The organism is Shewanella sp. 492, from assembly GCF_059338445.1.
The window spans coordinates 2249192-2306862 of the sequence record NZ_CM181702.1 but is presented as its reverse complement, the minus strand read 5'-3'; the positions used below and the strand labels follow the sequence as shown (position 1 = coordinate 2306862).

The window sequence follows — 57671 nt, the reverse complement described above, 5'->3', positions numbered from 1 at the left end:
CCGGGCTCTATTTCGAGTACCGATGAGCCTTGCTCTTCGCTATCGTCGTAGATATTGCGGCTGAAAGTGACAGCGTTTAATGCCCTTAGTCCGAAGGATTCGACCACCTCTTTGGCTTCTAAGATGCGCTTATACTGATTAGGCAGTGAAGGGCATTGAGTTATGACTACCGCAGCGACCATTTTGGGGTTAACCATTTTACAGGTACTGAGCATATCTTCCATGTGGGGTAGGGTTTTGAGGTCGCGGCGTTTCGGTCGCAGTGGCAATAACACATAGTTGGCTACCGACATGGCGGCGCGCATGGCGAGGTTGTCTTGGCCGCCACAATCGACAATGACATAATCGAAGCGTTGGTCTAGTCCGAGTAAGTCATTACGGATCTTACCGTATAATTGAATACAGTTAATGGGTGGAAGACTAGGGTCTTCATTACGAGCTTGGATCCAATCTGAAGTGGTGCGCTGTGGGTCACAATCGACCATTAACACATTCGCGTTATGTTTTTGAGTGATATGAACAGCAATGTTTTGCGCCATACAGCTTTTACCCGCGCCTCCTTTCTCACCGCCTACAAGCAAAATCATGTCTGTGTCTCCCTCAAATAGAGCATTGCGTGACTTAACCATTAAGTCAGTGTGTTAGTATAAATTAGCGTTATCTGTTTTTTTGAAAATATATAATTAGCTATTGAGATACCTAAATAATTTGTAGTGCAATACGAAATTTCTCGCCATCTTGTTGCTGGCAGCGGCACACTTGTGCCTTAATTTGGTTTTGTTTATCGGTATTGGCATTAAACGTGATATCGAGTAATTCACCTAAGGTAAAAGATTGATGATACTCGATGAGTACACCTCGACGGGAAAGATCCACACATAAAGCATCGTCGCACCTAATCTCGCCATTGGTGTCTGTCCAGGTAATCTTAATTCGCTCAGACTCCATATCAACTCGAAGTGACTTACGACGTTCATCAAGCTCTTGCTGCAGGTTCATTGATTTTCCTTGTTGTGTTTGAATAGTCCTAATGGCTTAAAGCTAGCATAGTTTTGATGTCAGCACATAGTTAAACAAACGGCGCTAGAAAGCGCCGTTATAGTTTGATAAGCAAGAATATTAAAGGTCATCACTATTACGTGGATAAGGCAATTTGAGTTGTCCCCAACGGATCACTATTACCGTGCCAGCCAGAACGAAAGTCGAAACAGCAATCGCAATAATACGCCAGTCATCCATGCTTTTCATATCCAAGATCAAGTAGCGAGCTAATGCCACAATGGCAATATACAGTGGCATTCGTACCGGTAGTTTTCCCGACTCAGCATAATTAGCCACCATGGCGAGTACTTCGAGATAGATAAACAGCAGTAGCAGATCTTCTAGTGCGACTTTGCGCATAATTATGATATGCACCACTTCTTGACCTATCGCGACCATAGTGGCAATAGCGATTATGATTAAGACGAAGTATTCAACCGCCTTGATACTTTTTGAACCATAGCGAACATAAAGCTTTCCCATAAACAACTCTCATTAGTGTTTTTATAGATGGTATCAACAATTGTGTATTGCGCTAGCAGATGTTTGTGATTTTATTCACAAATTGATCTATTGGTATAGTCATGCTGTGTTGTATTTTAGAATTTAGCCAATGTATTAAGCGATAAAACAGTGTGTTAAATGGCGGTATATAGCTTTTACTTGCTTAAACGGATATGTGCGTAGCAAAGGAGCATGCATCAATCATGTATCTGGTATGTTAGCCTGTCTCGCGTGGGAAGGTGTTATCTTGGAAATGTAAAAAAAACCGCCCTTATTGGGGCGGTTTAGTATTTAAGCTATCACACATTATTAAGCTGAAATATGCAGGCGATTAACGCTTGAGTGCTTCACTAAGTAATGGGCGGAAACTTTTAACCAGTAATCCGGTCGCTTTAGGCGTACCAGCAATGATGTTGCCTGAATTCATATATCCATGGTTACCGGTGAAGTCAGTAACGGTACCACCGGCTTCACGCACGATAAGATCGCCAGCAGCGATATCCCATGGTTTAAGACCGATCTCAAAAAACGCATCCATACGGCCAGCAGCTACATACGCTAGATCTAAAGCCGCTGAGCCCGCACGGCGCAAATCGGCGCACATGCTGAAGGTTTCAGCAAATAGCTTCATGTAAGTTTCAGAGTGTTGTTTGGCTTTGAATGGGAAACCAGTAGCAATAATTGTTTCATTCAAGTCGTTAGTTTTACTTACGCGTAAACGGAAATCGTTTAACTTTGCGCCTTTACCACGCACTGCGGTAAATAGCTCGTCACGTACAGGATCGTAAACTACGGCGACTTCGGTTTTACCTTTGTATTGTACGGCAATCGATACCGAGAAATGAGGGATGCCTCTAACAAAGTTGTTAGTGCCATCCAAGGGATCAACAATCCACATATAGTCTTTATTGTCGCCCTTATTCTCGCCACCTTCTTCGGCAACGATAGTATGGTCTGGGTATGACTTGCGAATCTGATATGTAATGGCCGCTTCTGCTTCTTTATCCACGTTAGTTACGTAGTCATTGATACCTTTTGCGCTAATTTCTACACGGTCAAGTTCGGTGTAGGCGCGCATAATCGTTTGGCCGGCAGCGCGAGCGGCGCGCACAGCAATAGTCTGCATCGGATGCATTACAATCCCCTGGATGTTAAAGAACAGATATAAATAATCGGCGCACATTATACGAGATTTTACGGTTATATCAAATAGAGATTTTTATATAAAGGATCTGACTTCGCTGTGATACCATCAATGACACTGTTCTATAGATAGAAATTAAGAGTTTCATGCTTAGCAATATTCGTGTAGTTCTCGTAGGAACCTCCCATCCTGGTAATATTGGCTCTACCGCTCGTGCGATGAAGACCATGGGATTATCTACCCTATATTTAGCCGAACCTAAAGTGGCGCCAGACGGTCACTCGGTTGCTTTGGCCGCCGGTGCGTCTGATATCTTAAAGCATGCAGTGACGGTTGATTCGCTTGCCGATGCAATTGCCGATTGTAGCTTAGTGATCGCCACAAGTGCCCGTAGTCGCACCCTTGATTGGCCAATGCTTGATCCTCGTCAGGCGGGGGAAAAATTAGTCGCCTCAGCAGTTAATGGGCCTGTAGCGATTGTATTTGGTCGTGAAAATAATGGCCTCTCTAACGAAGAACTGCAAAAGTGTAACTATCATGTGGCGATCCCAGCCAATCCTGAATACACCTCATTGAACTTAGCGCAAGCGGTGCAAATCATCTGTTATGAAGCGCGTGTTGCTTTTCTTAATCAGTCGCCAGAGGCAGTTGAGCACGTTGAATATCCGCTGGCAAAAGAGCAAGAGAACTTTTTTAATCATTTAGAAAACACGTTACTGTCGACGGGTTTTATTGTTAAACAGCACCCTGGGCAGGTGATGACTAAACTGCGTCGTCTGTTTAGCCGTGCCCGCATTGAAAGCCAAGAGATGAATATCTTGCGTGGTATTTTAACCTCTGTTGATAAAAAAGTGTCTTTGGCCGATAACGCGCAACTGTCGCAACAAGACTCAGCAGTTAAAAAGGAAGATTAAGTCCATGGGCGTCATATCCAGAATTAAAGACGATATCGAGTCTATTTATCACAGAGACCCTGCGGCAAATAGCACCTTAGAGATATTAATGAACTACCCAGGTATGCAAGCAATTTGGATACATCGGCTGAGTCATAAATTATGGAAACGCAAATGGCGCCTAACGGCTCGAGCGATATCGACGTTTTCTCGCTGGTTAACGGGAGTCGAGATCCATCCTGGCGCGACCATTGGGGATCGGTTTTTTATCGACCATGGTATGGGGGTTGTGATTGGTGAAACGGCTGAAATTGGCAATGATTGTACCCTTTATCATGCCGTGACCTTGGGGGGCACAACATGGCAAGCGGGTAAACGTCACCCAACCTTGGGTGACAATGTGGTGATTGGGGCTGGTGCCAAGATTCTGGGGCCGATCACTATGCACGATGGTGCTCGCGTGGGGTCAAATTCTGTGGTGGTTAAGGAAGTGGCTAAAGACACGACTGTGGTGGGCATCCCCGCAAGAGTGGTGGCTAAACCAACGGAGAAATCCAAAGAACATGCCCTGCGCCGCACCGAAATGGCCAAAAAGTACGGTTTCGATGCTTATGCTGTGTCACCTGATAACCCCGATCCGGTTGCCAATGCTATCGGCCAGATGCTCGATCACATGCACCTAATGGACTCTAAAGTTCAAGAGGTGTGTCAAGCAGTACAAAGCATGGGCGGCAGTGTCTGCACCGAGCGTCTGCCTGAGCTTGATGTCGATGAGTTTAGCGATGTAGAACAAGCCGCTGCAGAAAAGCGCCAACATGCGATTGATGAGTTTGATCCCATAATTTAAGAAAAATCAGATTAATTGTCTCGTGACATTGAATCTTGCGGGCGAAACAGGTTAAATACCCCACTAATGAATCAGGGTATTTTATCTGTTTCGTTATCATCTTAAATACCTGACTAAACTGCTAGGTTTTATACTTGACTGAATTACTCAAGTATGGTTGAATTGACCTATGCATTTTAGAGAGCAGTGGTAGCTATGAAACTTACTTCAAAAGGGCGCTATGCAGTAACGGCAATGTTAGACGTTGCTATGCATTCTACATCTGGCCCAGTGCCGTTAGCTGACATCTCCGAACGTCAGGGAATCTCCCTATCCTATCTTGAGCAACTCTTCGCTAAATTACGTAAACATGGATTAGTCTCGAGCGTAAGAGGTCCTGGCGGTGGTTATCGTCTAGGATTTGACGCCGGTGAAATATCGGTTGGTATGGTCGTCAGAGCGGTGGATGAGTCTGTTGATGCCACCCGTTGCCAAGGTCTGGGAAATTGCCAAAGTGGAACTCGCTGTCTAACCCATTCACTTTGGGGTGATTTAAGCAAACAGATTTCAGATTTTTTAAATGGCATTAGTCTTGCCGGATTGATGAACAAGCGAGATGTTCAATTTATCTCAATTAAACAGGACAAAATACAACAGGAACAAAGAGTAACTGCCTAAGTTAACTTTGTTATTTAACTAATATTTATTTTTGTACGTGGTAAGCGGTCTGTGTTAGTCCGCTAAGTACGGAGTGTGAGATGAAGCTTCCTATTTATTTAGATTATGCTGCAACAACGCCAGTCGATCCTCGTGTTGCAGAAAAAATGATGCAATGCCTGACGATGGATGGCATTTTTGGTAACCCAGCATCACGTTCGCATCGCTATGGTTGGCAAGCCGAAGAAGCGGTTGATATTGCTCGTAACCAGATTGCTGAGCTAATTAATGCCGATCCGCGCGAGATTGTATTTACCTCTGGCGCGACAGAATCTGACAACCTAGCCATTAAAGGTGTTGCCCATTTTTATCATAAAAAGGGTAAGCACATCATCACCAGCAAGACCGAACACAAAGCCGTACTCGATACCTGCCGTCAGCTAGAGCGTGAAGGGTATGAAGTGACTTACCTAGAGCCAGGTGCTAACGGCATTATCCCGCTAGAAAAAATTGAAGCGGCGATGCGTGAAGACACTATCTTACTTAGCCTGATGCACGTTAACAATGAACTTGGTGTCATTCATGATATCGATGCGATTGGCGAATTGTGCCGTGCAAAGAAAGTGATTTTCCATGTCGATGCTGCGCAGAGTGCGGGTAAATTGCCTATCGATTTACAGAAAAGCAAAGTCGATTTGATGTCGATTTCAGGCCATAAAATGTACGGTCCTAAAGGCATTGGTGCGCTTTATGTGCGTCGTAAACCACGTATCCGTTTAGAAGCGATTATGCATGGCGGTGGTCATGAACGCGGTATGCGCAGTGGTACATTGGCGACACACCAAATTGTCGGTTTGGGTGAAGCGGCTGCCGTAGCCAAAGCTGACATGGAAGCGGATAACGCGCGCATTCGCCGCTTACGCGACAGATTATGGGACGGTATCAAAGATATCGAAGAAACCTATATTAATGGCGATGTAGAACAGGGATACTGCGGCATCTTTAATGTCAGCTTTAACTTTGTTGAAGGTGAGTCGTTGATGATGGCATTGAAAGATTTGGCTGTTTCGTCAGGTTCGGCCTGTACATCAGCAAGCTTGGAGCCAAGCTATGTGCTTCGAGCGTTAGGACTAAACGATGAAATGGCGCATAGCTCAATCCGTTTCTCAATTGGTCGTTTCACTACAGAAGAAGAGATTGACCACGCGATAGAGACCATTAACAAGTCTATTGGTCACTTAAGGGAGATGTCTCCATTGTGGGAGATGTTTAAAGATGGCGTTGACCTGTCTCAGGTTGAATGGGCACATCATTAATCCGGCTAATAAACGAATAGAGCGATTGGAGCAGAATCATGGCTTACAGTGAAAAAGTAATAGATCATTATGAGAACCCACGTAACGTAGGTTCATTCGACAAAAACGACCCAACAGTGGTTACTGGTATGGTCGGTGCACCTGCCTGTGGTGACGTGATGAAGTTACAACTTAAAATCGACGATAACGGTATTATCGAAGATGCAAAGTTTAAAACGTATGGTTGTGGCAGTGCGATTGCGTCAAGTTCATTAGTAACCGAGTGGGTAAAAGGTAAAACTATTGAACAAGCGCAAGCGATTAAAAATACGGATATTGCTGAAGAGCTTGCATTACCGCCTGTTAAAATCCACTGCTCAATTTTGGCAGAAGATGCGATTAAAGCGGCGTTAGAAGACTACAAGTCTAAGCATCAGAAGTAATATTCGGAGTTAACATGGCAATAACGATGACTCCAGCGGCTGCCGAAAGGGTGAAAAGCTTTTTGGCCAGTCGCGGGAAAGGTATTGGATTACGTTTGGGGCTAAAAACCTCAGGATGTTCAGGTATGGCTTACATACTTGAGTTTGTTGATGATCTGAATGCCGATGATGAAGTCTTTGATATCGATGGGGTAAAAATCATCATTGATGCCAAAAGCTTTATCTACCTTCAAGGTATCGAGTTAGACTTCATTAAAGAAGGACTCAATGAAGGATTTCAGTTTAATAACCCTAACGCTAAAGGGGAGTGTGGCTGTGGCGAAAGCTTTACAGTCTAACTACCGAATCTAAATACATGAACTACTTTGAGTTGTTTAGTTTATCGCCTGTATATGACCTCGACACTGTCTTGCTTGCAGAACGCTATCGCGATCTGCAGCGGACGGTGCATCCTGACAAGTTTGCTAATGCCAGCGAGCAAGACAAACGTATTGCCGTACAGCGCACTGCGCAGGTGAATGATGGGTATAACACGTTAAAGCATCCTATTTTACGTGCCGAACATATGCTGAGCTTGAAAGGAATCGATCTGAGTCACGAGTCCACTACGGTTAAAGACACCCAGTTTTTAATGCAGCAGATGGAATGGCGTGAATCGCTTGAAGCGATCAAGCATTGTGATGATCCCGATGCGCTAATCGATCAATTACATCACTCGTTTGCTAGCTATCGAGAGCAGATAACAGTGCAAATGAGTCAGCTTATCGGTAGTGATGATCAACAAGACTTGGTTAATGCGGCGGATCTGATCCGCAAACTCAAGTTCATGGCGAAATTGCAAGATGAACTCGCTAGAGCTGAAGATGCTCTTTTTTAGAGGCGAATAATTGTTGATTGGCTCAATATCTATTGAGCCTTTATTTTTTAAGTTGGATAGATATGGCACTTTTGCAGATAGCTGAACCCGGACTAAGCGCAGCACCCCATCAACATAGACTGGCAGTCGGGATCGATTTAGGCACCACCAATTCTTTAGTCGCTGCTGTTCGCAGTGGCGTGGCAGATACCCTTGCCGATGAAACCGGACGTCATGCACTTGCCTCTGTAGTGCGTTTTACACCAGAGGGCGTACAGGTCGGTGTAGAAGCCGAGCGATATTCAGCTCAAGATCCGCTCAATACGGTTGTTTCTGTTAAGCGTTTCATGGGCCGCAGCTTGGATGATATTCAAGCACAAGATCAATCGTTACCTTATCAATTTTCTGCCAGTACTAATGGTCTGCCATTATTTAATACGGCTGGTGGTCAATATAATCCGATTCAAATTTCTGCCGAAATTTTAAAGCCTTTAGTTGAACGCGCTGAAAAAACCTTAGGCGGATCGCTTGAGGGTGTAGTGATCACTGTGCCTGCGTATTTTGATGATGCACAGCGTCAAGGTACTAAAGATGCAGCGGGTCTGCTTGGTATTAAAGTATTACGTTTACTTAACGAGCCAACCGCAGCAGCTATTGCCTACGGCTTAGATTCTGGCCAAGAGGGAATGATTGCCATTTATGATTTAGGTGGTGGCACCTTTGACATCTCTATTTTACGTCTCAATAGAGGGGTGTTTGAAGTGATGGCCACCGGCGGTGACTCGGCGCTGGGGGGCGATGATTTCGACCACGCATTAGCACAGCACCTGCAAGATCATTGGCAATTAAGCAGCTTAACAGCGCAAGAACGCCGTGGGTTATTAATTGAAAGCCGCCGTGTCAAAGAGGCATTGACTGAAGACGATAGTACGCTAGCGCATTTGCAGCTTGCTGACGGACGTCAATTACAACAAACGGTGACCAAAGCGCAGTTTGATGCGATCATTGAGTCATTGGTTAAGAAGACCATCGCCAGTTGCCGTCGCGCTTTGCGCGATGCCGGCATTAAAGCCGAAGAAGTGTTAGAAACGGTGATGGTGGGTGGCTCGACACGCGTGCCGCTTGTGCGTCAACGTGTGGCTGAGTTTTTTGGTCGTCAGCCTTTAACATCAATCGATCCCGATCGCGTCGTGGCTATTGGCGCCGCAATACAAGCCGATATTTTGGTGGGCAATAAACCTGACTCCGATCTATTATTGCTTGATGTATTACCCCTGTCGTTAGGGATTGAAACCATGGGCGGGCTGGTTGAAAAGGTTGTTTCACGTAATACCACTATTCCTGTCGCCAGAGCGCAAGAGTTTACCACCTTTAAAGATGGTCAAACGGCGATGGCATTTCATGTGGTGCAGGGGGAACGTGAATTAGTGGCTGATTGCCGCTCGCTTGCGCGTTTCACCTTAAAAGGTATCCCGCCGATGGCCGCCGGGGCGGCGCATATTCGGGTTACTTTCCAAGTGGATGCCGACGGGTTGCTCAGCGTTACAGCAATGGAAAAATCATCAGGGGTTCAGGCAACGATCCAAGTTAAACCTTCATTTGGATTGACCGATGAAGAAATTGGTTCGATGCTCAAAGATTCAATGGCGCATGCGAAGGAAGATATTGAACGTCGCATGGCGGCAGAGCAGCAAGTGGAGGCCGCGCGAGTGCTAGAGTCTCTTTCGGCAGCTTTGGCCAAAGACAGTGAGCTGTTATCTGCCGAGGAAGCCGCAGCCATCGAACAAGGTATAGCTCATTTGGCACAAACTGCGGCGCAGGGCGATGCAGATGCGATCGAAAAAGCGATTGAAGCGTTAGATAATGCAAGTCAAACTTTCGCCGCAAAACGTATGGACAATTCTATTCGGTTGGCACTTAAGGGCCAGTCGGTTGACAATATATAGGTAAGAGTATGCCGCAAATAGTTTTTTTACCCCATGAAGAGTTATGTCCTGATGGGGCGGTAGTTGAAGCACAGCAAGGTGAAACCGTTCTGGATGTTGCATTACGTAACGGTATTCATATTGAACATGCATGTGAGAAGTCTTGTGCTTGCACAACTTGTCACGTGATCATTCGTGAAGGCTTTGATCAACTTGAAGAAAGCGATGAGCTGGAAGATGATATGTTAGATAAAGCCTGGGGACTAGAACCAGAGAGTCGCCTCTCTTGTCAGTCTCGCGTGCCTGATTGCGATCTGGTGGTGGATATACCTAAGTACACCATTAACATGGTCAGCGAAGGTTAGTGTTTATTACGACCTTATTTATCCGCTAGTCAACCTGAAGCCAGTCAATAGACTGGCTTTTTTATGCGCCGAAAATAGGATAACGACTATGCTTTTAGCATGATCATTTGATAGGAACAAACCGATGAAATGGATCGATTCTCTCGATATTGCCTTGTCACTTTTAGAAGCCCACCCTAATGTCGACCCACAGCAGATCCGATTCACCGATTTACGCCAGTGGGTACTCGAGCTTGATGATTTTGATGATGACCCGGAGCATTGTAATGAGCGTATTTTAGAGGCGATACAGAGCTGCTGGATTAACGAATACGATTAAGCGCGTTTAATTAGCTGTGATTACTCGAGTGGCTTACGCCTAGAGGCTAGAACCGCTGTTTTCAAAGCGGCTTGCTGATGGGGCCATCTGATATTTATAGAGCGATAATCTCGCCGCAGTATGCTTATTGCTTGAGTAATCTTGTTATTTAAAGGTAGGTTTTTGTCGATTAATTTCGTATAATCCGCGCGAATTTTTTAAAACCTGTTTATTAAAGGAAGCTAGACATGGCTATCGAACGTACTTTTTCTATCATTAAGCCTGATGCAGTTGCTAAAAACCACATTGGTGCTATCTATAACCGTTTTGAAACAGCTGGCCTTAAAATCATCGCTTCTAAAATGGTTCACCTAAGCAAAGAACAAGCAGAAGGTTTTTACGCTGAGCATAGCGAGCGTCCTTTCTTTGGTGCCCTTGTTGAATTCATGACTTCTGGTCCAATCGTTGTTCAAGTACTAGAAGGCGAAAACGCAGTACTAGCTCACCGTGAAATCTTAGGTGCGACCAACCCAGCTGAAGCTGCTCCTGGTACTATCCGCGCTGATTTCGCAGAAAGCATCGACGAGAATGCAGCTCACGGTTCAGATTCAGTTGCATCTGCCGAACGTGAAATTGCATACTTCTTCAGCACTGAAGAACTTTGCCCACGTACTCGTTAATTTGAGCGTGTGCATTAATGCTATAAAAGGAGCCTAAGTGGCTCCTTTTTTGTCTCTGGTTTTTAAGGCAAAATAAGCTCGATGTGATTGGTTGTTATGACAATCCATCTGGCCATCTAGGCGAGAGTTTAATGGCAGCAATATACTTTACCCATGTTTAACAAGTAGATGAGATATCGATGAAGATCCTAGCCGATGAAAACATGCCTTATGTTGAAGCCTTGTTTGCCGATATAGGTGAGGTGGTGTGTGTTGATGGACGTAAACTCACGCCTGAGCAGGTGCGTGATGCCGATGTGCTGCTAGTGCGCTCCGTTACCCAAGTTAATCGCCAATTGTTAGCCTTGAATACGCAACTCCAATTTGTTGGTAGCGCAACCATTGGCATGGACCATCTCGATCAAGCTTATTTATCTGAGCGTGATATCTGCTATACCAATGCCCCAGGATGTAATGCCACTGCGGTGGGTGAGTATGCTTTTATTGCCATGCTTGAGCTAGCACGGCGTTTTGAACAGCCGTTAAAACACAAGACGGTTGGCATTATTGGCGCAGGTAATACTGGCTCGGCGCTGCAAAAGTGCTTGCAGGCGTATGGTGTTAAGGTACTACTACATGATCCATTGTTGGCCGAATCAGATGATCCGCGTACCTTTGTGACCCTAGAGGAACTTATTAACCGTTGTGATGTGATCTCTTTACATGTGCCGTTAACAAAAAGCGGTTCGTATCCCACTTGGTACCTGTTCGATGAGGCGCGATTAGCCAGTCTCCGCCCCGATTGCTGGTTGCTGAACTGCTGCCGGGGTGAGGTGATTGATAATCGCGCATTGATAAGGATTAAACAGCAGCGTGATGACCTCAAAGTGGTACTCGATGTCTGGGAGGGCGAGCCCCACCCAATGGCCGAGCTGGTACCTTATGTTGAGATTGCTACCCCGCATATTGCAGGTTACAGCCTCGAAGGTAAGGCCCGCGGTACTTTTATGCTGTATAAAGCGTTGATGGCACATTTAGGGTTAACTGCCCATAAGTCGATGGATGCGCTGCTGCCCCCCTTGTGGAGTCAGCAATTAACTCCAGCGTCAGTTCCCGATGAAAACGCATTATTGAGCCTAGTTAGACTGGTTTATGACCTACGTGATGACGACTTGGTTTTTCGCAACCGCTTCCTTAATCATGATGGCTTTGACCTAATGAGAAAAAATCATAAACATAGGCGCGAATTTAGTGCGTTAAGGCTAGCCAATCATGCTGGTTCTGATGTAGATTGGGTGCTCAAATTAGGTTTTTCAGGAGTCGGTCTGTAATTATGTCGCAGGAATATAACGTAGTCGTATTAGGTGCATCGGGTGCCGTGGGTCAAACAATGATTGAGATCCTCGAAGAGCGCAACTTTCCCGTCGCGAATTTGTACCCATTAGCCAGCAGTCGCAGCGCTGGTGATACGGTAACATTCCACGGTAAACAGGTCGAAATTTTAGATGTTGACACTTTCGACTGGTCGCAAGCGCAAATAGGCTTTTTCTCTGCCGGTGGTGATGTCTCTGCTAAATGGGCGCCTATTGCGGCCGAGCAAGGGTGTGTTGTTATCGATAACACTTCACATTTTCGCTATGACATTGATGTGCCGTTAGTGGTTCCTGAAGTGAATCCGCAGGCGATTGCTGATTTCCGTAATCGCAATATCATCGCTAACCCCAATTGCTCTACTATCCAGATGTTAGTGGCACTTAAGCCCATTTACGATGCCTTTGGCATTTCACGTATTAACGTGGCGACTTATCAGTCGGTGTCGGGTTCTGGTAAGCAAGCCATTGAAGAGTTAGCGAATCAATGTGCTAAGTTACTGCAAGGCTTGCCTGTTGAACCACAGGCGTATTCTAAACAGATCGCCTTTAACGTATTACCGCAAATTGATGTGTTTATGGATAATGGCTACACCAAAGAAGAGATGAAAATGGTGTGGGAGACCCAAAAAATATTTGGTGATAGCCAAATTGAAGTAAACCCCACCGCAGTGCGGGTACCGGTATTTTATGGTCACTCAGAAGCTGTGCATTTGGAAACGGTGCAAGCGGTTGATGCTGAAGAGGTTAAAGCGGTATTACGCGATGCTCCAGGTGTTGAGTTGTTTGAGTCTGATGATGACTACCCAACGGCAGTAACCGACTCGGCTGGTAGCGATCCTGTGTATGTTGGCCGAGTACGCAAAGATATTTCGCATCCTAACGGCATTAATTTGTGGATCGTCTCTGACAATATCAGAAAAGGCGCGGCACTCAATAGTGTGCAGATCGCCGAGGTGTTGATCAGGGATTATTATTAATTTATGGACCTTTTATAAGGTTTACTTTAAAAAGCCTGCATATTGCAGGCTTTTTTGCTGTTGTTACTTGATTTTAAATCGTGAACAGTAGCAGGGCATGAAATTCTGGTTTATAGTAATCTCAATAAATACAATTGCCTAAAGCATGCTGCCAACTTGCAGTATTACTCCGCTTGAAAGGGAAGAATGGATGAACCTTCGCACATCGCACCTCGCTGGCTTCATTGCCAGTGTTCTTGTTATTCTCACTGCTACATCGGGTCTTTTATCGGCGGCTGAGCCTCTCAAAATTACTGGACCCGACGGCGAGCAGCGTCAGATGATCCGGCAGTATGGCCCAACAACGTTCGCTGATACTTTTTGGAGCATCGCACAAAAAACGCGTCCCGATGACAGTGTCACCGTATATCAAGTGATGGCGGCAATTTACGAGGCAAACCCCCATGCGTTTGCCAGTAATAATTACAACAGCCTTGAAAAAGGCATGATTTTATTGATCCCATCCAAAGCCGTGATGGCAGCAATTCCTAAGAGTTTAGCAAAGCAACTGGCACAGACTAACGATGCTGGTTGGCAACAGGCTAAGTCTCAAACCGCGAAACCCCTACCTGTATCGCCTCAGCCTACAAGCCCGAGGCCACCAAAAGTTGAGCCAGCGAAGCCAACACTCATGCCTGTTTCGCCAGCAACTAGCACAGCAGCTAAGAGTACAGCGAGCGTTGTCGAAGTCAATCAAGCTGAAGTACCGCACCCGCAGTTGACAGCGATTAGTGCCAAATTAGAGGCTCAACAAGCAAAAAATTTATCATTAACCGATGAATTGGCACGTGCCGAAGACAAGCTCAATCTGGCCGCCAATGATAACCAAGTTCTGCAAGATAGAATTGATCAGCTCGATGCCAGAGTCGCCGAATTAGAAGAAGCCTTACTGATCCAAAAAGAGCAAAAGGCGGAGCTGAGTAATCAAGTTGCATTACTTAATCAGGAGTTAACAGCTGTTGAGCCAGTAGAGCAAGTTGCACAAACGGGTGACAGCTGGCGTACCATAATGAGTAATCCACTGTATATCGGCCTTGCTGCCGCTGTTCCTGCATTATTGCTATTACTGATTGTGGCGCTCATGTTAAAGCGTCGTAACGCGAGCACGGAAGAGACTCAAGCAAATACTGATGTGTCAGCTCAAAATGCACCAGAGATGGCCGCAACTCAGGCTATTGCTCCTAGCAATGATGCTGATGAGTCAGTTGCGGTACACCTTGATGATGAAGCCGATACGTTAGCATCCTTAATGAGTGTCGATAATGACACGCTAAAATCTGAGAGCGATTTAAGCGATGACTCAGAACAACTCGATATGGCTCAAGAGATGTTTATCGACACCGATAGCGTGTCAAGCGATCCCCAAGAGGAAGAAGGCCAATCATTAGATGATCTTTGGGCCGAAGCTATGGGCGAACAAGAAGAAGAGACCTTTAATGGTGTTATAGAGCAAGATGATCTCGATTCGTTATTAGCCAATATGGATAACTCTGAACCTGCTGCCAGCGAAGCTGCGTCATCTGCTGACGAAACGGATCTTGATGCCATGCTTGCGAGCTTCGATAGTTCGGCGGCAGAGTCAGGCAATACATCAGAAACAAGCGCTACAGTGGATGCCAAAGCCGATCTTGATGCATTATTAGCGGAATTTGATGCCCCTGAACAGGGGAATGTGCAAGAAGATAACGAAGACCTATCACAGCAGATAGCCCATGAACTTGAACAAGATAACGACGATTCGAGCTTTGATGATGCCGATTTAGACAGCCTGTTGGCCGAGTTTGATACGTCAATAAATGCACCAGCTAACGAAGAATCATTAATCGAAGAGATGGGGGGGGACGCGATTGCGCCAACCGCCACAACGTTAGCCAATGATAGCTTAATCGAAGAGGTGCCTTTTGATGCAGATGATAACGAAAGTGTACCATCACAAGAGATAGCACCTACCTCGGATAATAATGAGCAAGTAGAAGAGTTTGTGGTAGAAGAAGTCGCTAGCGAAGCGTTAACCACGGACGCCTTAATTGAAGAGGTGGATTTTGACTCGGATAAGCAAGATGTTGCCGAGCAAATTGCTGCCGAGTTAGCCGAAGATGAGCCTATAGCATCGCAGGAAGCCGATCTAGATACTTTACTTGCTGACTTTGGCAGTGTTGACAATAGCGATGCTACAGCGGCCGATGACACAGAGGCTAGCAACACCGAGCTCGATACACCACTTAAGCGTGGCAGTACGGCTGAGCCGTTGGAGTTTGAATCATTTCCAATAGATCACACGCCGAGTTCTACAGACGAAGATGATGCCATAGAGCTTGCCCTCCCGAGTGATGATGTGTCGCTCGATGATCTGTTGGCAGACCTTGAGTCGGTTGATACTAAAGAGGGCAAAACCAAAAATGATTCGGGATTTTTTGATGATTTAAAAGGTAATAAGCGCGTCGCCGATAACATCCTCGAATGGGATAATGCTATTGCTCTTCAAGGCGCAGAGACTACAACGGATATTAACTCGCTCGATGATCCATTAGACGATGAACTGTCATTAACACTTGACGACGATGATAACTTGACTGTTGATGAGGCATTAGCTGCGCTAGATGCGCAACAAGGTGACGCGAAACCTACGCAAGCGGTTGCCGAGCACGATCTGACTGCGTTTCAACAAGATAATGGCTTTATCGATATCGATAGATTATTAAATGAAGCTAATGAAGATTTGAGTGATGTTGACCAATATAAAGAGCTCAATGTCGATATGGGCGAGCTCGATGATTTGATGGGCAGTACCACCATGGTCGATGTTGATGATGAGGAAAACTCGGTTAATGCCAAACTTGACTTAGCCCGTGCTTATATCGAGATAGACGATATGGACAGCGCAAAGGCGTTACTCAAAGAAGTGCAACTTGACGGTAATGAGCGTCAGCAAAGTGAAGCTAAGCATTTGCTCAGTGATCTATAACGCATAAGTCTATACCTCGCGTGTGGCAATGATGCTAACACGCTGACAAAAAAAACGGCGCTCGCGCCGTTTTTTTATGGCGCAAGGTGAGCGTTAATCCTGAGGGAAATGGATTAATATCGTGTTTTGAATTAATGCTGTTGCGCTAGCCCTGTTTGGCTAGAGTTATTTGTCCAGTTCGTTAGCACGTTATGCTAGAATCGCGCGCCTAGCACAATTTTAATTGATATAAGGATTGGTATTTTATGCGCGTAGCATTAGGTATCGAATATGATGGCAGTCGCTATTTTGGCTGGCAGCGTCAAGCCGAAGTTGATTCGGTTCAGGCGCAACTTGAACGAGCACTCTCAATCGTTGCCAATGAGCCAATAGCGATTCAATGCGCGGGGCGCACCGATGCCGGCGTGCATGCTACTGGGCAAGTGGTGCACTTTGACACCAATGCTAGCCGTAAACTCAGTGCTTGGACCTTGGGCGTTAACGTTAACTTGCCCGATGATATTGCCGTGCGCTGGGCCCAAGAGGTTAATGATGAGTTTCATGCCCGTTTCAGCGCAACCGCACGCCGCTATCGTTATATGATTTATAATCATCAGCTTCGTCCTGGGATCTTACGCGCAGGCGTGAGTCATTATCCGGGCGATATCGATGAAAATAAGATGCATCAGGCGGCACAGTTCTTGTTGGGCGAGCAAGATTTTACCAGTTTCAGGGCGATACAATGCCAATCAAATACCCCATTTCGTTGCGTGCATGAAGTCAATGTTACGCGCCAAGGTATGTATATTTGTGTCGACATTAAAGCCAATGCATTTTTGCATCATATGGTGCGCAATATTGTCGGATCGTTGCTTGAAGTGGGATACGGACGCCAGCCCATAAGTTGGATTGAACGTTTATTAGCACTTAAGGATCGAACACAAGCTGCCGCCACCGCTAAGCCCAATGGTTTGTATTTAGTCGATGTGACGTACCCTGACGCTTATCAGTTGCCAAAATTAGCGCTTGGGCCACTGTTTATGCTCGATTAAGTTTTTTTGCTGCGCGTGGTGTTCACCACGGTAGTTCATCACCGTGACCTGCGGCGCGAACAATATTACGTCGCTTTATCTTTTCATTACTAGTACGAGTCTTGTATGTCATCTATCCTGTTACCCAATCAGCAATCGAGCCTTGAGTCTTGGCTAGCGCACTTATTGTCTATTCATCCGACAGAGATCGACATGGGTTTAGGGCGCGTGTCGCAAGTGGCTAAAGCTATGGGCTTAACCCAGTTAGGCAATACTAAAATCGTCACAGTTGCCGGTACTAATGGCAAAGGCACTACATGCGTGATGATAGAGCAGATGATGGCGGCGGCAGGATGGAAAGTGGGTGTGTATAGCTCGCCCCACATGCTGAAATATAACGAGCGAGTGCGCATTGCTGGGGTCGACGTTAGCGATCGTGATTTGATTGATGCCTTTTGCGCTATCGATAGTGCTAGAGGCGATATTTCGCTGACCTTTTTTGAATATGCCACGCTAGCAGGTTTATCTCTTTTTAAACAATCGGCCCTGGATCTGGTGCTGCTTGAAGTGGGGCTCGGCGGGCGCTTAGATGCAACCAACATGATCGATGCCGATATTAGCGTGATCACCTCAATCGATATCGATCATCAAGAGTATCTCGGTGATACCCGTGAGCTGGTCGGGCGAGAAAAAGCGGGAATTTGCCGAGCGGGGCGGCCATTGGTGGTCGGTGATGCAGATTTACCCACATCGGTTATTGAAGTCGCAAACCAAGTGGGCGCCCAGCTTATTCGTGTCGGTGAGGATTTTAATTATCATCAAGACGATAAGGGTTGGCATTTCAGCGGCGTGCAATGGCAACTTAATAACTTACCACCGGTACAACTGCCATTACCCAATGCCGCGACCGCGCTGGCAGTGGTTGAGCAGCTATTACCAACGATAGATAAATCGCATCTGTTTACAGGATTACAACAAGCGCGCTTGAGCGGGCGCTTAGAGTTATTTCATGATGCTCCCATCACATTACTCGATGTGGCCCACAACCCCCATGCAGCGCGGTATTTAGCACAAAGACTTGAGGTTTATCGCGATAAGCGCATTGTGGCTCTGTGTGGCATGCTGAAAGATAAAGATTGCCAGGCGGTCATTGCAAGCCTCAGTGAGGTGATTGATGTGTGGTATTTTACTGATTTAGATTGTCCACGCAGTGCTAAGGCGACGCAGTTAATGGCCTGTCTACCGCCAGACAGTAAAGGCTATCCATTTGAATCAATTGAGCAAGCATATAAAGCACTCAGTGTTAATATCTGCGATGATGATGTGGTAATTGTGTTTGGCTCCTTTTACACTGTGGCAGAGTTTAAACATTTACACCTTGGGTGAATCAACGTGGACGAAGAAATAGAAGTTAAACAAAAAATCTTATCCAGTCAGTTTCAAAATCGTCTGGTTGGGGTGATTGTGTTGGTGGCGCTAGGGGTCATTTTTCTGCCTGATATCCTCGACGGTAAGAAACAGCAGCAAGAAGAGCAGTTTAGTGAGATACCACTTCGCCCAGCCGTTGAGATGAACCTCGACACATCGCCGGAGTACAAGGCTATCGATTTAACCGATGAAGCTGCGCAATTTTCCGCGGCAGAACCAGAGGTTCTTTCCAGTGACGCCGATAAGCCCAGTGTGACGTCAATCGCGTCTAAGCCAAAGCCTGCCAAGGTCGAGCAGAGCCTGACTAGCAGCGCCTATACCTTGCAATTAGGCAGCTTTAAAAATGCCGCTAATGTGAATGCATTGGTTAAACGCTTAAGATCCAAAGGATTTAGAGCTTATACCTTGCCGCAAACCCCTGTGGACGGTGAGTTAACTAAGGTGTTTGTCGGTCCTGATATCTCTAAAGCTAAGTTGCAACGATTACAAAAAGAGCTGGATAAGCTGACTGAACTTAAATCTGCTGTGGTCAGTTATAATCCAGTTGAGTAGTGTGCTCAACGTATCGCGAAGTTAGGGGGGGTAACCTTAAGTCCTTTTGTGATCATACTTAAACAACGCCGAGACCTTAATATCTCGGCGTTTTAGTTATGCAAAATAATTCGCTTTAGGGTTAATGTGTTGTCAATTTTTATGAATTCAGTGTCTTTTATTCAGGATAAACTTAATTGCTTTTAAGTGGGCCTAGGGGGTGAGAATGTCTTCAGTCTCTGGTAAGATCGCGCCGTCTTAATGCTATTGCTGGATCACCTAATTCAATGGTTTGGATCGATTACGCCATTATCGCTGTTATCGGATTATCGACTGTCATCAGTCTGCTCCGTGGCTTTGTCAAAGAAGCTATGTCACTTGTGGTATGGTTTGCAGCTTTTTTCGTTGCGAGTCAGTTTTATGCTGATCTCGCGGTCTACCTCACTCAGATGCAAGATGAAATGGTTCGCAACGGGATTGCCATTGCTATTTTATTCATTTCTACCTTAATTCTAGGCGCGCTCGTTAACTATCTTATTGGCCAATTAGTGGCTAAAACAGGCTTATCTGGTACCGATAGGGTATTAGGTCTCTGTTTTGGTGCATTAAGAGGTGCTTTGATTGTCAGCGCGATGTTGTTTTTTATGGATGCTTTTACCGGAGCACCCAATACCGATTGGTGGCGCAGTTCACAATTGGTTCCCGAATTTGGCGTGGTTATCCAATGGTTTTTTGACTATGTGGAAAACACCTCAAGCTTTGTACCCAAAATATAATAATGCTTACAGCCTATGTGACCTGATGCAGTGATTCTTTCTGATCAGGGCTCGACAATAATAATGATTAGAACATCTTACAATGAGGAAACCTACCCATGTGTGGTATCGTCGGAATAGTTGGCCGAACACCGGTTAATCAGACAATCTATGATGCGTTAACTGTATTACAACACCGTGGCCAAGATGCGGCTGGCATTGTAACCGTGGACGGGCATGCATTTAGGTTGCGTAAAGCAAATGGTCTGGTAAAAGACGTTTTTGAGCCAAAGCATATGCAACGTCTGCAAGGTAATGCGGGGATTGGGCATGTGCGTTACCCTACCGCAGGTAGTTCGAGTGCCTCTGAAGCGCAGCCGTTTTATGTTAACTCGCCATTTGGTATCTCGCTCGCCCACAACGGTAATTTAACCAATACATTAGAGTTACAAGAACGCTTACTTAAACAGCGTCGCCATGTTAATACCACTTCTGATTCTGAAGTCCTACTCAATCTACTTGCCGATGAATTACAAACTACGCAAAGCCAATTTCTTACCGCGGACGAAGTGTTTCAAGCGATCACTAATGTTCATCATCTGACGCGCGGTGCTTACGCGGTTGCAGCGATGATCATAGGCCAAGGCCTAGTCGCTTTTAGAGATCCTTTCGGCATAAGACCATTAGTACTGGGTAAGCATGAAACGGAGCAGGGCACTGAATATATGGTTGCCTCTGAGAGTGTGGCACTCGATGCGGTTGGTTTTGAAACGGTGCGAGATGTTGCCCCTGGTGAAGCGATTTATATCTCGCTCGATGGTCAGCTCTATACCCGCCAATGCGCACCTTCACCGAGTTATTCGCCTTGTATTTTTGAATATGTTTACTTTGCTCGCCCAGATTCGACTATAGATAAAGTGTCAGTCTATGGCAGCCGTGTAAATATGGGCACCATGCTTGGCGAAAAAATTAAGAAGCAGTGGGAAGACCATGATATTGATGTGGTGATCCCCATTCCTGAAACCTCATGTGATATCGCACTTGAAATCGCGCGTAATTTAGACTTGCCTTATCGTCAAGGCTTCGTCAAAAACCGTTATATCGGCCGCACCTTTATTATGCCGGGTCAGCAGGAGCGCAAGAAATCGGTGCGTCGTAAGCTCAATGCCATTAATGCTGAGTTTCAAGGTAAAAACGTACTGCTGGTGGACGATTCTATTGTGCGTGGTACGACTTCTGAACAGATCATCGAAATGGCCCGTGAAGCTGGCGCCAAAAAAGTGTATTTTGCGTCAGCGGCCCCAGAAATCCGTTTTCCAAACGTGTATGGTATCGATATGCCAACCACCAGTGAGCTGATTGCCCATGGTCGCGATGTGGAGGAAATCACCAAGCTGATTGGTGCCGATGGTATGATTTTCCAAGATCTCGATGATTTAGTTGAAGCCGTACGTCAACAAAACCCCGATATTAAACGTTTCGAAACCTCAGTCTTTGATGGGCATTATATTACTAATGATGTCGACCAAGCTTATTTAGATCATCTGACTCAACTGCGAAATGATGATGCAAAAGCAAATCGTATCAAAGATATAGGAACAAATCTCGAGCTGCATAATGTATGTCACCCTTAATATGAGCCTGTAATATATTGCTCTTTGGCTGTGTCATCAAAAACCGATTTCTTTGTAAGTCGGTTTTTTCTCATTGGATGAGAAATTACTGATCTTTATGATCGTTTATCGCTGCAGTGCTATTTTTAATCAATAGCCTAATGCCTCTTATTTAATGAAATATCTGCTTTGCCTAGGAGCACTGAATGAAGCAATTATCCATAAGTACTAAATTGTTGTGGATCACCTCAGCCCTGTTTTTAATTATTGTGGCGATACTATCACTGAGTCTTTGGTGGTCGTTAAGTGATAAAAATGCCGTGTTAGCGGAGCAAGTTCAAGAGTCGATTAAGAAAGAAACTCGCTATAAACTGACGGCAAGAGCCGGTGAGTATGGTGAGCGAGTGGCCGCTTTTATTAACGAGGCTTATCGTGTGCCTTATGCTTTGTCAGGCTTGCTTGAACAAACATCAGTACAAAGCCCATTAAGCCGTGACAGTGTCGAAATGACTATCATGGGCTCTTTACAAAAAAATAGTCAATTGTCCTCTTTGTATGCCCAGTTTGAACCCAATGGTTACGATACTAAAGACAGCGAATTTTTTTATGGTGCCAGTCATAGTGTACCTAACGCGGGTAGCATGGAGATCGATTATACTCGCACCGATAATGGCAGTATCGAACACTCAGCAGTGACTGACGCCGAAGAAAAGTATGTTGAGACATTAAATGAATTTGGTCTCAGAGAGGCTGAATGGTATCTGTGTGCCCGTGATACCAAAAAGCCATGTCTAATGGAGCCATATCTCTATGAGATCAGCCCAGGTAAAAATGAGTTAATGACATCGCTTATCTCACCAGTCGTAGTGGCGGGGCAGTTTAAAGGGGTGGTAGGTGCCGATGTAAACTTACCTATCTTCCAAACGATGATCGATGAACTATCGCAAAAGTTATATAACGGCAACGCCAAGGTCACTCTAGTTAGTGCTAAGGGCCTAGTGGTTGCAGCGAGTCATTACAGTAAAAAAGCGCGTCCATTAGCAGAATCTATCGATAGCGCGTTAGCTAAGCAATATCTGTCTTTACACCGTAATGGTGGCTATTTAGATGTGGGTGATAATATTGTTGTTGCCTACCCCATTAGTATTCCGTTGGCCGATGTACAATGGGAGCTATTGATTGAAGTAGCAAAACAAGATGTGTTTAAAGAAGCCATCGCAATGGATAAGGCGATGACCGAAATGGCTTCATCGCTTGGTAGTTTGTTGTTGATCATTGGCAGTATTGTGTCTGTGATTGCGGTGGTAACCATTAGCCTTGTTATTCGCAACATTATCGCGCCTCTTAAAGTGATCCAAACTCGAGTCGAGAACTTAGCCAGTGCTGAAGGTGATTTAACCCAAACCATCAATGTGGAATCTCACGCCGAATTGATTGCGCTAGGGGGCGGCATTAACAGTTTTATCACTAAATTGCGCTTACTCATTGGCGAGATGAAAGTACTGGCTGAACGCTCACAAGATGAGAGCCAAACTACTGCCAATATTGCCCAGCAAACCCGTGAGAGTGTTAATCGTCAATATAGCGAAATTGAAAGTGTTGTCACCGCGGTCAATGAAATGAGCGCAACCGCCCTTGAGGTGGCTAAAGCCTCAGAGCAAACCGCGATGGAAACTGAGGCGATGAATGCCAATGCTAAAGCGGGTGAAGACAGCCTTAGTCAAGCGATGAATTATGTGACGACCATGTCTCATGAGTCCTTATTAGCGAAGGAAGCAGTGAGTAAAGTGGCAGAGAGTAGTACCAATATCAGTAAGATCTTGGAGGTGATTAGCGCGATTGCTGAACAGACAAATTTACTGGCATTAAATGCGGCGATTGAAGCGGCGCGAGCGGGTGAACAAGGTCGAGGTTTTGCTGTGGTGGCTGATGAAGTGCGAGCACTGGCGTCAAAAACCCAGACCTCAACCGATGAAATTGGTAAATTGATCGATTCGCTGCAGCAAGAAGTTAAAAGTGCTTCGCATATTATCGATCAAGGTGTGGAGGGGGCGCAGCGCGCCGTTGAGCAAACTGAGTCCGCTTTAACCTCGCTCAATACCATCGTTGGTCAAATTGAGGAGGTGTCGAGCCAAGTGACTCATATTGCAACAGCAGCAGAGGAGCAAAGCGCGGTGACGGAAGAGGTTAATCGCAACATTACAGGTATTTCTGATTCCGCAGCCGAATTGGCACGACTTGCCGATGAGGCGCAGCAAAGTAGTGTTAGCTTAGCCGAACTGGTGACGCAGCAGCATCAACAATTAGGTAAGCTCAAAACCTAATCACCACATAAGGTTCACGCTGTATACCTGCCTAACCGTGAGCATTGTGCTTACGGTTAGGCCATTAAGGCTAATGATACTTACATCACGCTACAGCACTATATTTGTTAGTTTGTCATGGCTCTTTTACCCGACAAAGCCAGTCAGCTGCATTGGCACGAGCTTCTTCTCCTCTATTGTACTTGATCTTAAATCGCCCTACACCTTATCGCCATATCCGCTGAACTTAATTCGTATCTTTGGGTCATAGGCTGACTCCTCAGTGCAACTTTATCCTGTTTTACATTTGCAGCCTGATCTGACTTAGGTTAAAGTTACTGTTAATTTATACAGTTGTTTATCCTGGCTAACTGAGTGCTATGATTTTATATATCGCCGAGAAACCCAGCCTTGGCAGAGCCATTGCTGATGTATTACCAAAACCGCTAAAAAAAGGCGACGGTTTCATTACCGCGGCTAACGGGGATTGTGTCTCTTGGTGTATCGGCCACTTGCTTGAACAAGCGGAGCCCGATACCTATGACAGTGCATATAAATCATGGAAGTTTGAACACTTACCTATTATTCCTAGCCAATGGAAAATGAAACCTAAGCCGAAAACGCGCAGCCAATTAACCGTGCTGCGTGGCCTAGTAAAACAAGCATCTCAGTTAGTCAACGCAGGGGATCCAGACCGTGAAGGGCAGTTGCTGGTGGATGAGGTGATTGCGCATCTTGGGGTCAAAGGCGATAAGCTTAATCAGACCATGCGATTATTAGTGAGCGATCTTAATCCACAAGCGGTTAAACGCGCTTTAGGTCAGTTGCGCAGTAATCGCGAGTTTATTCCGCTGTCTACCTCAGCCTTAGCGCGTTCACGCGCCGACTGGCTCTATGGCATGAACATGACCCGAGCTTATACCCTTCAAGGGCGCAAAGTGGGCTATCAAGGCGTGTTGTCGGTTGGCCGAGTACAAACCCCACTGCTTGGGTTAGTGGTTCGCCGCGATGCCGAGATAGCGCAATTTGTCAGTAAACCGTTTTATGAGGTATTGGCTCATTTAACCACAGACAAAGATCAAAGCTTTAAAGCCAAATGGCAACCCAGTGAAGCCTGCTTGCCCTACATGGATGATGAAGGGCGTGTGCTATCTAAAGGCTTAGCCCAAAATGTGATCAGCCGTATCAGCCATCAAACTGCCGTGGTTACTGGGCTTAACAGTAAAGATAAACAACAACATCAGCCGCTACCTTATAGCTTGTCATCACTGCAAATTGATGCGGCTAAACGCTTTGGTATGAGTGCAAAGACGGTGCTCGATACTTGCCAGTCGCTGTATGAACGCCATAAGCTGATCACTTATCCGCGCTCAGACAGTCGCTATTTACCTAAAGAGCAGTTGGCGTTGGCGCCCAGTGTGATTAAAGCCATCATTGGCGGCGCACCTGAGTTAGTCCAAGGCATTGAATCGCCTGATCCAAAGATAAAATCGAAGGCGTGGAATGACAGCAAGGTTGATGCGCACCACGCGATTGTGCCAACAGAAAAATGCGCTAACTTAGGCAGTTTGAATCAGGCTGAGCAACAAATTTATCTGCATGTGGCGAGGCAATATTTAGCCCAGTTTTATCCACCTTATCGGTATCATGAAACTCAGGTTGAAGTGGAGATTGTTAAGGGACGCTTCACCACTAAAGCCAAGCAAGACCGTGCACTTGGCTGGAAACAACTGTTTCCCGCAGCATCGTCAAGCAAAGCGGCACCGCAGGATGAGGCCGATACGTTGCAGCAGTTGCCACCTTTGATTAAGGGGCAAACGCTACGTTCGGGGCTGGCGGAGTTAGTCGAGAAAAACACCCAAGCGCCGAAAGCGTTTTCGGATGCAACCCTGCTGGCGGCGATGACCGGCATTAATCGCTATGTGACCGACCCTGAGATCCGTAAAATCTTAAAAGATACCGATGGCTTAGGCACAGAGGCGACCCGCGCAGGCATTATTGAGTTGCTGTTTAAACGTGGATTTTTACAACGCCAAGGTAAATCGATTGTCGCGACCGAGGTCGGTAAAGGGCTGATAAACAGTTTGCCAGACTCAGCCACTTCGCCCGATATGACGGCCTTATGGGAAAGTCACCTCGATGCCATTTGTCGTAAAGAGGCAAAGTATCAGAGTTTTATGACGCCATTAGTCGACTCGCTCAAGCAGTTAATTGCCCAAGCTGGTGCTCAATTACCCGCATCATTGCAAGGGGTTAAAGCCCCGAGTGGCCAGTTTAACAAGCGCCGTGGTAAGGCAAGTTCAGCTAAAGCCAGCACCTTGGCCGGTAAAAAATCAAGTGGGCGCAGCAGTCGTAACAAGGTGAAGCCACAAGGTAAAAGTTAACATTGAGTTTGAGATAATAACCCGCTCTACAGCCCACTTTGTCTTTGTGGCTGTGTTGTCTTAACCTAGTGGCTCAGCTGAATTTATGTATATAAAAGACTACATGCAAACAAGATAATAAAACGCCAGCTGGAGATTGCTGGCGTTGTTTTGTGAGAGATCTTACTTAGCCTTTCGACAGAAGCTGTTTAGGCTCGCATCGACTTTTCGCCGCGGCACAAACCAACGACCCCAGAGCGAGAGACTTCAATCACTTTGGTGACTTCACCGATAGCACTGATAAAGGCGTCAAGTTTTTCTGTGGTGCCGGTCATCTGTATGGTGTAAAGCTCGGCGGTGACATCGACTATCTGACCCCGAAAAATATCGGCAGTGCGCTTCACCTCGGCGCGTCCAGCGCCTTTGGCTTTAACTTTCACTAACGCCAGTTCGCGTTCGATATGGCTGGACTCGGTGATATTAGCGACCTTTAAGATGTCGATAAGTTTATGCAGCTGCTTTTCTATCTGTTCTAACACCGCGGCGTCGGCCACCACTGTGATGTTTAAACGCGATAGGGTCACATCATCAGTCGGTGCAACGGTTAAACTCTCAATATTGTAGCCACGCTGGGAGAACAAGCCGACTACACGAGATAATGCGCCGGGTTGGTTTTCAAGTAACACAGAAATAATACGACGCATTAGCTTTTCTCCGTTTTGCTTAACCACATTTCATTCATCGCCCCGCCGCGAATAAGCATAGGGTAAACATGCTCAGTTTCATCGACACTAATATCAACGAAGACCAGTTTATCTTTCATCGCCAGTGCCTTTTCTAGGCCAGCCTCTAACTCTGCAGGATCGCTAATGGTCATGCCCACATGACCGTAGGCTTCGGCAATTTTGGCAAAATTGGGTACCGAATCCATATAGGAGTGAGAGTGACGTCCTGAGTAGATCATATCTTGCCATTGCTTAACCATGCCAAGAAAACGATTGTTTAAGTTGATAATTTTAACTGGCGTATCGTATTGCAAGGCGGTGGATAGCTCTTGAATGTTCATCTGTATCGACCCATCGCCTGTCACGCAGATCACTGTCTCATCTGGCATTGCCATTTTTACGCCCATCGCCGCCGGCAAACCAAATCCCATGGTGCCTAAGCCGCCAGAGTTTATCCAACGACGGGGTTTATTAAAGGGATAATAAAGCGCAGCAAACATCTGATGTTGACCTACATCAGAGGTTACATAGGCATCGCCATTGGTTAACTTATGCAGAGTTTCAATCACTTGTTGAGGCTTAATTCGGCCACTGGTTTTGTCATACGCTAAGCTGTCCCGTGAGCGCCATTGATTGATTTGGCTCCACCACTGGTCAATCGCTGTTTTATCGTTATCAAGCTGACTGTCTTCTGCCAGGCGCGCTAGCATATTATCCAGTACACTGTCTGCCGAGCCGACGATGGGGATGTCCACATGTACTGTCTTAGAAATCGAGGACGGATCGATGTCGATGTGTAAAATCGTGGCATTTGGGCAATATTTTTCAACGGCGTTAGTGGTGCGATCATCAAATCGTACCCCAATGCCAAAGATTAAATCTGAGTGGTGCATGGTCATATTCGCTTCGTAGCAGCCATGCATACCGAGCATGCCGACGCTGTTATCGTGGGTGCCAGGAAAGGCACCCAGCCCCATTAGCGTGCTCACCACTGGGATCCCCAGTTTTTCAGATAGGGTAAGAATTTGCTGATCGCAGCCAGCGATAACCGCCCCGCCGCCCACATAAAGCACAGGTTTTTTTGCCGAGAGCAGTGCTTGTAAACCGCGACGAATTTGGCCTTTGTGGCCCGAGGTCGTCGGATTGTAGGAGCGCATATTGATCTCTTGCGGATATTGATAGTCATGCAATATCTGTGGGTTCAAGCAATCTTTGGGGATATCGACGACGACGGGGCCTGGACGGCCTGTCGCGGCAATGTAAAAGGCTTTTTTGATGATCTCTGGAATATCTTTAGCATCGGTCACTAAGAAACTGTGCTTTACCACAGGCCGTGAAATACCAATCATGTCGCACTCTTGAAAGGCATCATTACCGATAAGGTTGCTGGGCACTTGTCCTGATAACACTACTAATGGAATAGAGTCCATGTAGGCTGTGGCTATTCCGGTAATCGCATTGGTCGCACCTGGGCCAGAGGTCACCAGCACCACTCCCACATCGCCCGTTGCACGTGCGTAACCATCGGCCATATGCACGGCGGCTTGTTCGTGCCTAACAAGGATATGTTCGATACCAGATTGTTGATGCAAGGCATCATAGATGTCGAGAACAGAGCCACCAGGGTAGCCGAAAATGTGTTTAACGCCTTCGTCGATAAGTGAACGGACGATCATGCTGGCGCCGGATAACTTCTCCATTGTTGATCCCTCAATAGTTACCGCTACGGTATGCAGTATCTTGCAACAGCGACGGTAATCGCTTGAAATGATAAGCTTGAAGGGTACTTCAAACTCGTTAATCACTCGTACATCAATGTGTTAGCCTGTTAGCTTGAGTGACTGCCGTTATCGAGCAGAATTTCATCATATAAAATAGTGCTGTTAAATCAAGCGTTTTATTTAAATATTTTAAGTAGATGAAAATAAATCGGGTGGGTTGTTGCCATTTGGTTGCGGGCGGCGCAGCAGTTAATACTGCCGTTGACCTTAAATAGGAGCAAGGTTTTGGGTCTATGGTTTTTTAGGGGCAAGGTTTGAGATGATGGTTTGGGATCTATGATTTGAGTCTATAGTTTGAGGCCTATGATGCACCAGGCTCATAGGCAGAATCCCCCCAGCTTGAGGGGGATTAAGTTATTCAGCTTGTTCTGGTTCGTTATCGGAAGCCGAGTTTATGTGATGGGCTAAAAACTGGCATAGGCCCACCAATATCACCGCGGCTAACATCAGCGCGGCAAAGGGCACCGCAGTGCCTGTATAAAACAGCGCCAGCAAGGGACCGGCTAATGCGCCGCAACCAAAGCGTAAGGTGCCGATAACTGCAGTTGCCGTGCCTGTTTCTTGCTGAAACTTCATCAGCACTATGGCATCGGCATTAACCGACATTATGCCTAAGCAGCCCATTAACGGGATCAACATGGCGACGGTGTAGTGATAACTTAAATCGGCTAAGTTAACGCTAAGCAGTGCAACTCCAGCGACACTTGCCAGCAGGGTGGCGACTTTGAGCATGCGTCGTGAGCCATATTTCACCACAATTTTGCTATTGACCACATTCGCTAACATCAGTGCGCCGACATTAGTGCTAAATAGCATTGCAAACAGTGACTTATCTAAACCAAATACCTCCATATAGACAAAGGGCGAGGCGGTTAAATAACAGAAAAAAGCAAACGAGGTGAGTACGCCACTGGCCAAATTGAGTTTAACTCCGGGCTTAGTAAACACCACAGCATAGGCGCCAAAGAAGCTTTTTTGACTGCGCTGCGCACTGCGCTCATCACTGGGCATCTTGAGTTTGGTTATGACTAATAGCAACAATAAGAGTGCATAACCGCTCAGCGTAAAAAAGATTAAATGCCAGTCTCCGAGCTCTAAAATAATACTGCCTATCGTGGGGGCGATAAGCGGGGCTAGCATCATGATCAAGCTGACATACGACATCCCTTTAGCAGTATTTTTGCCATATACCTCTTTAATATAACCGGGTACCACAACCGTTGCTGCAGCGCCGATAAAGGCTTGTAAAAAGCGTAAGCTTAAAAACAGCTCGACATTCGTCACAAAGGCTAAGCCAAGACTCACTAACATAAAGCCACTAAGTCCAATAATCACCAATGGCTTGCGACCTACTTTGTCGGCGATTGGGCCGAAGGTGAGCATGCCAAGGGCATAACCCGCCAGATAGAGGCTTAGTGATTGCTGTACTGTGGTAATGCTTGAATTAAAGCTCAATGCAAGGGTTGCCATCGCCGGCAAATACATGTCGATAGCCAGTGGCGTAATCGCAACAATCGCCGCTAGCATGGGGATCAATAGCGTTAAATTTAAATGAGTCACGCAAGCCTTGTCGTGCGATGGTGGGACAGACGCTGTGTTCACTGATACCTCTTGTGATACGAAATTAATTAACATTGCAGCGGATAACGCTTGGTTAAGCGTTATCGAGGAAGATGAATGATTGTACGAGATCGCGCCCCCATTTGGCTAACGGTTTGTGAGCGATATAACCTTATTAACAGGGGACGTCTATGTGAATAATTGTCAGCGAGGGAGCGCGGATGAATGGATGCTTTATTTGGGCTTTTTTATTGCGTCTTACTTTTTAAGAACAAGGGGTCACCTGTAAAAATAACCGCCTCACCACTGTCGAGCCAGGTGGGGTATTTGACCATGATAGCGTTAAACATTTCGCTATTAAGCAGCGTTTGCAACCAAGTTTGCACCTTGGGGTAGGGCGCTTGCTGCCACCAAGGCAAGTCGACATGGGCAAATTGACGAATAAACGGAAAAATAGCGATGTCAGCGAGGCTCAACCGTTCGCCAAGTAAATAGGGACCGATTTGCAGTTGCTGCTCGAGCCTGGCAATAAAATGCTCCCCTTGCTCTCGATAATCCTCTGCTTGTTGCTCTGGGTGACGATCGGCGTATTTGTATTTATCTAAGTAAGGCTTAAAGTCATGATCGTTTTGCTGGATAAGCGCTTCAGTTAACGCCTGTTGTGTTGGTTGGTCCAAGCGGCGTAAATCTAAAGGATCGTTATGCTGTAATGCCCAATTGATAATATCGAGACTTTCATCGATAACAGTGCCATCTTGCAGGATTAACACGGGTACAGTGCCTTTCGGGCTGGCTTCAAGCATGGCCTGAGGTTTATGTTTTAAGATGATTTCACGTAACTCGACCGTGCGTTGTGCAAGCCATAATCCGAGTCTAGCGCGCATAGCGTAAGGGCATCGACGAAATGAATATAAGGTGACGCGGGGCATAACTCTCTCCTTTCTTAAGTGACTATTTTCACTGTTTTGAGCCAGATCGCAAATAAAATCCCAATTGTTTATGGCTGAGGTTGTCATTGCGTGTCGGCCCTGGCTATAGACCAATAGGGGCGAGGCGTTTATAACGGTGGAATACTTTTGGGGTAAGGTGAGGGCGTGCACTTTGTCGTTAACCTGCGGATTTGATCTGGTTGTTTGCAATAACCTTACTCTTTGTGCCTGTTTATTCGAGTGTGATTTAGGTAGAATCACGCTCCAATTTTGCGCCTGAAATCACATTTTTAGGCGGTTTACATGCACTGGGGATTACGCCTCAGCCAGCATATAGAGGAAAGTATGTCTCAAGTCGTTGTTTGTGCGCTATATAAATTTGTATCTCTGCCTCATTTTGCCGAAGTTCAACAGCCGTTATTGGCTCAAATGGAATCAGTGGGCATCAAAGGCACCTTGTTATTAGCCAGCGAAGGCATCAACGGAACCGTTGCCGGTACACAAGCGGCTATCGATTCACTCTTGGCGTGGTTAGAGCAGCAGCCAGGGCTCGACCATATTGTCTACAAGTTATCATTTGATGCTGAAATGCCTTTTTATCGAACCAAAGTGAAGCTTAAAAAAGAGATTGTCACTATGGGCGTTGAGGGGATCGATCCGCGTAAAGTGGTCGGTACCTATGTTAAGCCAAAAGATTGGAACCAACTGATTTCAGATCCGGATGTCCTCCTTATCGACACCCGTAATGACTACGAAGTAAGCATTGGTACGTTTAAGCATGCGGTTGACCCAAAGACACAAACCTTTAGAGAGTTTCCTGATTATGTGAAGGAAAATCTTGATCCGACTAAACATAAAAAAGTCGCCATGTTCTGCACTGGCGGTATTCGCTGTGAAAAGTCGACCGCTTACTTAAAAGAGCAGGGATTTGATGAGGTCTACCACCTTGAAGGCGGCGTGCTGAAATACTTAGAAGAGGTACAGCCTGAAGAAAGCCTATGGCAGGGTGAATGTTTTGTCTTCGACAACCGTGTGTCAGTCAATCATCGACTCGAAAAGGGTGAATACGATCAATGTAATGCCTGTCGCTTACCGATCACCGAGGCTGATAAAGCCAGTGAGCATTATGTCAAAGGGATCAGCTGCCCACATTGTGTCGATAAAGTAACGGACAAACAGCGTGAGCGTTTTGCGGAGCGCGAGCGCCAAGTTCAGTTGGCTAATGCTCGCGGTGAGTCTCATATTGGTAGTGACGTTAACTCTGTGATTGAGCAGCGCCGTTTACATAAATTGGCCTTGAAGCAGGGCCAACAGGATGAACGCCAAGGCGATAAAGGCTGATCTCTCTAGCTTTGCCCGCTGTGAATAGGCCGTGGTATTAGCGAACGGTATAAAACTGTGCTTATTTAGATTTTTTTGTAATGAGCATTGGCGTTTTGTCTACAGTGGCTATACTGAATTTACTGCTACAGATAAGTTGCATCGGGCGACAACTCTGTATCTCCAGCAGGGTTAATAGTGGTTTATGGGTTGGTGTTGATAGGCTGCCACTATTAGCGTTTTTAGTAAGAAACTAAGGCGGGTATTGTATTAAGCAATGCTCGCTTTTTCTTTGTATGGCAACATAAACGTGAGCCATCACCTTGTTTCAGTGTACCTACCGTTCCCATTAGCGATTGTGTATTAAGTCTGCTCTTACATCAAATTACTGCTTACCATTTAATTGAATAGGCAGCTCACACCGTTTAAGTTCAATAACACTTACTGTTGGCTAACTAGACGAAGCCGCGTGTTTTATTTGCTAGTGACTCTTATGATGACTACATTTTTTTTGCTGCACCTATTTACTTAGCCTGCTAAGTAAATACAATGCTTAGCAGGCTAAGTAATATTCCTGATGATTTAATCCATTCTTTGGCCTATCGGTATCAACAAGCGTTGCATATGAAGTTAACAGGTGGCTGCAAAGGTACAAGCTATCTGCGTTAGTTATTAGGCTCGACATAACATTGGTGCCAGACTAAATACTGCTAGGCAACATAATAGAGGTAGTGGATGAGTTGTTATCCGCTAATACAAGGATGAGTACTATGAATAAGACAAAGAGCAAGCAGTTAAACCATACCCAGTCAACGACCGAGCATTCTCAATTGTCGTTAGGTGAGCATTTAGGCCGATTACATCGGTTGTGGCGCATGGTTGCAGACGCCGAATTGGCACCACTTGGCTTAACACATTCACGCTGGACTGCGTTGTGGAAGCTATATCGTCTTGGGCAAGATATAAGCCAAAAGCACCTTGCGGAGGCATTAGAAATCGAGTTGGCCTCACTGATGCGAACGTTGGGCCAGTTAGAGCTGCAGGGCTTGGTGATGCGTCATTGCTGTGAGCACGACAAACGTGTCAGACGTGTAGCCTTGACTGAGGCGGGACTAGCAGTATTACATCAAATGGAAGCTAAAATCATTCGGGTACGCGCCGAGTTGCTAGCTGGGATCAGCCCAGAAATGCAAGCACAGTTTGAACACACACTTAATCAAATTAGTCATAATGCGGCGGCAAAGTTACAGGCTACCGCATCTAAAGCTCAGGAGTAGTATAAAGTATATGACGCCAGATCAACAATTTACGCGGTTAGTCAAATTTGCCATGGTGGGCTTTTTGCTCCTTTTTAGTTATTTTTTAGTCGCCGATATCAACATGCCGCTAACGACTCAGGCCATGGCAACCCGCACGATCACACAAGTGGCGCCGCAGATCAGCGGTAGAGTGGTGCAGGTCTATGTGAAAAATAATCAACAAGTGACTCAAGGCGAGCCGCTGTTTAAGCTCGATCCTAGCGAGTATCAACTCGCACTAGAGCAGGCCGAATTAGCCCTTGAACAAGCAAAGCAAGATAACGCAGAACTTGATGCCGCCATGGCGGTGGCAGAGGCTGACGTGGCAGCCAGTGATATTAATTTTGCCTTAAAGCAGCGAGAAGCTAGGCGCATACAATCGCTTTATTCCCAGCACAGCGTGTCGCAACAGATGGTAGATCAAGCACGTACCCAAGTGAAATCTAGCTTATCTCAGCTTCATGCCGCTAAGGCACAATTAGCTAAGATCAGCACGCTTCGTGGTGCTTCGGGTGACAACAACCTTAAGTTACGCCAAGCACACAATAACCTCAAAAAAGCACGTTTAGCTTTGAGTTATACCCAAATACATGCCGATCATGATGGGGTTGTTACCAATGTGCAGCTCGCGTCTGGCTATATGGTGAGTCATGGCTCACCTGTGATGGCCTTGGTGCTTGATGATGTCGATGTTATAGCCGATTTTCGAGAGAAAAGCCTGCGTCATGTCAGTCGCGATGCCAACGCATGGGTGGCGTTTGATGGTCGTCCAGGCCAGATCTATCACGCTAAGGTCAGTAGCGTTGATGCGGGTGTCAGTGCAGCGCAATTTGCCGCCGATGGTCGCTTGGCGACACCAGAAGAATCTAATCGCTGGGTACGTGATGCGCAGCGTTTTAGATTGCATCTTGAACTCGATCAACCCTTGATGACTCGTTTACCCGCCGGGGCTAAGGCCACAGTACAGTTACAACCTGATAATTGGCTGTTTAGCCAGTTAGCAAAGCTACAAATCAAGTTTATTAGCTTGCTGCATTTCATTTACTGAGACGGCTATGCAATTAATACGTCACCACCCAATGAGCCACAATGATTTGAGGCAATGTCTGCGTATTGCCACTGGTGGAACATTGGGTTTTTTGATCAGTAAACTGATGGGATTTAATTACGCCGTCTTTTTTACTGTGACTCCCATGTTATTGCTTGGACTCGTACCCGTTATCTCGGCTGCTGTCACGAGACAAGTTCTTGCCTCATCGGTACTGTCGATTGTTGAAGTGGGTCTGTTAGCTGGCTTTTTTGGGGGACAGCCGATTGTGATGAGCTTAATCGCATTCGTGCTGTTTCTGTATCGTTTTGCGTGCATGTCAAAAGGCAGTTTATTTCTATTTGGTGCCAACGGTGTGATCAGTTTAAGTATCATGCTGCACTTTGCCAGTTACCCGGCTACTAATGTAAACGATCTGATATTTTGTAATTTTTGGGGGCATATTAGCTCGATCTGTATCGCTTTTTTAATGATGGCTCTCTTCCCAGATGTAACGCCGCGAACGGCGCACTCTGGGGAGAGCAAAGCGCCTCACCGCATGCGGCATGAAGCCTTACTTGGGGCATCTGTCGCGACGATCTCCTTTTGTGCCTTTCAGGTATTAGATCTACAAGACTCATTATCGGCCCAGGTAACGACTTTAATTTTGCTGTTTCCTATGCATTGGAATGGCGCGCTCGACTATGCTCGGCGGCGTGCTCTGGGTACCATTTTAGGGGTAAGTTGTGGTTTAATCATCCAGCTGTTGCTGTATAACTGGTCGCACGAACTCTTGTTGTTATTGCCCCTGTTTTGGCTATTCACTTTGCTGTTTAGTCAGGCGCATATTACTGAGGCGATGGGGTCGGGTGTAGGCTTTGCTGGATTGACCACGTTTGGGATTTTATATGGGCAGAATTTAACCCCTAATAATGACCTTATCTTTAGCGGTCTTTACCGTACTAGCAGTATTTTAGTGGCTATCATCGCGACGCTGATTGCTTGCTATCTTGTGCATAGAATATTAAATCGCTTCGAAGCCACTCGCTTTGGTCATTAATACCGGTGTGAATTCTGCACTCTCGTGTATTTAGGCTTAGGCGGTGTTTGCACCGCCTTTATCGGACTCAGGTTAACTCTTTAGAGAACGTTCAGCCTGATCATTATCATGCGCAAAATCGTCATCGGCCGTGCTACTTGTATCGCGATTGTCACTCGCCGTGGTTTCACTTGCAGCTATTGGTAAGTCGTTAGGCAGGGTTTTATTCATCACACCATTGAGTAATTCCATCGGCAGAGGGAATAAAATCGTTGAATTTTTCTCGCCAGCGATCTCCGTTAATGTTTGCAGGTAGCGCAGTAAAATGGCATTAGGCTCTTTAGCCAGAGTTTGCGCGGCGGTGACCAGTTTGGCCGAGGCTTCCATCTCACCCGAGGCATGGATCACCTTGGCTCGACGAGTTCGCTCAGCTTCCGCTTGCCTTGCAATAGCCCTTACCATGGTTTCATTCAGATCCACATGTTTAATCTCGACATTCGATACCTTAATGCCCCAACCGTCGGTGCGACTATCTAATATGGCTTGAATGTCGGTATTGAGCATCTCTCTGTTGGCGAGCATCTCATCCAGTTCATGCTGCCCTAGTACCGAACGCAGAGTGGTTTGTGCTAGCTGCGAGGTGGCTTGTAAGTAGTCCTCTACATTAATAATCGCCTTTTGAGCATCGATCACTCTAAAGTAGATGACCGCATTGACCTTAACAGATACATTATCGCGGCTGATCACATCCTGGGTGGGCACGTCCATCACCACGGTACGCAGATCCACCCGTACCATTTGTTGGATCAACGGAATGACGATAATCAGTCCTGGCCCCTTTACTTGGTAAAAACGTCCCAGCATAAAGATCACGCCACGCTCATATTCTCGTAAGATTTTGAATGCACTAAACAATAACGCCAGTAGCAAAAATCCTAGCGCGATAAAAAACACCGAGGGGTTATAACTAATTGCGTCCATTGACTATCTCCTTAGAGGACTGGGCTGGAGTCGGGGTGACTGTTAGGGTTAGGTGGTCTCGAGCAACCACCAAAACCCGTTGATCCGTATGGGTCGGTTTATCGCTCACCGCGGCCCAATGTTCGCCATCAAGGCTGACAAATCCTTTTTCAATAAATCCTTCTACCACTATTGCTTGTGCACCGACAATGGCATCATCACCACTCACGGTTTTATGTTGGCGTTGCCGCCACAGGGTGGTTAATACCCACAGCGAAAAAAGCAGCGCTGTGACGGTGACTGCGCCAATGAGCGGTAGCGAAATTGCAAAATGCTCTACATCACTGTCGATAAGGAAGATAGAGCCTAGGGCAAATGCGATCGCACCGCCAACACCAAAAATGCCAAAGCTTGGCACCATAGATTCGGCAATCAACAGGGTGATACCTAATAGCATTAAGCCTAGTCCGACATAATTGATCGGCAGTAGCTGAAAAGCATATAACGCGATAAGCAGTGAAATTGCGCCAGTCACTCCTGCAACCCCGACACCTGGGCTATAAAACTCGAGCAATAAGCCGTAAATACCAATTAACATTAAAATGTAGGCGATATTGGGGTCGGTAATGGTGGCAATAAAGTGATTACGCCAACTGCGTTGATGCTCAACTAGCTGAGTATTGCTTAATTTTAATGTGATTCGCTGCTCTCCCATATCGACTTGGGTGCCATTGAGTTGAGTCAGAAGATTGGGCGCGTCATCAGCGATAAAGTTGATCACGTTTTGATCTAAAGCTTCTTTAGCCGTAAGGGTGGCAGCCTCGGTCACTGCGCGCTCAGCAAAGTCGATGTTGCGATTGCGCAGGGTCGCTAAGGCGCGAATGCTTGCAATGGCATCATTTAACACCTTACGTTCCATTGCACTGCTGTTATCTGTAGTGGTTTGTTTATCATTATTATCGCCGCCATTTTGGTCACCTTGATCGCCGGGGCTAGACTCTTTAGGAGCAGGGTCATTGGGTGAGGGTGTATTAGGGGGAGGTGACATAGGGCCCCCCATTTTAACTGGGGTTGCAGCACCTAAGGTTGTGGCTGGCGCCATTGCCGCAACATGGCAGGCGTACAAAATATAGGTCCCTGCGCTCATGGCTCTGGCACCGGAGGGTGACACTAAACACGCGATAGGAATTGTTGATGCCAAAATGGCTTGGTTGATGGTGCGTAAACTACTGACAAGGCCACCGGGCGTATCCATAGTAATCATCACAAGTGGCGGCCGCTGCGATAAAGGAAGCTGATTTGCTTGAGTGATCTCGCTGACTAAGTATTCGCTGACAGCAGGGCCAATGGCCCCTTCAAAGCGTAATAATGGCACACTCTGCGGGGGGCCTGCTTGCTGCTGACTAAGTTGCTGATCAGCAGGTTGCTCAGTTGGCGTAATGGGGCTTTTGGTCTGCGCCATAGCCATACTTGAAACACTCATCATCACACTCAGTAAAAGCAGTACGAACACCCCTTGGATAATCGTGATTATCTTATTGGCCTGAAGGGGCGTAATCCATCGCCAATTTAGCCGTGTAGGGGGGAGTCGCCCACGCTTGTGTTTCCATCTTGCTGATTTTAGTCGTGCAGTCATAACGGCATCCTAATTTTAGCTAATCTTAAGTTTAGTCTATTTGGTCTTTTAGGGGGCGGCGTAATATTGAGGGGCGTAATGAACAAGGCCGTTAATAAACAGTGTTGGTACTTGTATGAGTCTGGCTAGTGCAGGCTATTTCAGAATTAACGACAAGATTAATTGGTGGTGCTAGTTGTCTTTTAGTGCGAGTGTGCTATTTTGCACGGCTTTTTACTCGTTGGAGCCTTAAGCATGTTTGTTGGATTCGATTACGGTAGCGCCAATTGCGCCGTGGGGATAATGGATCAAGACACTGTGACGTTATTACCCCTGTCAACTGATTCAAATTATCTGGTTTCAACCTTATATGCCCTCGACCGGGACCTTATTTGTGAGGCGGTACTTAAAGCGCTGCCATCTGAGCAGCAAAGCGCTTATGCCACTGTACGTTCAGCACAGTTAAGTCGTGCCCGCCAAGCTCGCCGAGAGTTAGATTTAGATACAGATGAGCAGGCCGTTTTTGTGGGTGAGGCTGCGGTGCAGCATTACCTTGAGATGCCCGAAGAGGGCTTTTATGTCCGTTCACCTAAATCGTTTTTAGGTGCGACAGGGTTACGAGCCGATCAAGTGGCCTTGTTCGAAGATATCGTCACCATGATGATGCTGCATATCAAACAACTCGCCGATGCCAAGCTGGCGAGCCGCGGCCAAAAAGTGACTCACGCGGTGATTGGCCGTCCGGTTAACTTTCAAGGTATTGGCGGCGAAGAGAGTAATGCTCAAGCAGAAGGGATCTTGCGTTTAGCCGCCAGCCGTGCTGGATTTGAGGCCGTGGCCTTTTTGTTTGAGCCGCTAGCGGCAGGCATGGATTTTGAAGCCAGCCTAACCGATGATAAAACGGTGTTGGTGGTTGACGTTGGTGGCGGCACCACAGACTGCTCTGTGGTCAAAATGGGCCCGTCGCATATCGACAAAGCCGATCGCAGTGACGATTTCTTAGGTCATAGTGGTCAGCGGATCGGGGGTAACGATCTTGATATCGCCTTATCGATGAAAGCTTTTATGCAGCACATGGGGCTTGGCAGCCATATGGTTAATGGCCTACCTGTGCCAAGTAAACCGTTTTGGAATGCGGTGGCTGTCAACGATATCAGCGCTCAGCGTGATTTTGCTAGCCTGAGTTCGCGCAATATGATTAAAGAGCTTATTACCGATGCCGAGCGCGCCGACTTGCTACAACGTTTGTTAAAAGTGCAGCAAGATCAGTTAGGTTACCGTATTGTCAGAAGTGCCGAAGCGGCGAAAATTGTCTTGTCAGAGACAAGCGAAACCACAGTGACGCTGGATTACATTTGCCAGCAATTGGATGCTAATGTCGACGAGCGGATGTTTATCGACGCCATTAGTCAACCTGTGGCACAAATTCAGTCCTTGATGGCTGCTGCGTTAGCCGAATCTGGTGTCACGCCCGATATTATCTATGTGACGGGCGGGACAGCCAAAAGCCCGGCCATCTATAACAGTATCGCGGCCATCTATCCTGCAATCGATATTGTCGTTGGCGATCATTTTGGTAGCGTCACGGCAGGATTAACCCGCTGGTCGCAACGTATTTTTAATTAGAGCCTGTGTCACAAGCCTTTAACGGTAAATCTGATTAATTTAGGTATTTACCGTTAAAAGGCATTATTATCCAGTGACTGATATTCAAGTAGGTATTTTAGGTGCGTACTCAAGTGGCTTATATTTGAGTCATTCAGATCCAAGTCGCTCAAGTTAAGCTACTAAAGTTCAAGCAACTCACATTTAAGTCATCCAAGTTCAAATTACTCAGGTTCAAGTCATCCAGGTTTAAGTTACAGGGAAGCTACTATGTCATTTTTTTCATCATTTTTATCGCAAGCGCCAACAGCCCAATCCTATTCATCTAAGGGGTTAACCTCCTTGTTACTTGCTAGCGTGATGTTAATGGCCACAGGTTGCGGCGATGATGTCGGCAAGGTGAGCCTTGGCCTGTTTACCACTAAAGATGTACTTATCGATGCTTTGGACGACCCTAAAGTGCCGGGTGTCACCTGTCATATTAGCCGTATTGAAGCCAACCTAGATTTTGCCGATCCCTCTGATATGGGTATCGCCTGTCGCCAAACTGGGCCAATAACCACCGCGGATATTGCCACCATCGATAAGAGCAAAAATGGCGAAGTAGTGTTTAAGGCTTCACTGAGCATTTTATTTAAAGTGCTTAAGGTGCGCCGTATCTATGATGCTGAAAATCAAACCTTAATTTACCTGTCGTACTCAACTAAAGAAACTAATGGTAGCCATAAACACGCTATCTCAACTGTACCTTTATACGGTACACAAGCCTGGCAAGATCCATTCACCAAGGCTGATCACTCCGTGCGTTAAAAGGGTATCACCCGATTTAACTTGTACACTCTAAGCCCAAGCTGAAGTGACAAGGATAATTTAGCCTTGGGCTTGATTGAATCGCTCAAAAGCGCGGGCTAAATCGTCAATGAGATCATCTGAGTTTTCCAGTCCTATGTGTAACCTGATTAAGGGTTTACTGCTGTCCCAGTGGGTTGCTGTGCGTAGTTTATCGATCCCAAATACGCCCAAGATCAGGCTTTCATACCCCCCCCATGAAAAGCCCATCTTAAAGTGTTCCATATTTTCGACCAGTGCGGTAACCGATTTGAGGTTGCCTTGCTTTAACACAAATGAAAATAAACCATTGGATGCGCTGAAATCGCGTTTGAAAAACTTATGACCTGGACAGCTTACAAATGCGGGATGACGAATATGATCCACCTCGGGTCTGCTAGCTAACCAATTAGCGACTTTAAGCGCATTTTGTTCATGCTGCGCCATACGCACGCCTAAGGTCCGCAGCCCGCGGCTGGCGAGGTACACATCGTCGGCAGAGGTGCACTGACCCATTAAATAACTGTTTTCTCTCAGTTGATCCCAGTGCTCGCTATTTGCCGTGGCCGTGCCCAGCATCACGTCTGAGTGACCAACAATATATTTGGTGGCCGCCTGAATCGAGATATCGACGCCCATCTCAAACGGACGCGAGTTGATAGGCGATGCCCAGGTATTATCTAACATGACCACCATATTATGCTGGTGGGCAATACGGCTGAGGGTGGGCACATCCTGCACTTCCATGGTGATAGAACCGGGGGATTCGAGAAATAACACTTTGGTATTGGGCTGGATAAGCGTGGCTATGTCGGCGCCGATCATGGGGTCGTAATAGGTGGTATCAATGCCGAAGCCTTTGAGCAGCTTGTCGCACAGATCGCGGGTGGGCTCGTAGGCGCTATCGACCATCAAGAGATGATCGCCTGCTTTTAAAAACGATAATAATGCACCTGAGATAGCAGCAGAGCCTGAAGGATATAACGCGGTACCGACGCCGCCTTCTAGTTCGGCGATGGCGGCTTGAAACGCAAAGTGGGTAGGGGTGCCGCGTCGGCCATAAAACATCTCGCCATTGGCGCGGTTTTTGGTGGCAAAGCGCATCTCTTCCATAGTGTCAAAGATCACGGTTGATGCGCGAAATACAGGGGGGTTAATCACCCCTTTAGTCCACTTTTTGTCTCTGCCTAGGCTAACGATTTGCGTCTCTTTTTTCATTGTAGCGACTCCCACCCTTATTTTATTTTTAGCCATCTTAACATCTAAATGGCCAAATGAAAGGGGCGGATGGGCAATGAACACAGATATTTTATACCGCGCTGATCGGCAGTTTGATGCTGATCATCACGCCTTGGTGTTGGCCGCCCAGCTGGATGTTTTTAGCTTCAATGCTGCCCTGATGGAAATCGGTGATCAGCCGCGCTATGTATAACCCTAAGCCTAAGTGGGGTTTATCTTGATTAGGCTGGGGCCGTACCGAGACCATAGATTCAAAAATTTGCTCACTCATATTTTCAGGTAGTGCGGGCCCTTGGTTGTAAACGCTCAGCATGGCAATACGGCCTTTAGCGTGCAGTTTCACCTCAATTGGCGTTGCGGGCAGGCTAAACTCAATGGCGTTAGCGACTAGCTTATCCATCAGCTGGGCAATGTATTCAGGTACGCCCTGCATGTTAAGCGGATCGGGGCAAATATCGACCTCGAACATCTGCTTAGGGTAAGTGATTTGATAACCCTGCATGCAACCCGAAATCACTTTTGCCAGAGGAAAAGTATCCACTTCGGCGTGGGTGAGCGCCTCTTCTAGCCGCGTCGCCTCACTCATGTTGTTGAGGATCATATTAAGGCGGCTGACGCCCTCTTGGGCACGATCGACATATTTTTGATGCTCAGGTGGCAGCGCTTGAGCGTTGAGATGTTCAAGCGATGAGCGCACTACGGCCACAGGGGTGCGCAGTTCATGGGATAATCGTGATGACATGTTTTCAAGGTAATGGGTATATTGGCCTAACCTGCTGACAATACTGGCAAAGCTGCGTGATAAGTCACCAATTTCATCGCGCACTTTTGAGCCCACAATGGCCCGTTTAATTCGGCCTTGGCTGTCGATGGCTTGTTCGGCTTCATCCCTGAGTTTGCGGATACGACTGGAAATGCTCGAGGCGAAAAAGAACAGCGCTAGAGTGCCCATACTCATCACGGTAATGATCACGTTAAACAGTTTTTCGAGTGCCTTGTTGCGCAGGGTGCGAATACCATGCGTGGTTTCTTCTGCAATCACCACACCCATGACGGTATCGTCAATCCAAATCGGGCTGGCAGCAGCCAAGACCACCGCTTTTCCGTCGGGGGTTAAGCGCCACGTTGAGCCAAACTTGCCCGATAAGGCGCGCTTAATATGGCTACCTTCGAGTACAGCTGAGTCTTGCAATGAGTCGACAAAGTCTTTTGCTGGCGTGGTCAGCACGCGATAGTAGAGTGGGTGTAAATATTCTTGTTTAAAATGCTCCCATGCACTTTCATCGCTGCGCTCGGTGGCCGCCTGAGCCCAAACGTTATTGTTACTGTGAATATCACCCGATTTAGCCAAGACTCGCCCATGTTTGTCTACCACCCAAATGCGTGAGCTGTTATGGCTCATACCTTTAATAATACTTTCAATTTCAGGTGACGGAACCAATACAGTCCCCAGTTCATTTACATCGTCAGTGGCCGAGGTGCCGACAATGGCTTCTACCTGTCGGCGGCGTTTATCGTTGACATCGGCGATGGCAAATCCCAATTTACTGCCCACCATGTCCAGCGGGATCCGCAGCTCAATATTATAACCTTGTTCGGTCTTACGCCATTTGCCTTGAATTTTAAGCTCTGGGGTGACAGGGGTTTTTCGCTTAGGGTTCTCAGGCAGTTGGAACGCGCTGATCCAACCATCACGGATGGTGGCGACAATATAACGCTTAAATTTTCCGTCGGGAGCCTGAGTTGCAATGGCTAAGTAGTCATTAGTTTCAATGCTTAAGCTATTGGTGCCGCGGTATACCACATTCGGATCTGTGACTTCAAAAAAGGCATACAGGTAGCCCGCATACTTGCCGACCATGTGGTTAAAGTGGATTGCGGGTGGATGATTATCGTCAAGGTTAAACAGTTGATGCTCTTGGCCGTAATGCAGGCTGCGGTGGCGATAATTACCCCAATCGCTGAGTTTGCCATCGAGCTGGATAGGGCTTGCCAGTGGATAGGCGTACAAGTCTCGTCCTTGCTCCACTCGTGACAAAAAACTGGCCTGTTTGTCGAACAGTTTTGGTCGCTCATGCAGCGCCGTGGCTAATGCTTGGGTCGTGCCTTCGAGGGTTTTTTCTTGCCCGTGGCGTAGGTATTTTTCCATCTCCCACACATATTGATAGCCCAGCCAGGGGAGGCAGAGCAAAAATAGTGACAATATGGCGACTTTGGTGCGCAGCCCAATAGGCAAAGGAAACATAACTAGCCTTGGTTATCCCAGCGGTAACCCATGCCATAGACGGTATCGATACAGTCAAAGGTGTCGTCTTGGGCGATAAACTTTTTGCGGATCCGTTTGACATGCGATGTGATGGTGCTGTCGTCAACATAGATTTTAGCGTCTTGCATCAAGGCTTGGCGGCTGCGCACATGCCCCGGATGTTTGGCTAAGGCATGCACCATCCAAAATTCAGTAACGGTGAGCTCAATGGGTTGATTCTTCCAGTACACCTGAATGCGGTTAACGTCGATAGACAGATGACCATGCTCAATGAGCTGGGCATGTTGCGTGCTGTTTTCTTGTATTTCTGAGCGGCGAAATAGCGCGGCTAAACGCGCGATAAGATGAGGGAAACTCACATCTTTACTCAGGTAATCATCGGCGCCTAAGCGTAAGCCGCAGACAGTATCAAAATCGCTATCACGAGCAGTTAAAAAAATAATCGGCAGCTGGCTAGACATGGCTCGCAGTGATTGACACAGGGTAAAGCCGCCATCTATTTCATTTTCAAGGCCAATATCAATAATCGCTAAGTCGGGCAGACGGGTGGTGAAAGCTTGCATCGCACTGGGGCGATTGGCATAAGCTTGAACGCTGTAACCTTGCTGTTGCAGCACCTCTTTATAGTTTTCACGGATAGCCGCTTCATCTTCCACTATTGCAATACGCTTCATTGCTCTCTCATCGCAGTATGACTATTTAATGGATGGTGACTATACAGCAAATTTTTATTGATAAAAGTGACTTAAGGGAATTGCCATTTTGTTGCCACAATTGGTCGCTGTAATGCCACTTTTGTTCCCTGCCTGCGCCACTTAACTGCGTTTTAATGGACTCATCGACATCATGTCCCCGGTTTTGCTTCACCATCATTTTTGCCGGGACATTACATTAAGGATAACAAGATGAAAAAGCAGATTATTGCCGTACTGATCGCCAGCGCGCTATTGACCTCTTCTTTTGCTTACAGTGCTCAAGATAACAGTAATTTAGAGAGTGGCAATTTAGGTGGCAGTGCTCCAGCAAGTGTTGAAGCCTCCTCAGACACCGAAGCGCTAATTGGCGTCGGCTCAGGTATCGTATTGGGCGCCGTTGTGGGTGGACCTGTCGGGGCGATTATCGGGGCTTTTACTGGCGGCATGATAGGCCAAGCGGTGGCCGATGACAGTGAAATAAAAACCCAGCATGCGTTGCTCACTGAACAAGAGCAACAGATCGCCATGCTCAACCAACAACACCGTGAATTTGAGCAGGTCAGTGAGCAATACAACCATGCGCAGCGTGAGTTAGCTCAATTAAAGCAGCATCAGCAAGCGGGCCTTGAAGAGCTGGCATTAGGCTTAAATGTACAGTTTAAAACCGGTTCATCGGAGATAGAACCTCATTTTCAAAGCCAGCTTAATGATGTGGCGGATCTGATGTCACTGTCGCCAGAATTAACATTAGATTTAACCGGTTACGCTGATCGCCGTGGTGACTCGAGTTATAACCAAGCGCTTTCTGAGCAGCGGGTGGCTGAAGTTCGTTGCTACCTTGTTAAGCAAGGTGTGGATGAGATGCGCCTTGACGCCAAAGCCTATGGTGCCAGTGCACCGGTTAACGATGAGCAGAGTTTTGAAAATGATTTCTTTGACCGCCGCGTGACCATCCAACTGTTAAATGCTGATACTGCTATTGCAGCCAACTAGGCTACAGCGCAAGTTAAAAGGAACACAGACATGGATATCGACTATCTCAGCTCAACCACCCTTTGCCCCCCGAGGGGGGCCTTTTTATCTCAGGGGGCTGCGAGACTCAATCTTGTTGCGCTTTTATTATGGCTTAATCATCACAAATGGCAGCGCTGGTTAGCCCTGACGATGTGCACAACCTTAACCCTTAGCGCCTTATTGCCCCGCAGTGTGTTGGCGCAGCCTGATGATAAAACCTTTTTGGGGAGTCGTCAGCTTATCTATTTATTATCTAGCCTCTCACCCGAGCCATTATCACAGCCGTTAACTAAGTCAGCTAAGGCTTTATTCACCGGGTCTTTGCTCCCCAATGCCTTCGCGTTGAGTGCATTACCGAATGATAAAGTTGCTATGCAGATATCGGGCTGGGCAAACCGAGTGCAAGTGAAGCCGTTTTTTCAAAACGATACCGTCCAGTGGTTTAACGGCATGTATCTATTTTCGTTACCTCACGATGTCGCTATTGACAGTGTGACTCAGCATATTGCTGAGCCGCACTTACAAGGTGAAATATTCCCTGTTGAAATGACTTATCAGCAATTGGTCAGTTACCAAGCGGAGGCGTTTAGTGTGCGTTTTCCGCTGGCAAATACGCCTCGCTACGCCGGTGAGCCCGCTGTGACATCATCCTCGCCTAATGATAATGGAACATATGCTCAGATGAGTAAAACTGTGCGCTGGGCGACGGCTCAAAATACAAAGCTTGCCGATAAGCAAGGCGTCGAAAATGATTATGCCATTGTTATGATGATGCCGCTGCAAGCATCCATCGGGCAATGGCCGCAAGCGGCCAGTGAGCGTCGACTCATCTTAGCCATTAGTGCCATGTTGCTGCTACTACTTGGTGCGTATTGGTTAAGTTATGCCAGCGTAATGCAGCGCATCCTGTTGATATGCTTGCGACGTATGCGTGGGCAAAGGTGCGAGCACGGATAAGCGTTCATCGTCATTGCATTATGTTATTAATCGGTATCGTTCTGATTTTACAAATTGTACTAAGGAGGCTATATGCAGGCGAAAGCACGTTTTGCTCAATTTTTAATCGAACAGGCATGGCGTGAAACCTTAAGCGATGGTAAGTGGCATAAGCCATGGAGCTGGGCCAACACATATCCAGTGGCTAAGCTGCAGTTTGTTTCTGTGCAGGGGCAATTGCAGGGGCAAGCCTTATATGTATTAGCGGGCGCGTCTGGCAGAAACATAGCGTTTAGCCCTGTCTCCCTAATGGGAGTAAATCAACTTAATGGGTGGGGCAATGCTGTGATTGCCGGCAATAGAGATACTCATTTTGCCCATTTAAAAGGGGTCAAAGCTGGGCAGCGACTACGGGTACAAGATAGCGCGGCAAACGTTATTGATTATCAAGTGGTGTCGATTCAAATCGTAGCCGAAACAGATATTCGTCAGCTTAATGGGCAAGATGATGTACAGCTGACTTTAGTGACCAGTTATCCATTTGACAGCTTAGGTGCACAAAGTCGCTGGCGTTTTGTGGTGATAGCTGAGCCAGTGGCGGCAAAACCACAGGTCCAACGAGCCTTAGTTGCGGCTTAAATAATGGTGGTGGTTTAAGTAATGTTTATTGCATGGTGTTAGCGCCGCGGCCAGTTTTATCTTCGTAACGCTGTGCTAGTAGATTAGATAGGCATCACGCGGTTACGCCCGAGGCGTTTAGCGTCGTAAAGATAACTATCGCTACGTTCAATCAGCTGAGCTGGACTATCTTGCTTATGCCATTCACTGACCCCAAAAGAGGCGGTAATACTCTCGATTCGTTGGTCTTTACGGCGATCTTTGACACTGACTTTTTCAAGTGAGCGGCGCATCGCTTCGGCAATGTGTCGTGCCTTACGCTGGTGGCTTTTGGGGACTAAAATGGCGAACTCTTCTCCGCCAAAGCGATATATTTTGCTGCCATCGCGGCAAGCATCACTTAAGCGTTTCGCGACCGCTTTAAGGACGTTGTCGCCCAGTAGATGGCCGTAAGTGTCGTTAAAGCCTTTAAAGTGGTCAATATCGACCAAAATAAGGCAGGTGCCCTCAGGGGCTTGAGTGAGAATGCCAGCCAAATCTTGATCGAATGCTCGGCGATTGAGTACGCCGGTCAGTGCATCATAATAGACATCTTTTTCTGAGCGTTGCAGTTGGCCGCGCAGAGCATCTATCTCTTGTTGTGCCTGCTGTAATTTGGCAGTAAAAAATTCGGTACTGGTGCGTATATCGTCAGACTCTTTTACCAAATTACGTACGAGTCCAAGCACTTTCTCTAGGCTGACCCCTTCCTCTTCAATACGATTAAGTTGCTCGAAGTTTTGAACTATCCGCTTTTGGAAGCCTTTGGCATCATGCTTGGTATCTTTAAGCGATTGTGATAACTCCAGTGTCATGGCCTCTAGATTTTGTCGCATCTCCAGCACATCGATTTCAACCGGATCAGACAGGTGTTCACGGTACAGCAATTGGGCATTGACAGGTGGGCAGGTTTGATACTGGGCTACGAGGTTATCCATTTTTTCAACCAATACCGGATCTTGTTCACCCACATAGGCATACCACAATGCGTAATTAGTCGGAGTGGTGGGGATCTGATGCTTTAGCATCAGAGGTACTGCTTTTTTGAGGTTGATGGCAGCGGTGCGCAGCAGATCGTTGGACATGGTGATAGATTCCTCACAGTATTGCTCATCAATATGGCAACTCAGTCGTTGCTCAACATTGTTTTACTTAATATGGGTTGGCATAGTCGCGCTATGATGTGCGTTCATACCCCGCCATTGTAGGGGGCATGATAGCGCATATCGGTTAACGTGAGTCGTTAAAGGGCATTATCGATTAGGTCGTTGATTGGGTGCCCAATTAAGCCAGTCAGTTTGTGGCTTTTCATGCAAGGTAAAGGCCTGATTACTATTTAATTGATTGGCAGGGGTGGTGACCACTTGCGTGGCGACCCCTATGCCGCCAGTGAGTATGGTCTCAAGTGAGCCAGTTTCAATTTGAGCGCCAGAAAATAGACCCACATCCACCTTAATGCCAGACATATCCCAAAATTGACTGCTTTGATTGACTAGATGTTGATAGCGCGCATCTATTTGTACCTGCATCTGCACCTGAGTGCCATTTACCGATAATTGGTAATGGGCTATCTCGCCTATCTTAATGCCGCGAAAGATGATGGGACTGCCTACTTTAATTGAGCCTAAATCGCTGTCAATGAGGGTTAATTGCAACGAGCCATCATCTACATGCACCGGGGTTTCAGTCAGACCGGTAAAGTGTTTGCTTAACTGCTGGCTATTACCCGGAAGTACGGCCACATAGGGGCCAGTGAGTAGGGTTTCGGCCGCCTGAATGCCAGATAACGAAATTTGTGCATCGATTAAAAAATATTGCGCATCTTGGCGAGTAAATGCCTTGGCATAATCCCCATAAAGGTACGCATCAACACTGACTGTACCGAGGTCGTCATTGAGTTTAACTTGCTCGATCTCACCCACCTGATGACCTAAATAGCGAATAGGCGCTTTAGCCGCTAACTTCGTTGTGGCGGGAAAGCTAAGTGTAATGGGGGTTGCCTTGGCTAGGGCAAGCGCCTTAGACCCGTATAAGTGCTGGTTATTAACGGCATCATCGCCCTCGAGTAAGCCTAAGCTAACGCTGCCTTTGATGGCGCCACTCAAGGGCGCGATCTCAACATTGATTCCGCGTAAGCTAGCATCGACTGTCAAAGCGTTGTTACGCCAAAACACGGTTTTAGGGGTTAACAGTGAATCAAATTGCTTATCAACCCCAAGGGTGATGGCAAAATTATTACTTTGTGCTTGCCAAGCGACATCGAGCACTTGGCCAATTTGCATCTTTTTAAAGTAGAGTGGTGATGTCGCACTTAAATCGGCGCCATCAGGGCTCATCAGGGTGATGCGTCGCTGATCCCCTTGGCTGATGATCTGCTGGGCCTGCTTCTGTGAGCTAAATAACATTAAGGTGCTGTGCTGTTTTACTGGAGTAGTAGATTTGCCTTGAATTAAGCTGATCGCCCCTTGGGTGAGTGTGGCTAAGTCGCGGGTATTTACCGTTACACCCTCGATAGAGGCATCAATAGCTAATGCTGACTCAGGAATGAAGTAGCTACCAGATGAAATAAGCTTTTGATATTCTGGCCATATGTCTATTGAATACTCGACGCCGCTATAATCTGGCTTAAAGCGAACGTCGCTAACACTGCCAATGGGTAACTGTTTAAAGCGTACCTGCGCGCCGACGTCTATGCCGGGATTCTCACTGGCCGTTAATGTCAACGTAAAAGGTTGATTATGTAAGGGCGGAGCACTATCTAGCAGAGGGTACTGTGCTAAAGGCTCTCCGGTGCCGGGCATGAAATTGATCACGCTACCTGTGAGTAGGCGCGTAGCATGCTTGATACCTGCCGTGGAGATATCGGCGCCTTCGACCCAAAATTGCGCCGTGCCACTCAACAGATGAGCATAATCGCTATCGAAAGTCGCATCGAAAATGACTCCAGAGTCACTTAAATGCGTGTGGGTCACACGGCCTATCTCTATGCCTCGAAATACAATGCTTGCACCCGATTGAATAGTATCTGCATCGCTGGCTTGCAGTGAGAAGCCTACGCCGCGAATGGCAGCATCTTTATCATCAAAAATGGTATAGTGTTGATTTGGTTCGGCTTGCAGACCGTTGGGATCGGAGGAAAAGCTAACGCCACCGGCTAAAATGGCTGACAGACTCTCTGTTTTTACTTTGATTCCCGCCAGTGACGCATCGACTGCTAAGCCTGAGACATTCCAAAATTGCGAGTTTTGTTTTACTAAATGTGTGTACTGTTTCTGTATGTATGCATTAAATAAAATGCGGTTATCATTGACTAAACGGTAACTGAAAATTTTACCGACAGGGATTTGACGATAAAAGATTAGCGAGCCGATATCGAGTGAGCCTAAGGTTGGGCTGCTTAATTGCACCATTAACCCGTCGGAGCCTGGGGCAACTGGTGGAGCCTGATCTTCGGCGATAAACTTTCGGCGTTCATTACCATTTCCAGGTTGAATGGCAATATAGTTACCGGAAAAAAGCGCATCGAGTCCTTCAACACCGGTAATTGAGGCTTTAGGCGTGACCAGCCAAAATTTGGTGTTGTCTTTTAAAAATGGAGTGGAGCGATAATCCATTAATAGATCGACATTCACCCCTTGCAGAGCATCATCGATACTAATGTCGACCACTTTACCGACGGTCAAACCTTGATAACGCACTAAGGTTTTACCGACATCGATACCAGTGGCACTTGGAAAATGGATACGCACATCGATACCCGATTCTCGGATACTCTTAACGCCCAGCCAAGCGCCCAGCGCTAGTGCGATGATAGGTAACAGCCAAATCGGCGAAAATAACTTCTTCTTTACCACTTTAGGTGTTTCAATTTTTGTCATCTTTCGCTTCCAATCGGTCCCAGAGTAAACGGGTGTCTAATACTTTTGCTGCCAGCTGTGTCAATAAGACGACTAAGGCAAACGCCGTAGCAGCCGGTGCAGGTTTGGCATCAAATATTTGCCCCATATTAACCAAAGCCGCCGTTATTGATATGACAAACAGATCTAACATCGACCAGCGACCAATCCATTCAATGATATGAAAGCCTGCCATTAATCTTTTTTTTGAAATTGGTAAACGATGACTTATGGCGAGCAGATAGGTCGCTAAACCGATAATTTTCAGCATAGGTACGAGAATACTGGCGGTAAATAAAATGATGGCAATAGGCCATAAGTCTAAATGGATTAAATGATTAATACCGCTAAAGATGGTGTCACGCCTGACTTGGCCTTGGCTAGTCATAATGGTGATTGGGTATAAGTTGGCTGGCACTAACAAAATGGCGGCGGTGAGCAACAGCGCCCAGCTTTTTTGGATGCTGGCGTAGTCTCGACTCTGTACGTACTGACCACAGCGTTGGCAATAGGTATCTTCAATTCGGCAAAGTTTTGCACAAGTAGGACAACTGGTGATCCCTGCAGCTTGTCCTTGCGAGTTGCGATGAGAGTTAGTCATTGAGCTGGTTCCACATATGCTCGATATCATATTCACGCTGCAAGAAAATAACCACAATGAATAAAATACTGAAGCAGAATGTCCCTATACCAAAATAGAGGTCGGTGTAGTCGGAGAGTTGAAACACGGAAACAAAGATACTGATCATGTATATCTCTAGCATTGTTAGCTCTGTCAACAGGCTATGCCAGCGCAGTAGTTGTTTATAAATATTACGAAAAAATGACTTTTTTATTTGATATTTAACGATTAAAATTTGTGCCAACACTGATAGGATAAGTAAACCAGGAGCGATAACCGCGGCGATCATAACCGCGATCCCCACTACCCAGTAGCCTTGAGATATCACCGACATCGCTCCTTCTACCACTGTCGTGGTACGCACGCTGCCCAAAAAATGCAGCTCTAATACAGGGAATATATTGGCGGGGAAATACAGTACCAAGGCGGTAATACATAAGGCGAGCATACCGTTGATAGAGCAATAGGGGGTGTCGTACAAATTACTATGGCAACGAGGGCAAAGGGCTCTTACCCCAATAGGAAGCGCCCGCTTGCTGACGATGAGGTCACAGGAGCGGCATAGGATAATGCTCTTATCTAACACGTTTCTATCGGAAGTAATGATGGGTATTCCTATCGTTTGGGAGCAAATAACATGGTGGTTGCCCCTAATTTCTTCAGATCCAAAAAGCTGTTGTACGCTGCAAGCGTTTAGCAATTGTGATAAGACAACATCACTATTGCTAACGAAATAATAGAACAAGATTCTATCAGATAAATTTGAACACTTGCATAACAACTTGTATTTATGAGATTCTACAACTGTATATAAAAACAGTGTGAGGGCAGGCATGGCAGTTATAACGAAATTTGTCGTAGTCAGAGAAGGGGTTGAGAAGATGACATTCACATCTAAAAAGGAGGCTGACGCCTTTGATAAGATGCTCGATATCGCAGATAATCTACTTCCTTTTATCGAACAGGCTCAGCTAGGACTCGATGATGATGCGATTGAGAAGCTCAGTTTCTATTTAGCCGAAAACAAAGATCAACTGATGGGCTTATTAAAGGGCGGTGCGGTGACGAAACCTGCAGCAGTAAAAAAAGCCAGTAAAAAAACCGAAGCAACAGCATAATTTATTAGGAAACCCTATGACATCCGTGTGTTATGACACTTTAGCTCGCCAAACCGAAGCATTATTCAGTGGCGAAGATAACCTTATCGCAGCCATGGCTAACTTTTCCGCATTGATCAATGACAACCTTGACGATATCAATTGGGCGGGATTTTATCTTGTTGAAGGCGAACAACTGATTTTAGGCCCGTTTCAAGGCAAGGTTGCCTGTACCCGCATTCCTATGGGGAGGGGGGTTTGTGGCACAGCAGCGCAAAGCAATACCACACAACGCGTGGCTGATGTTCACCAGTTTGCGGGCCATATCGCCTGTGATTCGGCGAGTAATTCTGAAATCGTCATTCCATTAAGGCGCGATGGTCAAGTGATTGCTGTGCTTGATATCGATAGCCCATCAATATCTAGATTTGATCAAGCCGACGAAAACGGCCTTGAATTAGTAGTAAAAAGTCTGGAAAAAGCTTTATTTGCTTAAACTAACACCAATTTTGCACAATTGATGGTCGCATTCATAGCTAGCAAGCTTATAATAGGCGGCTTAACGAATATCAAAATGCTGGGTGACATTTCATTACTTGAAATGAATACTTGGCGTTTGTTAAGTGTAATTGATAAGGTATGTTGGACGTAACGCTAACGGGTGTAGCTACACTAGGTGAGATAATGCCCGTTAACCGCCCCTAACAAATATGAACGACACGCCCGCCAACATTAAGTTGGGTGAGGTGATAGTCCCCTTTTTAAACTGTGGAAGTAATGATGGAATCAACAGAAAAGTTGACCGACACCAACGCTATTCTGGCGTATTTATATGAAACATTTCCTTTGTGCTTTATTGCTGAAGGTGAAACTAAACCGCTTAAAATTGGATTGTTTCAGGACTTGGCTGAAAGGTTAGCTGATGATTCTAAAGTCAGTAAAACTCAATTGAGAATTGCCTTACGTCGCTATACTAGTAGCTGGCGCTATCTTAAAGGCATCAAAGTTGGGGCACAGCGTGTCGACCTTGACGGCAATGAATGTGGTGAGCTAGAGCAAGAGCATATCGATCATGCACAAGCTACACTGAAAGAAAGTCAGGAAAAAGCCAAGGCTAAACGTCTAGCCAAAGCCGCAGCGAGTAAGGGCGACAATAATCAGCCTAAGGCTGAAAAGAAGCCATTTAAAAAGCCTGCGCCTAAGCGTAAACCCACTGCGGTTAAAGTCGCTAAACCAGAAGTTGCAGTACAAAATTTAACACCTGCGGTATTAGGCGAGTTGAAACCAAATCAACGTGTCAATGTCAAACTAGGTAAATCGCCAGTATCAGGTGTCGTACTTGACATCAAAAAAGAAGATATACAAGTGCAGTTAGATTCAGGATTAACCATCAAAGTGAAGGTTGAACATATCCTGCTATAACTGTTTCATTGTAAAAGGAGTAACTTGTTGATGCGAAAACTAACTCTGGTAGCTTCAATTGCCAGCATTTTTGTAGGATTCTCGGCTTGGGCATTGACGCCTACAATTCCATCAAGCGAGTTGCCCTCTCTGAATCAAGAGCCACAACATAAAGTGGCGAGTAAGCGAGTGGCGGACACCTATGCGCGTAATCACTATCATCGTTTCGATTTTGATGATGCGTTTGCTGCGCAGGTGTTCGACCGCTATTTAAAGCAACTCGACTACCGTCGTAATGTGTTATTACAAAGTGATGTCGATAGCTTTAAGGTCTACGCTACAGAATTTGACGACATGCTCAAAAGTGGTGACTTGACTGCCGCCTATAAGATGTTTGATCTGGTGCAGCAACGTCGTTATGACCGTTTTGCCTATGCGTTAGCCCTGCTTGATACCGAAATTGACTTTAATGTTCCTGGTGACAACTATCAGTATGATAGAGAAGAAGCTGCTTGGCCCAAAGATGAAGCAGAGCTTAATGAGCTTTGGCGTCAACGGGTAAAATATGATGCCCTCAATCTTAAACTTACTGGTAAAACGTGGGATGAAATTGTTGACGTGTTAGAAAAGCGTTACAACAACGCCATCAAACGTCTGAGTCAGACCAAAAGCGAAGATGTCTTTCAAGGTGTGATGAATGCCTTTTCTCGCTCGGTAGAACCACATACTAGCTACCTTTCTCCGCGTAACGCAGAACGTTTCCAAATGGAAATGAACCTGAGCCTTGAAGGCATAGGCGCGGTGCTGCAGATGGATGAAGATTACACTGTGATTAAAAGTTTGGTCGCTGGTGGTCCTGCGGCCAACAGTGAAAAACTCTCCCCTGAAGATCGCATTGTAGGTGTTGGCCAAGAAGGAAAAGAGATAGTCGATGTGATTGGTTGGCGTCTCGATGATGTTGTTGAACTCATTAAAGGGCCAAAAGGCAGTAAAGTGGTACTGCAAGTCTTACCTAAGAAAGGCGGTTCTTCAGCTAAACCTACTTATGTGACTATTGTTCGGGATAAAATTCGCCTAGAAGATCGCGCAGCGACCTCCGAGGTGATTGAGCCTTCAAGCGGAGATTACGCTGGTCGTAAAGTTGGTGTCATTAAGATCCCTGGCTTTTACATGAACCTGTCACAAGACGTGCTTAAAGAGCTGACTAAACTTAAACAAGAAAACGTTGAAGGGGTTGTCATAGATCTGCGTGGCAACGGTGGCGGCGCGTTAACTGAAGCCACCTTGTTAACAGGCTTGTTTATTGAGCAAGGTCCTGTGGTGCAAATTCGTGATGCGAATGGCCGAGTTTCACAAAATCGTGATAATGATGGCCGCGTTGCTTATTCTGGTCCATTGACTGTGATGGTCGATCGTTACAGCGCATCGGCATCTGAAATTTTTGCCGCCGCGTTGCAAGATTATGATCGTGCACTTATCGTCGGTGAGTCGACTTTTGGTAAAGGCACAGTACAGCAGCATAAAAGCCTTGGGCGTATCTATGATATGTACGATAAACCGATTGGCCATGTGCAATACACCATCGCTAAGTTTTATCGTATCGATGGTGGCAGCACCCAAATTAAAGGGGTCACGCCCGATATTCCTTTCCCTAGCGCCTTAGAGCCAGGTGAATATGGTGAAGCGGAAGAAGATAATGCATTACCGTGGGATAAGGTGCCAATGGCGCAATACAGCACCCTAGGTGACATTAATCCGAATTTGGTGGTTAATTTAGATGGCCGCCATCAACAGCGCATTAAGCAAGATGTCGAATTTAGTTATATTTATCAGGATATTGCTGAATTCAAGAAAAGCCATAAAGAAACCAGTGTCTCTTTGGTGGAAAAAGAACGTATTGCCGAACGTGAGGCTAATGATAGTAAGCAGTTAGCACGTTTAAACGAACGCCGCGCTGCAAAAGGCTTAGCACCACTGACATCGCTTGACGATGCCGATGATGAGATGACATTACCCGATGCATTCTTAGACGAAACCGTGTATATCACTCTTGATATGGTCGACATGGAACAGATGGCTAAAAATCAGTCTAAGTAATCGACTTAGCAAAATGAAAAACGCGCTATTGGCGCGTTTTTTTTATCAAATTTTAAGTGATAAGAGGAACTGTGATGACGCAAGTTCGAGCGAAATACCTAAAAGATTACCGTGCGCCAGACTTTACTATCACCCATGTAGCGCTTGACTTTGTGTTGGCTGGTAGCGAGACCAGAGTGACGGCAACTAGCCAAGTACGGCGTCTAAATGACAACGCGACTTCCTTACGACTCGATGGTGAAGCGCTGTCGATTGAAACCTTGACCGTCAATGGTAAGCCGTATCCTTATCAAGTCGAAGAGGGTCTGTTGTGGCTGGAAAATGTCGGCGCCGAATTTGAACTGCAAGTGATCACCCGCCTTGACCCGGGCACAAATTCAGCCCTCGAAGGCCTTTATATGTCAGATGGCGCCTACTGTACTCAATGTGAGGCGCAGGGGTTTAGACGCATCACTTACTTTCTCGATCGCCCCGATGTGTTAGCGATTTACACTGTGCGGATCGAAGCCGACAAGCAAGCGTTTCCTTATTTGCTCAGTAACGGTAATAAAGTAGAAACTGGTGAGCTTGATGGTGGTCGTCATTTTGTCCGCTGGCAGGATCCGTTTCCAAAACCTGCTTATTTATTTGCTCTGGTAGCAGGCGATTTCGATGTATTACAAGATAGTTTTGTGACCCAAAGCGGTCGCGAAGTTGCACTGCAAGTCTTTGTGGATAAAGGTAACTTACATAAATCCCATCATGCGATGGCATCACTTAAAAAGTCCATGGCTTGGGATGAGCAGCGTTTTGATTTGGAAT

Annotated in this window: 52 protein-coding genes (2 of these 52 running past the window's edge); 35 read left to right on the top strand and 17 right to left on the bottom strand. The window is 46.4% G+C overall.

From position 1 onward, the window contains the following. From AC5YBX_RS10370 to suhB, 4 genes are all read right to left on the bottom strand, one after another. On the bottom strand, positions 1–587 hold the 5' portion of the coding sequence (locus AC5YBX_RS10370) for an AAA family ATPase (protein WP_494518919.1). The gene continues 82 nt to the left of window position 1, outside the view; only the first 587 of its 669 coding nucleotides appear in the window; it begins with the start codon at positions 585–587; the stop codon falls past the left edge of the window. 112 nt (positions 588–699) lie between these two features. Further along, a complete protein-coding gene (locus AC5YBX_RS10365) occupies positions 700–999 on the bottom strand; it encodes a PilZ domain-containing protein (protein ID WP_494523622.1) in 300 nt (99 codons plus the stop codon). 120 nt (positions 1000–1119) lie between these two features. Beyond that, on the bottom strand, positions 1120–1524 hold the full coding sequence (locus AC5YBX_RS10360; RefSeq protein ID WP_494518921.1) for a phosphate-starvation-inducible protein PsiE: 405 nt from the start codon (positions 1522–1524) through the stop codon (positions 1120–1122). Between the two features lie 352 nt (positions 1525–1876). Next, positions 1877–2680, bottom strand: coding sequence for an inositol-1-monophosphatase (gene suhB / locus AC5YBX_RS10355; protein ID WP_475514177.1), 804 nt, complete (start codon positions 2678–2680; stop codon positions 1877–1879). Positions 2681–2835: 155 nt separating this feature from the next. Here suhB and trmJ point away from each other — a divergent pair, with 155 nt between their 5' ends. The 21 genes from trmJ to AC5YBX_RS10250 all read left to right on the top strand — a co-directional run bounded on the left by trmJ (position 2836) and on the right by AC5YBX_RS10250 (position 26284). Beyond that, on the top strand, positions 2836–3603 hold the full coding sequence (gene trmJ / locus AC5YBX_RS10350) for a tRNA (cytosine(32)/uridine(32)-2'-O)-methyltransferase TrmJ (RefSeq protein ID WP_494518923.1): 768 nt from the start codon (positions 2836–2838) through the stop codon (positions 3601–3603). Positions 3604–3607: 4 nt separating this feature from the next. Further along, the gene (cysE, locus tag AC5YBX_RS10345) at positions 3608–4429 is read left to right on the top strand and encodes a serine O-acetyltransferase (RefSeq protein WP_494523621.1); all 822 of its coding nucleotides are present in this window, start codon (positions 3608–3610) and stop codon (positions 4427–4429) included. Positions 4430–4624: 195 nt separating this feature from the next. Beyond that, complete coding sequence (gene iscR, locus AC5YBX_RS10340; protein ID WP_110458872.1) at positions 4625–5086, top strand: Fe-S cluster assembly transcriptional regulator IscR; 462 nt, start codon at positions 4625–4627, stop codon at positions 5084–5086. An 80-nt stretch (positions 5087–5166) separates the two neighbouring features. Beyond that, the gene (locus AC5YBX_RS10335) at positions 5167–6381 is read left to right on the top strand and encodes an IscS subfamily cysteine desulfurase (protein ID WP_475514174.1); all 1215 of its coding nucleotides are present in this window, start codon (positions 5167–5169) and stop codon (positions 6379–6381) included. Between the two features lie 38 nt (positions 6382–6419). Continuing rightward, positions 6420–6803, top strand: a complete 384-nt coding sequence (gene iscU / locus AC5YBX_RS10330; RefSeq protein WP_494518925.1) for a Fe-S cluster assembly scaffold IscU — start codon at positions 6420–6422, stop codon at positions 6801–6803. A gap of 14 nt (positions 6804–6817) precedes the next feature. Then, on the top strand, positions 6818–7141 hold the full coding sequence (gene iscA / locus AC5YBX_RS10325; protein WP_475514173.1) for an iron-sulfur cluster assembly protein IscA: 324 nt from the start codon (positions 6818–6820) through the stop codon (positions 7139–7141). Between the two features lie 17 nt (positions 7142–7158). Next, entirely contained in the window at positions 7159–7680 is a 522-nt protein-coding gene (gene hscB / locus AC5YBX_RS10320) for a co-chaperone HscB (protein ID WP_494518926.1), read from the top strand. A 62-nt stretch (positions 7681–7742) separates the two neighbouring features. Continuing rightward, on the top strand, positions 7743–9605 hold the full coding sequence (gene hscA / locus AC5YBX_RS10315; RefSeq protein ID WP_494523620.1) for a Fe-S protein assembly chaperone HscA: 1863 nt from the start codon (positions 7743–7745) through the stop codon (positions 9603–9605). Positions 9606–9613: 8 nt separating this feature from the next. Further along, entirely contained in the window at positions 9614–9949 is a 336-nt protein-coding gene (gene fdx, locus AC5YBX_RS10310) for an ISC system 2Fe-2S type ferredoxin (protein ID WP_110458878.1), read from the top strand. Positions 9950–10073: 124 nt separating this feature from the next. Beyond that, complete coding sequence (gene iscX, locus AC5YBX_RS10305; protein WP_494518928.1) at positions 10074–10268, top strand: Fe-S cluster assembly protein IscX; 195 nt, start codon at positions 10074–10076, stop codon at positions 10266–10268. A 227-nt stretch (positions 10269–10495) separates the two neighbouring features. Beyond that, positions 10496–10927, top strand: a complete 432-nt coding sequence (gene ndk, locus AC5YBX_RS10300; RefSeq protein ID WP_110458879.1) for a nucleoside-diphosphate kinase — start codon at positions 10496–10498, stop codon at positions 10925–10927. Positions 10928–11106: 179 nt separating this feature from the next. Then, positions 11107–12237, top strand: a complete 1131-nt coding sequence (locus AC5YBX_RS10295; protein ID WP_494523619.1) for a 4-phosphoerythronate dehydrogenase — start codon at positions 11107–11109, stop codon at positions 12235–12237. 2 nt (positions 12238–12239) lie between these two features. Beyond that, entirely contained in the window at positions 12240–13256 is a 1017-nt protein-coding gene (locus AC5YBX_RS10290; RefSeq protein WP_494518930.1) for an aspartate-semialdehyde dehydrogenase, read from the top strand. Between the two features lie 190 nt (positions 13257–13446). Further along, the gene (locus AC5YBX_RS10285; RefSeq protein WP_494518931.1) at positions 13447–16260 is read left to right on the top strand and encodes a FimV/HubP family polar landmark protein; all 2814 of its coding nucleotides are present in this window, start codon (positions 13447–13449) and stop codon (positions 16258–16260) included. Positions 16261–16505: 245 nt separating this feature from the next. Continuing rightward, positions 16506–17291, top strand: coding sequence for a tRNA pseudouridine(38-40) synthase TruA (gene truA / locus AC5YBX_RS10280; protein ID WP_494518932.1), 786 nt, complete (start codon positions 16506–16508; stop codon positions 17289–17291). Between the two features lie 105 nt (positions 17292–17396). After that, complete coding sequence (gene folC, locus AC5YBX_RS10275; protein ID WP_494523618.1) at positions 17397–18656, top strand: bifunctional tetrahydrofolate synthase/dihydrofolate synthase; 1260 nt, start codon at positions 17397–17399, stop codon at positions 18654–18656. A gap of 6 nt (positions 18657–18662) precedes the next feature. Then, positions 18663–19250 carry an SPOR domain-containing protein gene (locus tag AC5YBX_RS10270; protein WP_494523617.1) on the top strand — a complete coding sequence of 196 codons (588 nt, stop codon included), beginning with the start codon at positions 18663–18665 and terminating at the stop codon, positions 19248–19250. Positions 19251–19516: 266 nt separating this feature from the next. Beyond that, positions 19517–20005 (top strand): CvpA family protein, encoded by a 489-nt coding sequence (locus AC5YBX_RS10265; RefSeq protein ID WP_494518935.1) that lies wholly within the window; start codon positions 19517–19519, stop codon positions 20003–20005. A 98-nt stretch (positions 20006–20103) separates the two neighbouring features. After that, complete coding sequence (gene purF, locus AC5YBX_RS10260; RefSeq protein ID WP_494523616.1) at positions 20104–21618, top strand: amidophosphoribosyltransferase; 1515 nt, start codon at positions 20104–20106, stop codon at positions 21616–21618. Positions 21619–21803: 185 nt separating this feature from the next. After that, positions 21804–23921: a methyl-accepting chemotaxis protein gene (locus AC5YBX_RS10255; RefSeq protein ID WP_494523615.1), complete on the top strand. Its 2118-nt coding sequence runs from the start codon at positions 21804–21806 to the stop codon at positions 23919–23921. Between the two features lie 359 nt (positions 23922–24280). Further along, positions 24281–26284: a DNA topoisomerase III gene (locus AC5YBX_RS10250; RefSeq protein WP_494523614.1), complete on the top strand. Its 2004-nt coding sequence runs from the start codon at positions 24281–24283 to the stop codon at positions 26282–26284. Positions 26285–26472: 188 nt separating this feature from the next. On the opposite strand, the gene ilvN is transcribed toward AC5YBX_RS10250, so the two are convergent. The 4 genes from ilvN to AC5YBX_RS10230 form a co-directional block, all read right to left on the bottom strand. Continuing rightward, positions 26473–26967 (bottom strand): acetolactate synthase small subunit, encoded by a 495-nt coding sequence (gene ilvN, locus AC5YBX_RS10245; RefSeq protein WP_475514157.1) that lies wholly within the window; start codon positions 26965–26967, stop codon positions 26473–26475. After that, entirely contained in the window at positions 26967–28688 is a 1722-nt protein-coding gene (locus AC5YBX_RS10240; RefSeq protein ID WP_494523613.1) for an acetolactate synthase 3 large subunit, read from the bottom strand. The genes ilvN and AC5YBX_RS10240 overlap by 1 nt, the downstream gene beginning before the upstream one ends. Positions 28689–29123: 435 nt before the next feature. Further along, positions 29124–30371 (bottom strand): multidrug effflux MFS transporter, encoded by a 1248-nt coding sequence (locus AC5YBX_RS10235; protein WP_494523612.1) that lies wholly within the window; start codon positions 30369–30371, stop codon positions 29124–29126. Between the two features lie 206 nt (positions 30372–30577). Continuing rightward, positions 30578–31258, bottom strand: coding sequence for a glutathione S-transferase (locus tag AC5YBX_RS10230; protein ID WP_494523611.1), 681 nt, complete (start codon positions 31256–31258; stop codon positions 30578–30580). 345 nt (positions 31259–31603) lie between these two features. Here AC5YBX_RS10230 and trhO point away from each other — a divergent pair, with 345 nt between their 5' ends. The 4 genes from trhO to AC5YBX_RS10210 all read left to right on the top strand — a co-directional run bounded on the left by trhO (position 31604) and on the right by AC5YBX_RS10210 (position 35963). Next, on the top strand, positions 31604–32599 hold the full coding sequence (gene trhO / locus AC5YBX_RS10225; RefSeq protein WP_494523610.1) for an oxygen-dependent tRNA uridine(34) hydroxylase TrhO: 996 nt from the start codon (positions 31604–31606) through the stop codon (positions 32597–32599). Between the two features lie 749 nt (positions 32600–33348). Next, positions 33349–33855: a transcriptional regulator SlyA gene (slyA, locus tag AC5YBX_RS10220; RefSeq protein WP_494523609.1), complete on the top strand. Its 507-nt coding sequence runs from the start codon at positions 33349–33351 to the stop codon at positions 33853–33855. Between the two features lie 10 nt (positions 33856–33865). Then, on the top strand, positions 33866–34924 hold the full coding sequence (locus tag AC5YBX_RS10215) for an HlyD family secretion protein (protein WP_494523608.1): 1059 nt from the start codon (positions 33866–33868) through the stop codon (positions 34922–34924). A 7-nt stretch (positions 34925–34931) separates the two neighbouring features. After that, a complete protein-coding gene (locus tag AC5YBX_RS10210; RefSeq protein ID WP_494518944.1) occupies positions 34932–35963 on the top strand; it encodes a DUF2955 domain-containing protein in 1032 nt (343 codons plus the stop codon). Between the two features lie 72 nt (positions 35964–36035). On the opposite strand, the gene AC5YBX_RS10205 is transcribed toward AC5YBX_RS10210, so the two are convergent. Together AC5YBX_RS10205 and AC5YBX_RS10200 are read right to left on the bottom strand one after the other, a co-directional pair. Then, positions 36036–36923 (bottom strand): slipin family protein, encoded by an 888-nt coding sequence (locus AC5YBX_RS10205; RefSeq protein ID WP_494523607.1) that lies wholly within the window; start codon positions 36921–36923, stop codon positions 36036–36038. Further along, complete coding sequence (locus tag AC5YBX_RS10200; RefSeq protein ID WP_494518946.1) at positions 36910–38364, bottom strand: NfeD family protein; 1455 nt, start codon at positions 38362–38364, stop codon at positions 36910–36912. The genes AC5YBX_RS10205 and AC5YBX_RS10200 overlap by 14 nt, the downstream gene beginning before the upstream one ends. Positions 38365–38772: 408 nt before the next feature. On the opposite strand from AC5YBX_RS10200, the gene yegD reads away from it, so the two are divergent. Together yegD and AC5YBX_RS10190 are read left to right on the top strand one after the other, a co-directional pair. Next, a complete protein-coding gene (yegD, locus tag AC5YBX_RS10195) occupies positions 38773–40143 on the top strand; it encodes a molecular chaperone (RefSeq protein WP_494523606.1) in 1371 nt (456 codons plus the stop codon). Positions 40144–40482: 339 nt separating this feature from the next. Beyond that, positions 40483–40932, top strand: a complete 450-nt coding sequence (locus AC5YBX_RS10190; RefSeq protein ID WP_494521615.1) for a CreA family protein — start codon at positions 40483–40485, stop codon at positions 40930–40932. A 60-nt stretch (positions 40933–40992) separates the two neighbouring features. Here AC5YBX_RS10190 and AC5YBX_RS10185 read toward each other — a convergent pair whose 3' ends face one another. The 3 genes from AC5YBX_RS10185 to pdsR all read right to left on the bottom strand — a co-directional run bounded on the left by AC5YBX_RS10185 (position 40993) and on the right by pdsR (position 45129). Next, the gene (locus AC5YBX_RS10185) at positions 40993–42168 is read right to left on the bottom strand and encodes a cystathionine beta-lyase (RefSeq protein WP_494523605.1); all 1176 of its coding nucleotides are present in this window, start codon (positions 42166–42168) and stop codon (positions 40993–40995) included. Positions 42169–42259: 91 nt separating this feature from the next. After that, positions 42260–44434, bottom strand: a complete 2175-nt coding sequence (gene pdsS / locus AC5YBX_RS10180; protein ID WP_494523604.1) for a proteobacterial dedicated sortase system histidine kinase — start codon at positions 44432–44434, stop codon at positions 42260–42262. Positions 44435–44436: 2 nt separating this feature from the next. Further along, complete coding sequence (gene pdsR, locus AC5YBX_RS10175; RefSeq protein ID WP_494518950.1) at positions 44437–45129, bottom strand: proteobacterial dedicated sortase system response regulator; 693 nt, start codon at positions 45127–45129, stop codon at positions 44437–44439. 231 nt (positions 45130–45360) lie between these two features. Here pdsR and pdsO point away from each other — a divergent pair, with 231 nt between their 5' ends. The 3 genes from pdsO (at position 45361) to AC5YBX_RS10160 (ending at position 47739) form a co-directional block, all read left to right on the top strand. Then, positions 45361–46143, top strand: coding sequence for a sortase-associated OmpA-like protein PdsO (gene pdsO, locus AC5YBX_RS10170; protein ID WP_494523603.1), 783 nt, complete (start codon positions 45361–45363; stop codon positions 46141–46143). A gap of 30 nt (positions 46144–46173) precedes the next feature. Beyond that, positions 46174–47121, top strand: a complete 948-nt coding sequence (locus tag AC5YBX_RS10165; protein WP_494523602.1) for a hypothetical protein — start codon at positions 46174–46176, stop codon at positions 47119–47121. A 72-nt stretch (positions 47122–47193) separates the two neighbouring features. After that, complete coding sequence (locus AC5YBX_RS10160) at positions 47194–47739, top strand: class GN sortase (RefSeq protein WP_494523601.1); 546 nt, start codon at positions 47194–47196, stop codon at positions 47737–47739. Between the two features lie 83 nt (positions 47740–47822). Here the strand turns inward: AC5YBX_RS10160 and AC5YBX_RS10155 are convergent, their stop codons facing one another. The 4 genes from AC5YBX_RS10155 to AC5YBX_RS10140 form a co-directional block, all read right to left on the bottom strand. Beyond that, a complete protein-coding gene (locus AC5YBX_RS10155; RefSeq protein ID WP_494523600.1) occupies positions 47823–48842 on the bottom strand; it encodes a GGDEF domain-containing protein in 1020 nt (339 codons plus the stop codon). A gap of 168 nt (positions 48843–49010) precedes the next feature. Beyond that, entirely contained in the window at positions 49011–51635 is a 2625-nt protein-coding gene (locus tag AC5YBX_RS10150) for a PqiB family protein (RefSeq protein WP_494523599.1), read from the bottom strand. Continuing rightward, on the bottom strand, positions 51622–52254 hold the full coding sequence (locus tag AC5YBX_RS10145) for a paraquat-inducible protein A (protein WP_494518956.1): 633 nt from the start codon (positions 52252–52254) through the stop codon (positions 51622–51624). The genes AC5YBX_RS10150 and AC5YBX_RS10145 overlap by 14 nt, the downstream gene beginning before the upstream one ends. After that, positions 52247–52861 (bottom strand): paraquat-inducible protein A, encoded by a 615-nt coding sequence (locus AC5YBX_RS10140; RefSeq protein ID WP_494518957.1) that lies wholly within the window; start codon positions 52859–52861, stop codon positions 52247–52249. Before AC5YBX_RS10140 ends, AC5YBX_RS10145 begins: the two co-directional genes overlap by 8 nt. A gap of 247 nt (positions 52862–53108) precedes the next feature. Here AC5YBX_RS10140 and AC5YBX_RS10135 point away from each other — a divergent pair, with 247 nt between their 5' ends. From AC5YBX_RS10135 to pepN, 5 genes are all read left to right on the top strand, one after another. After that, positions 53109–53393: a YebG family protein gene (locus tag AC5YBX_RS10135; RefSeq protein WP_494518958.1), complete on the top strand. Its 285-nt coding sequence runs from the start codon at positions 53109–53111 to the stop codon at positions 53391–53393. Between the two features lie 16 nt (positions 53394–53409). Then, positions 53410–53868 carry a GAF domain-containing protein gene (locus AC5YBX_RS10130; RefSeq protein WP_494518959.1) on the top strand — a complete coding sequence of 153 codons (459 nt, stop codon included), beginning with the start codon at positions 53410–53412 and terminating at the stop codon, positions 53866–53868. Positions 53869–54152: 284 nt separating this feature from the next. Further along, positions 54153–54794 (top strand): RNA chaperone ProQ, encoded by a 642-nt coding sequence (gene proQ, locus AC5YBX_RS10125; RefSeq protein ID WP_494521616.1) that lies wholly within the window; start codon positions 54153–54155, stop codon positions 54792–54794. Positions 54795–54824: 30 nt separating this feature from the next. Next, on the top strand, positions 54825–56870 hold the full coding sequence (gene prc / locus AC5YBX_RS10120) for a carboxy terminal-processing peptidase (protein WP_494518960.1): 2046 nt from the start codon (positions 54825–54827) through the stop codon (positions 56868–56870). 74 nt (positions 56871–56944) lie between these two features. Beyond that, positions 56945–57671 carry the start of an aminopeptidase N gene (pepN, locus tag AC5YBX_RS10115; protein ID WP_494518961.1) on the top strand. The gene runs 1835 nt beyond the window's last position, so the window shows 727 of its 2562 coding nt (coding positions 1–727); the start codon lies at positions 56945–56947; its stop codon lies beyond the right edge, outside the window.

Excerpts from the sequence above, each read along its gene's own strand:
- AC5YBX_RS10365 (WP_494523622.1), bottom strand. The coding sequence starts at position 999 with ATGAACCTGCAGCAAGAGCTTGATGAACGTCGTAAGTCACTTCGAGTT.
- AC5YBX_RS10360 (WP_494518921.1), bottom strand. The coding sequence starts at position 1,524 with ATGGGAAAGCTTTATGTTCGCTATGGTTCAAAAAGTATCAAGGCGGTT.
- suhB (WP_475514177.1), bottom strand. The coding sequence starts at position 2,680 with ATGCATCCGATGCAGACTATTGCTGTGCGCGCCGCTCGCGCTGCCGGC.
- trmJ (WP_494518923.1), top strand. The coding sequence starts at position 2,836 with ATGCTTAGCAATATTCGTGTAGTTCTCGTAGGAACCTCCCATCCTGGT.
- cysE (WP_494523621.1), top strand. The coding sequence starts at position 3,608 with ATGGGCGTCATATCCAGAATTAAAGACGATATCGAGTCTATTTATCAC.
- iscR (WP_110458872.1), top strand. The coding sequence starts at position 4,625 with ATGAAACTTACTTCAAAAGGGCGCTATGCAGTAACGGCAATGTTAGAC.
- AC5YBX_RS10335 (WP_475514174.1), top strand. The coding sequence starts at position 5,167 with ATGAAGCTTCCTATTTATTTAGATTATGCTGCAACAACGCCAGTCGAT.
- iscU (WP_494518925.1), top strand. The coding sequence starts at position 6,420 with ATGGCTTACAGTGAAAAAGTAATAGATCATTATGAGAACCCACGTAAC.
- iscA (WP_475514173.1), top strand. The coding sequence starts at position 6,818 with ATGGCAATAACGATGACTCCAGCGGCTGCCGAAAGGGTGAAAAGCTTT.
- hscB (WP_494518926.1), top strand. The coding sequence starts at position 7,159 with ATGAACTACTTTGAGTTGTTTAGTTTATCGCCTGTATATGACCTCGAC.
- hscA (WP_494523620.1), top strand. The coding sequence starts at position 7,743 with ATGGCACTTTTGCAGATAGCTGAACCCGGACTAAGCGCAGCACCCCAT.
- fdx (WP_110458878.1), top strand. The coding sequence starts at position 9,614 with ATGCCGCAAATAGTTTTTTTACCCCATGAAGAGTTATGTCCTGATGGG.
- iscX (WP_494518928.1), top strand. The coding sequence starts at position 10,074 with ATGAAATGGATCGATTCTCTCGATATTGCCTTGTCACTTTTAGAAGCC.
- ndk (WP_110458879.1), top strand. The coding sequence starts at position 10,496 with ATGGCTATCGAACGTACTTTTTCTATCATTAAGCCTGATGCAGTTGCT.
- AC5YBX_RS10295 (WP_494523619.1), top strand. The coding sequence starts at position 11,107 with ATGAAGATCCTAGCCGATGAAAACATGCCTTATGTTGAAGCCTTGTTT.
- AC5YBX_RS10290 (WP_494518930.1), top strand. The coding sequence starts at position 12,240 with ATGTCGCAGGAATATAACGTAGTCGTATTAGGTGCATCGGGTGCCGTG.
- AC5YBX_RS10285 (WP_494518931.1), top strand. The coding sequence starts at position 13,447 with ATGAACCTTCGCACATCGCACCTCGCTGGCTTCATTGCCAGTGTTCTT.
- truA (WP_494518932.1), top strand. The coding sequence starts at position 16,506 with ATGCGCGTAGCATTAGGTATCGAATATGATGGCAGTCGCTATTTTGGC.
- folC (WP_494523618.1), top strand. The coding sequence starts at position 17,397 with ATGTCATCTATCCTGTTACCCAATCAGCAATCGAGCCTTGAGTCTTGG.
- AC5YBX_RS10265 (WP_494518935.1), top strand. The coding sequence starts at position 19,517 with ATGGTTTGGATCGATTACGCCATTATCGCTGTTATCGGATTATCGACT.
- purF (WP_494523616.1), top strand. The coding sequence starts at position 20,104 with ATGTGTGGTATCGTCGGAATAGTTGGCCGAACACCGGTTAATCAGACA.
- AC5YBX_RS10255 (WP_494523615.1), top strand. The coding sequence starts at position 21,804 with ATGAAGCAATTATCCATAAGTACTAAATTGTTGTGGATCACCTCAGCC.
- AC5YBX_RS10250 (WP_494523614.1), top strand. The coding sequence starts at position 24,281 with ATGATTTTATATATCGCCGAGAAACCCAGCCTTGGCAGAGCCATTGCT.
- ilvN (WP_475514157.1), bottom strand. The coding sequence starts at position 26,967 with ATGCGTCGTATTATTTCTGTGTTACTTGAAAACCAACCCGGCGCATTA.
- AC5YBX_RS10240 (WP_494523613.1), bottom strand. The coding sequence starts at position 28,688 with ATGGAGAAGTTATCCGGCGCCAGCATGATCGTCCGTTCACTTATCGAC.
- AC5YBX_RS10230 (WP_494523611.1), bottom strand. The coding sequence starts at position 31,258 with ATGCCCCGCGTCACCTTATATTCATTTCGTCGATGCCCTTACGCTATG.
- trhO (WP_494523610.1), top strand. The coding sequence starts at position 31,604 with ATGTCTCAAGTCGTTGTTTGTGCGCTATATAAATTTGTATCTCTGCCT.
- slyA (WP_494523609.1), top strand. The coding sequence starts at position 33,349 with ATGAATAAGACAAAGAGCAAGCAGTTAAACCATACCCAGTCAACGACC.
- AC5YBX_RS10215 (WP_494523608.1), top strand. The coding sequence starts at position 33,866 with ATGACGCCAGATCAACAATTTACGCGGTTAGTCAAATTTGCCATGGTG.
- AC5YBX_RS10210 (WP_494518944.1), top strand. The coding sequence starts at position 34,932 with ATGCAATTAATACGTCACCACCCAATGAGCCACAATGATTTGAGGCAA.
- AC5YBX_RS10205 (WP_494523607.1), bottom strand. The coding sequence starts at position 36,923 with ATGGACGCAATTAGTTATAACCCCTCGGTGTTTTTTATCGCGCTAGGA.
- AC5YBX_RS10200 (WP_494518946.1), bottom strand. The coding sequence starts at position 38,364 with ATGGCGCAGACCAAAAGCCCCATTACGCCAACTGAGCAACCTGCTGAT.
- yegD (WP_494523606.1), top strand. The coding sequence starts at position 38,773 with ATGTTTGTTGGATTCGATTACGGTAGCGCCAATTGCGCCGTGGGGATA.
- AC5YBX_RS10190 (WP_494521615.1), top strand. The coding sequence starts at position 40,483 with ATGTTAATGGCCACAGGTTGCGGCGATGATGTCGGCAAGGTGAGCCTT.
- AC5YBX_RS10185 (WP_494523605.1), bottom strand. The coding sequence starts at position 42,168 with ATGAAAAAAGAGACGCAAATCGTTAGCCTAGGCAGAGACAAAAAGTGG.
- pdsS (WP_494523604.1), bottom strand. The coding sequence starts at position 44,434 with ATGTTTCCTTTGCCTATTGGGCTGCGCACCAAAGTCGCCATATTGTCA.
- pdsR (WP_494518950.1), bottom strand. The coding sequence starts at position 45,129 with ATGAAGCGTATTGCAATAGTGGAAGATGAAGCGGCTATCCGTGAAAAC.
- pdsO (WP_494523603.1), top strand. The coding sequence starts at position 45,361 with ATGAAAAAGCAGATTATTGCCGTACTGATCGCCAGCGCGCTATTGACC.
- AC5YBX_RS10165 (WP_494523602.1), top strand. The coding sequence starts at position 46,174 with ATGGATATCGACTATCTCAGCTCAACCACCCTTTGCCCCCCGAGGGGG.
- AC5YBX_RS10160 (WP_494523601.1), top strand. The coding sequence starts at position 47,194 with ATGCAGGCGAAAGCACGTTTTGCTCAATTTTTAATCGAACAGGCATGG.
- AC5YBX_RS10155 (WP_494523600.1), bottom strand. The coding sequence starts at position 48,842 with ATGTCCAACGATCTGCTGCGCACCGCTGCCATCAACCTCAAAAAAGCA.
- AC5YBX_RS10150 (WP_494523599.1), bottom strand. The coding sequence starts at position 51,635 with ATGACAAAAATTGAAACACCTAAAGTGGTAAAGAAGAAGTTATTTTCG.
- AC5YBX_RS10145 (WP_494518956.1), bottom strand. The coding sequence starts at position 52,254 with ATGACTAACTCTCATCGCAACTCGCAAGGACAAGCTGCAGGGATCACC.
- AC5YBX_RS10135 (WP_494518958.1), top strand. The coding sequence starts at position 53,109 with ATGGCAGTTATAACGAAATTTGTCGTAGTCAGAGAAGGGGTTGAGAAG.
- AC5YBX_RS10130 (WP_494518959.1), top strand. The coding sequence starts at position 53,410 with ATGACATCCGTGTGTTATGACACTTTAGCTCGCCAAACCGAAGCATTA.
- proQ (WP_494521616.1), top strand. The coding sequence starts at position 54,153 with ATGGAATCAACAGAAAAGTTGACCGACACCAACGCTATTCTGGCGTAT.
- prc (WP_494518960.1), top strand. The coding sequence starts at position 54,825 with ATGCGAAAACTAACTCTGGTAGCTTCAATTGCCAGCATTTTTGTAGGA.